Source organism: Paenibacillus sp. 1182, assembly GCF_017833915.1.
GTDB classification, from domain to species: Bacteria; Bacillota; Bacilli; order Paenibacillales; family Paenibacillaceae; genus Paenibacillus; species Paenibacillus polymyxa_D.
The window spans coordinates 1-57671 of the sequence record NZ_JAFICR010000005.1; the positions used below are offsets into that span (position 1 = coordinate 1).

Consider the following 57671-nt stretch of genomic DNA (forward strand, 5'->3'; position numbering starts at 1 on the left):
TACCCATCCCGAACACGACCGTTAAGCCCTCCAGCGCCGATGGTACTTGGACCGCAGGGTCCTGGGAGAGTAGGACGTCGCCAAGCACGATAAAAAGAGCACAGCCCGTTAAGGCTGTGCTCTTTTTCCTATAACCGATTTATTTATCATTCACCTGAAAGATCACCATTATGGATTCGGTCAAAAGTTTTATGGTATCTTGGTTGTCCTTTATATAGTGGTGCCTAGTCAGCATTTTTAACTGAGGACAGTATTAACTGGGGCAGTTAATCTATTTCAACCTGTTCTGTCTGAAGGACACTCAAGGCTTGAAGTTTACGGGTAATTTCTTTTTGCCACTTGGTATCTCCGACTTGTACGGCAAGATTGAGAAGGTCCAAATAATCATCAATATGCAGGGAGGTTTTACTGAAAGTTTCTTTCACTGTGGTCCTGCCTCCTTTAAAGTCTATGTGTATTTATCATTTAATAATGATAATCATTATCAAAAAAACAATCTTATTCATATTATGCCTGTGTTCTAGATAAATTGCAAGTTATGATATGAATGAATTTTGAAGCACGCAAATGAGGGCTTGAAAAAACAAACCCTTCTCCTTAAGTTCACGCATTGTTCACGTCTTTTCTATGGAACATAATGAAAAGAACAAGCGGGCATTGAGTGTCCACCAATAAGGAGGGCAAATTGCGCAATGCTTCAACAAGAGGAGGAAAAAGACCATGAGCAGAACAAAAATGAAAGCGTTTGCTATTATGATGGCGAGCGCCTTGGCATTGACGCTGGCAGCTTGTAATAACGGACAAAGCGCAAGTCCGGGAAATTCAGGAGAACCGAGCAAAGGCACCGCAACGAAAGATGTTACGATTACCTTTCAGAACATCAATCCTGATCCGAGCACCCCTTCGTACAAAATGATTAAGCAAATTGTAGGTCAATACGAGCAGGATCATCCTCATGTCAAAATTGAATTGGATTCGCTAAATACAGATCAACAAAAGCTTAAGCTGAAAACACAGGCAGCGGCGAAGGAAGTGCCTGATATCACGATTGTAAACCCTGCTGCACAGATGAAGCCATTCGTAGATGCCGGGCTGCTAGCTCCATTAAACGATGTGGCTGATAAAGAGGGGTTAAAAGATACGTTCCAGAATGGACTTCTTAATTACTATAGCTTCGACGATAAGCTCTACGCTTTTCCGGACGGCAACAATATAGAAGTGGTGTTTTACAATAAGGAACTGTTCAAGCAGGCGGGAATCCAGAAGTTGCCGACCACCTTTGACGAGCTGATTACGACGGTCAAAACGCTGAAGGCGAAGGGAATTACTCCGATTGCCATTGGGGAAAAGGATTCATGGACGGGGTCCCTCCTTTTTATGAACATTTTGTTGCGTACGAATGAAGGACCGAATTTTCTCAATGATGTACTGGACGGCAAAAAGACGTTTAACGACCCGGCTTTTGTGGAAGCGGTGGATGCATTTCAGGAATTGGTGCAGGCAGGAGCCTTCCCGGATGGAGCTACGTCTATTGACTACAATGCAGGTGGTAATATTTTTAAAACAGGAAAAGCCGCGATGTATATCATGGGTACATGGGAAACGGGGTCAATTGATGCTTCTTCGGTAGCGGGTAAGGTAGGAGCGTTTCAATTCCCTACGGTGAATGGCAAGGGTGATGTGAATGAGTATGTAATTGCGCCGGGCAGCGCATTTGCGGTATCTGCGAACAGTGAACATTTACAGGAGACGAAGGATTTTCTGCATTATTTTGTTAAGGAGATGCCCAAAATTCAGTTTGATCTGAAAAATGCGATTGGCAGCGGTCAGAAAATGAAAGGTGATCTGAAGGAAGCGGGCTACTCTGAGTTAGCGATTAGTCTTAATGAGCTGTTCAAGAATGTAAAAGGGGGCGATCTCGCTTTTGATAATACGATGAATCCGGCTATTGCGCAGGCGCATCTGAGTAGCATTCAAAACCTGTTCGTACAAAAAGAAGACTCCGCACAAGTTGCCAAGGAACATCAAAACACTTTTGAAGCGAATAAATAAGTGAGGATTTTACAAAAATCCAGTAAGCGACTTTCGATGAACAGTATATAGATCGAAATGGCCTAGTTCATCTAGATATTGCACTTTGGAGTGACTGGAATGGAATTTTGCAAAATCCCGAAGTAGCAGGCACTAGGGAGGGGGCGGAATGCTTCTTCCCTGATTGGAAATCATGTAGGTTGTACATCCTCAGAAGATGTTCAGAATCAACATAAAGGAGATTAGAGCATGAATGTACTGAAGGTGCCAGCACGTACCATTGCCGTTTTCGTGCTACCCTGCCTGTTGTTGTATACCTGTATGGTATTTGTTCCAATTTTGGTGTCGGTATATTGCGGATTGCTGGATTGGAACGGAATCGCCGAGGCAAAGTTTGTGGGGCTGGCTAATTTTGAGCGGATTTTCACATCAGATTCAGTGTTCTGGCCATCCGTGAAACGGACTATGATGTTCGCTGTGTTTTCCATGCTGGAAATTCCGTTTTGTCTGCTGCTGGCGATCTTGCTTAATCGCTATGTGCGTAAGGCCAATACGCTGGTAACGATGTATTTTCTGCCGGTTATTCTGTCGGTGGTCATTATCGGGCAGCTGTGGAAGACGATCTATAATCCAGCCTCGATGGGTGGAATGCTGAACGGTATTTTGCTGGCGATTGGGCTGGAAAGCTGGACACGCTCATGGCTGACGGAACCGCTGATCGCGATGTACGCCCTCTATTTTGTATCGTTATGGCAGTATTTTGGCTATCATTTGCTTATCCAGTTTACCGGGGTACAAAATATACCGAATGAGCTGTACGAAGCAGCCAAAATTGATGGAGCTGAAGGATTCAAAGCAGACCGCTATATTACGCTGCCGCTCATTGTACCTATTTTCAAGATATCAATTGTATTAGCATTTATCGGCTCCCTGCAATCGTTTGATTTGATTTGGGTGATGACGGGTGGAGGACCAGCCCATGCGACGGATACAGTATCTACGTATATGTACAATATGTCCTTTTTATCGATGAAATACGGATATGGCAGCGCATTGGCTTCAATTCTCGTAGTGATTTGCTTGTCATTTACAATTGTGATAAATTTTGTTTTCAAACGAATCGAAAATAAGGTAAGCTAAAGGAGATGGAACTGTTGAATGTCTTGAAGAAAACGGGAGTCTTTTCCTTATTGGCAATCTTAATGGTCACGCAGCTGTATCCACTCTTTTGGCTTCTGACCTATTCGTTGAAGACAAATGAAGAGATATTGAGCTCAAGCTTCTTTGCACTCCCTCAAGTGCCTCAGTGGCACAACTATCAGGAAGCCTATGAATCAGGGAGCTACTTGCGTTATTTAGGAAACAGTGTGCTGGTAACCGGGGTTACGATGATTTTCGTCATTTTATTAAGCTCGATGACTGCTTATGCGATTACACGTTTTCGTTGGCGCTTCGGGGCTGTTGTGCTGACCATGTTTCTGATCGGGATGATGATCCCGATGCAAGCTACACTACTGCCGCTGATGGTGATGTTTAAAAATGTCCATATTCTGAATACGTATTTCTCATTGATTTTACCCTACATTGCTTTTCAGACACCGATTGCGGTCTTCATCCTATCCGGCTTTATGCGGTCCATTCCCCACGAAATTGAAGAGTCCGCTTACATTGACGGAGCGAGCATTTATCGTATTTTCCGCAGTGTAATCTTACCCATCTCGATTCCGCCTACCATGACGGTATGTATTTTAACTTTCATTAATATCTGGAATGAATACATTATGGCTGCCACCTTTATCTCGTCCGAGAAGCTCAAAACTCTCCCTTTCGGCGTATATACGTTCGTCAGCCAGTATTCTGTGAACTACGGTAATATTGGCGCTTTTCTAGTCATGGGTGCCTTACCGGTCATTATTATTTATTTTGTTCTGTCCGAAAATATCACCAAGGGCATGGTTGCGGGAGCGGTTAAAGGATAGGCGGCCGATGCGAAAGGAGCGCAGAGAGGTATGATGCGCCGTTTTCAATCCATTCAATACCGCTTGTTTGTTCTGTTCCTATTAAGCATGTCGGGCATTGTGCTGGCGGTCAGTCTATTATTTTACAACCGTACTACGGTGCAGTTCCATGATAAGGTCAGCGAGCTGGCGCGTAAAAATGTATCCCAGACGGCAGGACTGTTCGAATTGCTGCTCGGCAGCTATAATAGTCTCTCCAAATCAATCAGCAACAATATGGATTTGGTTCGTCTGTTGACGACGGATAGTATTGATTTACCTGCTGTCAATTACATCAACGAACGTACGATTACGAATATTCTGGGGGCTATCTATTATTCGCGTGAAGATCTGATTGGCATCCATGTCATCACAGACACAGGCAAGGTATATAACTATGGCAATTATATGAATGTCATTGATACTCATTACGAACAGACGGAATGGTATAAGGAAATTCGAAAGTCGGCGGGAAAAATTGCATGGCTGGGCGTGTATCCTCACTCTGTCATTGATCAGGTGGAAACCAGACCCGTATTTGCGTTTGGACGGCAGCTCTATGATTTGGATGAGCACAAGCCGATTGGTATTGTCTTGTTTGAGGCTGAGCCGGGTTCTGTTTTGTCGGCTCTCCACAATTTGCGGTTAGGTACCAATAGTCAGGTATATCTGCTGGGTCATGAAAATCGAATTGTGTCGGCCACTTCCCCTGATCCGCCACCGGATTTGCGAAATCTAGAGCAGCAGGTGCCAGAGGGGGAAGTTATTGTAAATCGAAGTAATGAGAATGTTGTAATCGCTTCCAAGTTGCCGTTTGCCGACTGGTCTGTGATTAGTGTGACACCTAGTGAGGATCTGAACGTGGAGCTGGTGCAAAATCAAAGGTACCTATTTATCGTGGCACCTATACTTATTATTGTGTCGGCGTTAATTGCGTCCATCGTCTCCAGAAGCATTTCCCTTCCGCTCAAGCGAGTCATTCGGGAGATGAAGCGAGTAGAGACAGGGAATTTCCGCCATACGGTAAACACCAAATCCTATGAAGAAATCAATCAGTTAGCTACTTCCTTTAACCATATGGTAAGACGAATTGCAGAGCTAATCGAGCTGGTGCGTATATCATCGGTCAGTGAAAAAAATGCGGAGCTACACGCGCTACAGACGCAGGTCAATCCACATTTTCTGTATAATACGCTGGATATGATCTATTGGATGCTGGACGAAGAGGGGCAGGATCAGCTCGGAGAGGTGATTCTCTCCTTATCCCATATGTTCCGTTACAGTAGCCATTGGGAAGAGGGGGCTGATGTAAGCCTTCGTGAAGAAGTGGAGCAGGTTGGCCACTATCTCACCATTATTCAAGCTCGGCTGGAGGGCAGGGTATCTGTAGACATTAGCATTAATGAACGATGGATGGATATCCGCTTGCCAAAAATGACCTTACAGCCCTTGATTGAAAATGCGGTGAAGCACGGACTGGAGCCTCTTCATGCGAATACAGGTGGCAAGCTGCTCGTCAGAGCGGAGGAATATGAGGGTGTATTGAGCCTGCACATCATCGACAACGGTGCAGGGATGGAGTACGAACGATGGGAGGTGGTCCAGGTCGCTTTGGCAGAACCCGGCAAACAGGCGGGCAGCGGGCAGGCGGGAGGCATCGGCCTGCAAAACCTAAATTTACGGCTACGGCACATGTTCGGAGAAGAGTACGGCCTACGGATCTCTAGCGCACCTGGGGCCGGAACAACAGCCACTGTAAGTGTGCCTCTGCCACAGAAGGAGGAGAAACATGAATATTCTGATAGCTGACGATGAAAGTATGATACGGCAGGGGATTCGGCGTACCATTGGCCAAGCTCTACCCACCTGCGGCATTCATCTCGCTGCTTCCACCGAGGAAGCAGCAGGCATTCTGGCGGAGCATCCTGTAGATATTGTATTAACTGATATCCTGATGCCTGGCATGGATGGTCTGGAATTCATGCGTATTTCTAAGCGAAAGCATCCTCATCTGCAGTGGGTTGTCATTTCGGCCCATTCCGACTTCCATTATGCACAAAGAGCAGTAAAGCTGGGTGCCAAAGACTACCTGTTAAAGCCGATTGGTAAAAGAAAGCTGCTGGAATGCATTGAAATGTTGGCAGCCGAGGCGCTTGTAGCCTCGCAGCAGGCGAACGAGGGTAGGCTTCTCAAATCCAATATGGTTTATTTGCGTGAGGCCGTTTTCCAGCGCTATGCCCTTGGATTGGATACTGGTAAGCTGGATATACAGCCTTTTGTCGAAAATTATCCGGAATTCCATCTCTTCATGGTTCGCATGGAACCTGATCACAAGCAGACACATCTGGAGCATTTTATGATTGAAAATGTACTGTCCGAACTCGTTGAGGCAGGGGGCAGCGGCTTTGTCGTTAGTCTAGACCGCCATAGTCTGCTGGGTATTGCAAGGCTAAGGAGTGAGGCAGAGGCCGCACGGCTAGAGACGTTGCTCGAATCCCATTTGAAGCGTTATGTGAAGGTGCCCCTACAAATTACACGTTCGGGTGTTCATCACAATTTTGCTTCCATACCTGAAGAGGTGGCGCGGCTAAGACGTACGCCAGAGGAGATTGCAGCCGCAGCAACGGATACAGGAGAATGTCTCCGCAAAGGCATGCATACGGTAGATGTGGCGTTGCAATACATTCGGGCTCACTTTACAGAGGAGCTGTCACTTGAAAAAGTGGCCTCAATTGTATTTTTAAATCCGGTGTATTTTAGCCAGTTATTTAAGCAAAAGACGGGACAAGGCTATAAGGATTACGTCATTTCCTTGCGTATGGAGGAGGCGAAGCGGTTGCTCAGTGATCCTCATTTGCGGCTGGCTGATATTTCAGAGCGGATCGGCTATCAGGATATGCGGCATTTTACACAGGTATTCCGGCGCAAATGTGGAATGACTCCAACCGAGTATCGACATCAGGGAGTCAAGTAAGGCGATATCAACGACCGAATGAAGGAAGTTTATCCAGCATCAGACTGTTTCAGGAGTAGAGCGGTAGAGCATCTACTCGGGAACAGTCTTTTTTGTGTTTTCAGCTTGTAGCAGTTCAACCAATTTGCGAGCTGCATTGGATAAATAACGATCCTTGCGCCATACGACGGCAGGCCGTGTGAAGGGGAACGGCTCCTTAATGGAGAGTGTGCGAAATCTGTCCCCGTATTCTTGTCCCAAGCCAGCGTCTGGAATGATGGTAATTCCCATGCCTGTGGAAACGAGCGAGAGAATGGTCGATATTTCAGGACAGTCCAGTACGACACGCGGAACAAGATGGTGTTCCTGAAATTTGCGTATGACGGTTTCGTATAGTCCGTGTCCCTCTGTTCGGCGTCCCAGCAAGAGGTCATAGTTGGCAGCTTCTTGTAACGTAATTTCCCCACTGGGATGACGATCTGCCCATTCAGACGGAAGTACGGCAACAAAGGAAACGCCCTCCAACTCAATTGAATGGTACGATTTGTCATCTACCGGAAGCAGCAACAGGGCCAGATCCACTTTATTTTGGTGCAGCAGCTCTTCCAGATGATGTGTGTCTCCGTGTCCTATTTTAATGTATACCTCTGGATAATCCTGATGAAAGCGGCTGAGTTGTTCAGTAATCAGAGACATACAGGCGGATGACGTGCCTATAGCAAGTGTGCCGGTTACTTTGTTTTCAAACTCCCCAATTTCTCTACAGGTGTCCTCCATTTCAGCCAATAATCGTTTGGCGCGTGTATACAGTGTATACCCGGCCTCGGTAACTTCCCACTTCTTTCCTTCACGGTAAATCAGCTTTACGCCAAGCTCGTCCTCCATATTTTTGAGTTGTTGACTCAGTGGAGGCTGGGCCATGTTGAGCGTTCTGGCAGCCTTGGTGATTTGCCCATCCTCCACGATGACACAAAAGTAATGCAGATGCTTCATATCCATTGGGATTCCTCCTTATTTCTAAACAACGCTTCAATTAGGATACTTTTAAAGTATGTATTACATATATTATATATATTTTTCGTGTGCAGGGAACAGGCGTATAATTTTTGACAGTAATGCATGGGTGAACATAAAACGATGGAGTGGAAGGAGGGGACATATGAAAAAAATGATTGTAGGAATATCGGGAGCGACAGGGTCGATCTTTGGTATCCGTATATTGCAACAATTACGAGAGGCTGGAGTTCAAAGCCATCTGGTACTATCCCCGTGGGCTATTGCGAACATTCCCTATGAGACAGGCTATACGGTGAAGGAAGTGGAGGCAATGGCGGATGCAGTCTACTCGTATAAGGATCAGGCTGCGCGTATTTCCAGCGGCTCCTTTCGGGTAGACGGTATGGTCGTCGCTCCTTGCAGCATGAAGACTCTTGCCTCTATTCGTATCGGTATGGCGGACAACCTGCTCACCCGATCAGCGGATGTGATGCTGAAGGAGCGAAAGAAGCTACTGCTCATGACCAGGGAAACACCATTAAGCAGTATCCATCTGGAAAATATGCTGGAGCTGTCACGTATAGGCGTGATGATCCTGCCGCCGATGCCTGCCTTTTATAATCATCCTGCAAGTATCGAGGAATTGGTAGATCATATTGTTTTTCGCGTATTAGATCAGTTCGGTATCGTCACAACCGCAGCCAAACGATGGGATGGAATGAAGCAAACTGACTCCAGACTGCACCAGAATTGAGAAATCGAAAGACGAAGGAGAATGAATGATGGCTTATAAAGACTTTCGCGATTTTCTAAACACCTTGGAAAAGGAGGGACAACTACTCACGATCAGCGACGAGGTAAAGCCGGAGCCAGACCTGGCGGCAGCTAACAAAGCATTAAGCAATCTTGGAGATAAGACACCTGCGCTCTTTTTCAACAATATCTATGGATATACGGATGCTCGTATTGCAATGAATGTGATGGGCTCCTGGCCCAATCATGCCCTTATGATGGGAATGCCAAAAAATACGCCGCTGAAGGAGCAGTTTTTTGAGTTCGCCAGACGCTATGAACAATTTCCGGTGCCCGTGAAGCGGGAAGAAACGGCTCCTTTTCATGAAGTCGAGATTACAGAGGATATTAATTTGTTTGATATTTTGCCGTTGTTTCGTTTGAACCAGGGGGACGGAGGATTTTATCTGGACAAAGCGATTTTAGTTTCACGCGATCTGGATGACCCGGACACCTACGGTAAGCAAAATGTCGGCTTGTACCGGATGCAGGTGAAAGGAAAGAACCGTTTGGGCATCCAGCCTGTACCACAGCATGATATTGCGATCCATATCCGTCAGGCTGAGGAACGCGGCGAAAATCTGAAGGTGGCTATTGCCCTCGGATGTGAGCCTGTTATTACAACGGCTGCTTCTACACCGCTGCTGTACGATCAATCCGAATATGAGATGGCTGGGGCCATTCAGGGTGAGCCTTATCGTGTGGTCAAAGCGAAGGACGCAGATCTGGATCTGCCTTGGGGAGCCGAGGTCATTTTGGAGGGCGAAGTGTTGGCAGGTGAACGTGAGTATGAAGGTCCATTCGGTGAATTCACAGGTCACTATTCCGGCGGTCGCGCGATGCCAGTCATCCAGATTAATCGTGTATATCACCGCAAACAGCCTATCTTTGAGCATCTGTACATCGGGATGCCTTGGACGGAAACGGATTATATGATCGGTGTGAATACAAGTGTACCGTTGTTTCAGCAGCTTAAGGATGCTTTTCCTAATGAAATCGTAGCCGTTAATGCTATGTATACGCATGGGCTGGTCGCTATTATTTCCACGAAAACCCGGTATGGCGGCTTTGCGAAGGCTGTGGGAATGCGTGCGTTAACGACTCCGCATGGATTGGGGTATTGCAAGCTGGTGATTGTGGTGGACGAGGGGGTCGATCCGTTCAATCTGCCGCAAGTCATGTGGGCTTTATCCACCAAGCTTCATCCAAAGCATGATGCTGTCATTGTTCCTGGCTTATCTATTTTACCGCTTGACCCCGGCTCTGATCCGGCAGGCATGACGCACAAAATGATACTGGATGCGACGACACCTGTAGCACCGGATATTAGAGGCCATTACTCGCAGCCGCTCGATTCCCCGCTGGGTGTAGCGGAATGGGAGAAAAAGTTGAGCCAAATGCTTCGCTAAATATTTTTAAAAACAAAGAAAGATTAAAGGAGTGCTGACAGATGCATATTTGTCCCCGTTGTGAGTCCAATCGTTCAGAAGTTGTTTCCCATTCGCCGGTTAAAGATGCCTGGGAGGTTTTGTTGTGCCCTGTATGCCTGTTCACATGGCGAACCTCAGAACCGGATAGCATTACGGATCCAGCAAAGTATAAATCGGCGTTCAAGGTAAACCCCAAAGATATTCCGAATGCTGCTCATGTTCCTCCTATTCCAGAGCGGATATAGGGTCGTTCGTAAGTAGCCGTAAATTATGGTACTTTGAAGTTATAGGCCAAAAGTAAAGGGGATTATACTTCATGCAGACACCAAGGATCGGTAAGGAACTGTTCACGCTACTGGACGGCAAGGCATTGGAGAACAAGCAGCATGAAGCCATGATGCTGCTGACGGTCACGGAAGATCAGTGGCCGCACATAGCGATGATTAGTGTGGGCGAGGTTGTAGCGCTGGACGAGGGGAATCTGCGTCTGGCCCTATGGCCGGGTACGACCACGACGAGCAACATGATCCGCACTGGGAAGGCGACGCTTGCGGTGTTTACCGGGGGGAAGGCGCATTATGTGCGGTTGTCACTGGAACATCTGCCTGCTTTGCCCGGAGCCAAGCATGTACGTGAGCGATTTGCGGCTCATGTTTTTGCAGCCAGAGAGGATTCGGCCCAATATGCGGATATTTTGACAGGTGTCACGGTTCGTCTCAAGGAACCGGAATCGGTGATCCATCGCTGGAAGGAAACGGTGGCTGAGCTGTTAATGTAAAGCCATCTGATTATGATAAATAATCTATGTATTTACCAAGTTTACCGTTAAAATAAATGCGAGGGAATAAGCGCTTACAAGAAATCACGCTGAACTTGTTGGAACAAGAATTAGAGCGCGAGGGGAAGCTTGTTTCTTTTGAAGGAAAAATAGGAGGGATGAATATGTCTCGTTTTGACAAGGTAGATCAGCTATTGCAACAATTTATAGCAAATGGGCCGGCAGGTTGCGGTTGTGCCATTGCCCAGAATGGTGAAGTGTTGTATGAAGGGTATCATGGATATGCTGATCTGGAAGCCCGAAAACCAATCACTGAGGATACAGTGTATCGCTTGTTTTCCATGACAAAGGTTGTTGTCTGTGCGGCTGCACTTATGCTGTACGAACGTGGGCAATTTTTGTTGAATGAACCCTTGTATGAATATTTTCCCGAATATCGTAATGCGCATGTATTCAAAACCGCTCCTAACGGATACACCTACGTGGATAAGGCAGAGAATCCCATTTTAATCAAGCATATATTCAATATGAGTATGGGTCTTCCTTACGCTTCCGAGTCTTCAGAAACAGGAAAAGCTATGCAGAAGGCCATTGCAGGATTAAAGGAAAAGCAGGGGAAATATGACCTACGCACAGAAATTGAAGCGCTTTCTGAAGTTCCACTTGCGTTTGAGCCCGGAACACGCTGGTTATACGGATATGGACATGATTTTGTTGCAGGTCTTATTGAAGTGATTTCAGGTAAATCAGTAGGACAATTTTTAAAGGATGAAATCTTTGATCCACTTGGAATGAACAATACAGGTTACCGTTATCGTGGAGATATTGAATCGCGGATGGCCTCCATGTATCAACGGACAGACGCCGGAAAACTTGAAAAAATGGAGGGTTTCCTGGATGAATATCATCAGCCAGATGCTATATATGAAGGCGGAGGCGCAGGTTTATATTCGACAGTCAAAGATTACCTCACATTTTCACAAATGATGTCAAATGGCGGCACGGTAAACGGTGTGAACTTATTGGGGAGAAAAACCATTGATTTAATGCGCACCAATCATCTGAATACAGCTCAACTATCGGATTTCATCAATTCATACCATACAGGTTATGGCTATGGACTTGGTGTACGCACGTTAATGGATAAAGCGGCTGGGCATGCAAACAGCTCGATTGGAGAATTTGGCTGGACGGGAATGGCAGGCACCTGGGTTTCTATAGATCCGAGCGAACAATTCTCCGTCGTATATATGCATCAGCTCGATCCCAATATGGAAGAGTACCATCATTTGAGAGTTCGCGCGGCAGCTTATAGCTGTTTGTAAATGCGGGATTGTGGATCTGTTGTGAAAACTCTTCACTATGGCTCTGAAGCTACACAAATTGTAATGTCTAAATCTTTATCAGAAATGATCTAGTTAATAAGGACCAAATTTCCCTCGAAGCCTAAACTATTCTTTTCCATATGACGACATAAAACGTAGGTATAAGGATTTTGCGAAATCCGTAATTTAAGTTTTGAAATGGGAGGGAATTAGATTTTGAAGAATAGATGGTCCGGTTTTCTGGCGTTGGTCATCCTGATTTCAAGTTTTACATCATATGCAGGGTTTGCATCTGCTGCGGATGCGGTGCTTTCCAAGATTGTTCTTTCCTCTAACGAGGTAACTTTGCAACAGGGAGATACAGCTGCATTGACGGCTACGGCTGTTTTTAGTGATGGGACAACCTCGAATGTAACCGTAAGCACGGATTGGAAAAGTGATAACACAGCTATTGCTACTGTGTATAATGGTACAGTTTCGGCCAAGGCTGAAGGGGAAGCCACCGTGGTTGCGACCTATAAAGATAAGGTACAATCGGTTCAGGTACATGTAACGAAAAAGGTTAAGGCGCTGACATCTAGTGTACAAAGCCTGAACTTGCGTTCAAGCGGTACAGGACAGGTTGATTTGACAGCGACATACAGTGATAATACAACAGCTCAGGTTTCGGGTGATGCTACTTGGACCTCGGATAATCAAAAGATTGCAACTGTAGTTAACGGTTTGGTTACCGCTCAGGGAGCAGGTACAGCCAATATTAAGGCCGTATATGGTCAGCAGACCGTAACCATTGCTGTACAGGTAGAGCAAGTTAAACGTCTTGATGTCAGTTCATCAGAGGTTTCTCTTTTGCTGAAGGATACTGAGAAGGTTAAACTTTCAGCGACGTTCCCGGATGGATCGGTACAGGACGTGACAGAGTCCGCTGAGTGGAGCTCCAGCAATGCAGCTGTGGCGGATGTACTGAAAGGCACGATTACCGGCTATAGCGCGGGAAAGGCGACAATTATAGGTAAATATGGCACGATGTCCGCTACGATTTCGGTGGATGTCGATCAAACGAATAAGCTGAAAGCCAGCGAATCCAATATTTTTCTCCGTCTGGATGAATCTAAAAAAATACAGGTTTCTGCTGTTTACCCGGATGGAACAGTAACGGATATCACGGATAAAGCTACTTGGGCATCAAGCGATGAAAAAATTGCAACGGTGAATAAAGGAACGATTATGGCCATCGGTGCGGGTTCGGCAACGGTGACCGCTAAGTATGGAGATAAGACCGTTTCGATCAAGACAGATGTCGAAACCTCTAGATTTCTGGATTTGAGCGAGGACAAGCTGAGCTTGAATGCCAAGGAATCCAAAAAGCTCAAGCTGACCGCAACGTACGTAACAGGTACGGAAGAAGATATCACAAGTAAGGCAGAGTGGAAGTCCAGCAATGAAGATATCGCTTTTGTCAGCGCGGGGGAAGTCACAGGTTATAAAACAGGTGAGGCTACCATCACCGCTTCTTATGGCGGCAAGACAGTTACAGCTACGGTATCCGTAAATGTACCCGGGGATCTGTCTCTGTCCTCCAAAACGGCAACGATTGATATTAATGAGGACTATACTGCAACTTTGACGGCTACTTATGCGGATGGGCGTAAGGAAGATGTAACACAGGATGCAGAATGGGCTTCAAGCGCGGAAGATATTGCCTCTGTGTCCAAAGGAACGATTACGGGTAAATCTGCTGGTAAAGCGGTTATTACAGCGACCTATAATGGCAAAAAACTAACAATTAACGTACAAGTGGGCCTTGTAGACCGTCTGGAAACAGACTCGCGTGTAATTGCGCTTGGTGCTCAGGAAACGAAGCAGCTGAAAGTAACAGGAGTTAAGAGTGGTGGTACAAAAACAGATGTAACCAAGGATGCCACCTGGACAACTAGCAATGTAAAAGTGGTTGAAGTTAGCGAAGGTTTGATCAAAGCGAATGGTAGTGGTAAGGCAACTGTGACTGCTTCATATGGCAAGCAAAACATTACGTTTACGGTAGAAGTGGACGTAGCGCAAAAGATTGAAGCGGATGCAATCGCGCTATCGCTCAAATCTGGAGATCAAAAAACCATCGCGATTGTGGTTAAATCGAGCGATGGTAAAGAAAAGGATGTTACAACCCAAGCTGAATGGAAAACGTCCAATTATAAGGTAGCCACTGTTAAAAAGGGTCAGGTTACCGCGGTCAGCTACGGTAAAGCTAACATTCAGGCGAAGTTCGGCGGGAAGATCATCAGCGTACCTGTAGATGTTGATACGCTTAAATATTTGCAAACAGACGAAGTCGCCTTGAATTTGAAGGCAGGACAGCTGGCTAAGGTTACGGCTACAGCCACGTATAAGGATGAGTCGGAGAAGGATGTTTCCAAACCGGCTGTCTGGTCCTCGTCCAGAATTATTGTGGCGACCGTCAAAGACGGTAACATTAAGGCACAGGGCAAAGGCAAAGCAGTAATTACTGTGAAATATGCAGGTAAAATGACGAAGATACAGGTAACCGTTCAGTAATCTGTAACCCGACTAAAAAGAAAAAGAGCAAGCATACGTCCAGCGACGATATGCTTGCTCTTTTCTTTATAAGGACGAATTCTCTTTCCCTAGGACAATGTGGGGGAGAGGTAGTCGCCTTGTTTTATAGAGGAGAAGTAATTGGTTTAAAGCTTAGAAATTACGACTTATTCTTCTTGATTGATGCGTTGCGTGTAAGTGATTCGGTCAAACGCTTGCCAGTCGGCGTCTGAGCCAAGCCGCCTTTGGCGGTCTCGCGGTGCTTCGACGGCATCGCGCTGCCGACTTCAAGCATCACGTCAATGACTTCGTCAGACGGAATAGCGCTGCGCACACCCGCCAAAGCCATGTCCGCTGCGGCAAGCGCAGTCACGGCTCCCAGCCCGTTGCGCACGATGCACGGAATCTCCACGAGTCCGGCGACGGGGTCGCAAATCAGGCCGAGCGTGTTCTTAAGAGCGAGGCCCACGGCGTGAACAGCTTGTTCAGGCGTACCACCGCGCAGCTCGACCATAGCGCCAGCGGCCATCCCGATAGCTGAGCCAATCTCAGCCTGACAGCCTCCCTCCGCGCCAGAAATGAAGGAGTTGTTGGCGATCACGTAGCCAATGGCTCCAGCGGCGAATAGGCCGTTCACCATATGCTCATCATCCCAGCCGAACCGTTCCTGCGCACTGATGAACACACCAGGGATAACTCCACATGAGCCTGCGGTAGGAGTGGCGACAATGCGACCCATAGATGCATTAACCTCCGACACGGAGAGGGCATAAGCCATGGCGAGCGCGGAGGCATCACCGGAGCAGGTCTCCCCTGACCGCAGATACTCGGCCAGGCGCTTGCCGTCGCCGCCCGTCAATCCACTGCGGGATACGGTGTCTTGTGTCTGACCGCGATGAACAGCTTCCTTCATGATTTCATAATAATCAGACATTTGGCGAAAGATTTCTTCCTCCGTTGTATTCGTTTCTTGTACCTGCTCTTGAATCATCAAGCGGCCAATCGTGGTGGATTCTTCAGCGCATAAAGCGCTGATCTCATGCAGATGGCTAAACCGCATCGGATTCAGCTCCTTTTTTCAAATTAATCATCTTAATTTCATACATATGAGGTAAAGAACGCAGTTCCGCAATCAGTTCAGCTGGAGCAGAACTGTCCGTTTCAATGGCGGTGAGTGCTTCACCATCCCGGCCTTTGCGATCTACGTGCATATAGGCAATGTTAATGTGGGCCGCGCCCAGCGCTGAAGTTATTGCGCCCAATGTACCGGGCTTATCCGAGTGGAGAAGCACCAGCGTAGGCAGCTCCCCGGTCAGATTGACCCGGAATTCGTTGAGTTGCTGGACATGGATGCTGCCGCCGCCGATGGAGGAGCCCAGCAGTGTGCGCTGATCCTCGCCCTTCCACAACTCGAAACGGACGGTGTTCGGATGAGGAGCGGGGAGTCCACTGACGGCGAATTCCACGGTCATCCCGGCTTGCTCGGCCCATTGCTCGGCATCTGGAATCCGGTGATCGTCCGTATCGTAATTAAGCAGTCCTGCGATGAGCGCCAGATCCGTACCGTGTCCTTTATACGTATCGGCAAAGGAGCCGTACAGTGTCATACGGGCACGGTCAGGCTGCGCCCCGAGCCAGTGCCGGGCAACGCGTGCGAGTCGCACCGCGCCTGCGGTGTGTGAACTGGAAGGTCCGGTCATGGCCGGGCCGATAATAGAAAATACATCTTTGAAACGCATGGTGTGGCCCCCTGTATGTTCTAATACCATACTATATGGTATTTCCGCGTCTTTGCGCGGTTATGACGGTTCCTAATGCTGACGCACAATGTGAGCACAAAAAAGGACAGGATAAGGAAGTTTCCCTTATCTCTGTCCTCGTTACCTGAGAGTTTCGTGCGGTGTTCTTACCGCCTTACCCCTTGGGTGGCTTGCGCTCTCTCCAGAGTTGCGTCAGATGACGATACATGGACCTGAGAGATTATCCGCCAGCCGGGTGCTGGCGTCTTGCTCCTTCGGTGCCGCCAGAGTGTAAGCCCCCTGGACAGACTCTCCCGTCATCTTCATTCGCGTATACCGTTCTACATGTCTTTCTTAGCGTAATGTATGACGTGCTCGGTGTCAATCACAGGGTTTAATTTTTACATAAACAGGTGCATTTCCAATAAAAAAGATTAAAGTTTACATAATTATGGATGAAATCAGGAAGGAATTAGAAGATTGGCGGCTAATCTGATAGAGGACAAGTACATTTATGGAAATCATAGGAGGGATATTGACGTATGGTAAAAGGCTTGCGGTTCACAGGTTCACGCTTAAAAGGGATGCTGCATCTAGCAGCGATCGTTTCACTGCTGATCGGGATCTTCGTTCCGTTCGGTCAGGTCAAGGCAGAGGGAGCATTGACAGTAGCTGAAGCACTTCAGGGCCAAAGCAGTGGAGGTACGGTGACGGTAGAAGGTTATATCGTCGGACATGCTACCGGATCGAAAACGGCTAACTTTTCTTCTCCGTTTGCGAATGATTTTAACGTACTGATTGCCGACCAGGCCAATGAACGTAGCACGTCTAATCTATTGGATGTACAGCTGACATCCGCGTACAGAGGGCAATTTGGGCTAACAGGCCATCCTGAGCTGATTGGCAGCAAAATCCGTGTGACGGGTACACTCGGCGCCTACAATAATTTTGGTGGAGTGAAAAGCCCAAGCGCTGTTGAACTGGTGAACGGAAGCGAGCCGGGGGAACCAGGTGAACCTGGTGAACCTGAACCTGGCAACCCGGGTCAACCCGGTACTACATTGCCGGATGGAAAAGGCAAAAAGGTGCTGTTCGATAATACGCACGCACAGACCGCTGGTGCAGCAGATTGGGTCATTGAAGGCGCCTTCTCCGACTTTGCCAATGGACTGCGTAATGTAGGCTTTACGGTAGACCCATTAAATCGTCCCATTCCTTTTACTTATGGAGAGCAGGCTATAACCTATGACAAGCTGCGCCAATATGATGTGTTCATTATTGGTGAAGCGAATGTTGCCTTTAAGGCATCCGAGCAGGCTGCCCTGCTGCAATACGTGAATAGCGGAGGGAGCGTCTTCTTCATCTCCGATCATTATAATGCAGATCGTAACAAAAACCGTTGGGATTCCTCCGAGGTTATGAATGGCTACCGTCGTGGAGCCTATACTAATCCGGCCAAAGGCATGACTGCAGAAGAAGCTGCATCACCGGCAATGCAAGGATTAACAAGCTCCGATTGGCTGGCGGCCAACTTTGGCGTTCGTTTCCGTTACAATGCGCTCGGTGATGTGAATGCTACCGACATTGTAGCCGCAGATCAATCTTTCGGTATTACCAAGGGTGTGCGCTCGATTGCCATGCATGCAGGATCTACGCTGGCTATTATTGATCCTACCAAGGCTAAAGGCATTGCTTACATCCCTTCAGGCACGAAAAAATGGGGTAATGCGGTAGATCAGGGGGTTTATAACGGCGGGGGCCGTGCGGAAGGACCTTATGCCGCTATCTCCAAGGTAGGCCAAGGCAAGGCAGCATTCATCGGTGATTCTTCCCCTGTAGAAGATGCTACACCGAAATATGTGCGTGAGGAAAACGGACAGTCGAAGAAGACATATGATGGCTTCAAAGAAGTGGATGATTCAACCTTCCTGGTGCAAACGGTTCAATGGCTTGCATGGAAGCAGGACTACACGAAATTGTCCGATGTGGCAGGTTTGACTCTGGATCAACCAACGAAGCTTCTGCCATTCGAAGAGCCTGCGGCGTCCACGGAACCACAGCCTGAGCCTTGGTCTGCTCCGGCAGCAGGCTACAAATGGTACGATCCTAGAACATTCAAGTCTGGCTCCTATGGAGCGGCTTCGTAAATTATATTGTCAGGAGCTCAATGTGAGCTTGGGTTAGTTAGTCGTTTGATCCCTGCTGAGGGATCAGGCGACTTTTTTTGTGATGAAAATTAACCTGTGGTTGGTTATTTCATTACATTTTGTGCCAGAAAGGCCGCACTATTGCTGGATCATTGATTTTTTAAATGATGTTGATAGCATAATCTTAATTGATATATCCATATACTGGTGATAGGATGTATTCAAATTATTCCGACAAAAACGGTATGTAATGTTCATGAGAGGTTTTAAACATCAAACATGGTGAGAATAAGCGGGACAAGACCATGGAGAATGGAGGAAGCGCGCATTGAATACCGAACCTGTGTTGGAAATTAAAGGATTATCCGTATCTTTTCGCATCCAGGATCAATATCACCCCGCAGTCGACCATCTGGATCTGACGGTCAACCCCAATGAAGTGCTGGCTGTAGTCGGAGAATCCGGCTGTGGCAAAAGCGCGTTAGCGCTTTCGATCCCGCAACTGCATGACATGGAACGCACGCGTGTAGAGGGGGAGGTCTTTTTTAAAGGAACGGACTTGAACCGTCTTTCCTCAGGGCAAATGAATAAAATCCGCGGAGCGGGAATTGGCATGATCTTTCAGGACCCGTTGACAGCACTCAACCCGTTGATGAGCATTGGCAAGCAGATTGAGGAAAATCTCGATTATCATACGTCACTATCTACGAAGCAAAAAAGGGAACGTGTGCTGGAGCTGCTGGAAAGTGTAGATATACCGAATCCAGTGCGTGTGTATGATCAGTATCCGCATGAACTGTCAGGAGGGATGCGGCAGCGTGTGATGATCGCGATTGCCATAGCTTGCCGACCTTCTCTTATTATTGCAGATGAGCCGACGACTGCGCTCGATGTAACGATCCAATCGCAAATTCTCGACTTGCTCAAACAGCTTCAACAGGAGACTGGGAGCGGTATTATCCTGATTACGCACGATCTTGGTGTTGTGGCAGAAGTAGCCGACCGCGTGGTGGTCATGTATGCCGGAGAAATCGTGGAGAGCGCTGATGTTTTTGAATTATTCAGGCAACCACAGCATCCGTATACGCGTTCTTTGCTTGCTTCCATGCCGGGATCGCATACCAAGGGGGAATCACTGCATGTCATCGGCGGCATTGTTCCCTCATTACAAGATATCCCCCGCAATAGCTGCCGCTTTGCTCCACGTATTCCCTGGATTCAGCAGAGGGTGCATGAAGACCATCCCCAATTAAATGAAATTTCCCCTGGACATTGGGTCCGTTGTACATGTTATCAGCATTTTCATTTTGAAGACGAGGCAAAGGGGGAGGCTGCTCATGGCACTACTGGAGTTAAATGATTTGAGGGTGCACTATCCGGTGCGCGGTGGTTTCTTCCAGCGTGTTATCGATCAGGTGAAAGCAGTGGATGGCGTGTCGATCAGCATTGAGGCAGGCCAGACCTACGGGCTGGTGGGGGAGTCTGGCTGTGGGAAAACGACGACAGGCAGGACGATCATCGGTCTAAATAAGCTGACGAGCGGACGGATTTTGTTTAAAGGAAAGGACCTTGCAGCTCTAAGTAGTAACAATCGTCATCCATTGCGTAGAGATATTCAGATGATTTTTCAGGACCCATACTCTTCGCTTAACCCGCGTAAGCGCGTATTGGATGTCATTGCTGAACCGCTGCGAAATTTTGAAAGGCTGAGTAGTGAGGAAGAACGGAGAAAAGTACAGACGTTGCTGGAAAAGGTCGGCTTGAACGCCGATGCAGCCTATAAATATCCGCATGAATTTTCCGGGGGGCAACGACAGCGGATCGGGATCGCGCGTGCGCTGACATTAAACCCCAAGCTGATCATTGCTGATGAGCCAGTGTCAGCACTGGACGTTTCCGTGCAGGCACAGGTGCTTAATTTTATGAAGGATGTGCAGCAGGAATTTAATTTGACGTATTTGTTCATCAGCCATGATTTAGGTATTATCCGCCATATGTGCGACCAAATCGGTATTATGTATCGGGGCCGTCTAGTGGAGCAGGGGAGCGAGCAAGATATTTATGAGCGTCCACAGCATCTGTATACCCAGCGCCTCATTGCAACCATTCCCAATATTGATCCTACAAAACGGCTGGAAAATGCTCAAAAAAGGCGAATGCTTTTATCCTCCTACAAAACAGAGCTACCCAAACATCTAGACGCGAGTGGAAAACCGTTTGCACTAAAATCAGTAAGTCCATCCCATCAAGTCGCGCTACCATAAGGGGGTACAGAATATGTGGAAATTTACACTGCGTCGGCTACTGGTTATGATCCCTCAACTTTTTGCACTGAGCGTGCTTATATTTTTCCTAGCTAAGGCTATGCCAGGGGATGCCTTGACAGGGCTCATCACTTCAACTCCCAATCTAAATCCGGCTGCACTGGAAGAGCAGCGACAAAGACTGGGACTGAATGACCCGGTCTGGATGCAGTATGGGAACTGGCTCGTCCAGCTTGCTCACGGGGATCTGGGCAAATCTTATGTACATAAAATTAGCGTTACCGATCTGATTGGCAGCCGTCTGGGGAACACGTTCTTTCTGGGCGTAGTCATTCTGGTTCTGACGTATCTGATCGCCATCCCGCTCGGCGTACTCAGCGGTCGTTATCAGCATAGTCTGCTGGACAAAACCGTAGTGGGCTATACCTATCTCAGCTTTGCGACACCTCTATTTATACTCGCGTTGCTGCTGCTGTATGTATTCGGCTTTAGGCTCGGCTGGTTTCCAACCAGCGGCAGTGTGGATGTAGGTGTGGAGCCGGGGGCATGGTCATATTACGTGAACAAGTCGTATCATCTCATTTTACCGGCGGTTACAGGCGCATTGCTCAGTACAACGGCTACGATTCAGTATTTGCGCAATGAGGTCATTGACACAAGACTGAAGGATTTTGTGAAAACAGCGCGTTCCAAAGGGGTACCCGAAGGTAAAATTTATTCCCGCCATATTTTCAAAAACTCTCTATTGCCGATTGCTGCCTTTTTGGGCTATGACCTGACGGGAGTCATTGCAGGCAACATTTTTCTTGAATCTATTTTCGGTTATCCGGGGTTGGGCCAATTATTTCTTCAGTCCATCACTCAACGGGATTTTTCAGTCGTGAACGCGCTGGTCATGATTTCTGGCTTCTTGGCACTATTAGGGACCCTTTTATCTGATGTCATCCTGAGCAAGGTCGATCCCCGCATTCGAATTGAATAGCGAACAAGTCTAGAGAAAGGGAGGGATTATGGTGTCTATACAGGTGGAGGAGGTTTTCACGCCGGAAATCATTCGTAAATCACCATCCAGTTGGTCTGTACTACGTCGTGAGCTGGTGCGTGACAAAAAGGCCTTGGTTTCCATTGGCTTTGTGATTCTGTTCTTGATCTTTATATATGCCTCTGTCCTGTTTGTCAATCAGGATGTAGTCACGACGGTCGATTTGGGCGCGATTCGTGAAGCTCCAGGCTCAGTGCATTGGCTGGGGACAGATCGAGCGGGCAGAGATATTTTCGGCCAACTGGTCATTGGAGCCCGCAATTCCTTCACTATTGGCTTTACGATTACATTGTTATCCGCCGCTATTGGCTTAACATTAGGTTTACTGGCTGGTTTTTATGGGGGAATGGTCGATAACATCATCATGCGGATCATTGATTTTATTTTGGTGCTTCCATTTTTGATGTTGGTCATCGTATTTGTCAGCATTGTACCCAAAAGCGGCATAGGGTCCTTTATTTTTATCATGACTGCCTTTTTATGGATTGGAAAAGCACGCCTGATCCGGGCCAAAGTGTTGTCGGAGCGCGAACTGGATTATGTGCAGGCTTCCAAAACCCTTGGCACACCCAATTGGAAAATCATCTGGTTTGGCGTGCTGCCCAATCTTAGCTCGGTCGTGATCGTCAATCTGACCCTCAGTCTCGCGGGAAATATCGGGATTGAGACCGGGCTTTCTTATCTCGGCTTTGGCTTACCGGAATCTACGCCAAGCTTGGGTACACTGGTGAGTTATGCCAATGACCCGGATGTTTTGCAGAATAGCTGGTGGATGTGGTTACCTGCCTCACTGCTTATTTTGGTGTTAATGCTGGCGATTAACTTTATTGGCCAGGCGCTCAAACGCGCCACGGATGCCAGACAACGATTGGGTTAACTGAAGTTCAAGGATAAGGACAATGACAAGGAGGGATTTACAATGGTTAAACACTGGAAAAAAGGGATTCTGCCTGTTCTATCTGCAATTTTAGTACTTTCATTGGCGGCATGCAGCGGTTCGCCTTCCGCTTCAAATGGAGGGAAATCGTCTGACGGTACAGGCGGCTCAGGGTCCGACAGCAAACAGGTGAATGCGACAGCGCTGGCGAAGGCGGTCAAGAACGATAAGGCACCGATTAAGGGTGGCATCATCAATTATGCACTCGTGTCTGATACCCCCTTTGAAGGCATTCTGAATCCTGTATTTTATGATGGCAATCCTGATTTTGAAGTCTTCCAGTTTTTTTACCCTTCTATGTTTTCGATTGACTCCAATCTGAATATTGACAATAAAGGGGCGGCGACGATTTCCTTTTCCCCAGACAATAAGGCGGTGACTGTGAAAATTGATCCCAAACTGAACTGGACGGATGGTAATCCCGTAACGGCAGAGGACTATGCCTTTTCCTATGAAGTGATCGGTCATAAAGACTACGAAGGTCCGCGTTATGATAGCTTTATGACCAACATTGTGGGTATGGAGGATTATCACGCGGGTAAGGCCAAAACCATTTCTGGCATCAAGGTGCTGAATGAGAAAGAGGTTACCATTCATTTCAAAGAACCCAATCCTTCGGTGAAATCGGGACTCTGGTCTACGCCACTGGAGAAAAAGGTATTTCAAAACATTCCCGTGAAGGATATGGCCGGATCTGATCCTGTCCGTAAAAATCCGATTGGCTATGGGCCGTTCAAAATTAAATCTATGGTCACAGGTGAATCTGTGGAATTCGTCAAAAATGAGGATTATTTTCACGGTGTACCCAAGTTAGATGGCCTTCATCTGAAGGTGGTGAACCCGAATGTCATTACCGAGGCGCTGAAAAGTGGAGAGGTTGACTGGGCCAGCTATCCAACCACCCGTTACAATGAGGCCAGCAATCCGAAAAATGTACAGTTTCTCGGTCAGGAGGAATTATCTTATAGCTATGTGGGCTTTAAGATGGGCAAATTCGATCAGGCCAAGAGTCTAAATATCATAGACCCGAACGCCAAGCTGGCGAACAAGTCATTACGTCAGGCCCTCGGCTATGCGCTGAATAACGAGCAGGTCGGCAAGCAGCTATATCATGGGCTTCGGATTCCAGCAACGTCCCTGATTCCGCCTGCCTTTAAGGGGTATCATGATATAAATGCAAAGGGCATCACGTATGACCCGGACAAGGCGAAAAAGCTGCTGGACGAGGCAGGGTATGTGGACACCAATGGAGATGGATATCGTGAGGACCCCAAAGGCAAGGAACTGGTGCTCCATTATGCGGCAATGAGCGGGGATGCGACAGCCGAATCGCTGGCGAAGTTTTATTTGCAAAATTGGAAGGATGTCGGGCTTCATGTCGAGCTGGTGGACGGCCGTCTGCTTGAGTTCAATTCTTTCTATGACCGTGTGCAGAAGGATGACCCTGGCATTGATATTTTTGGCGGCGCATGGAGTACAGGTACAGATGTAAACCCTAGTGGGCTGTATGGACGCGGAGCCAGCTTTAACTACTCGCGCTTTACCAGTGAAGAGAATGATAAGCTGTTGCAGGAAGGGGTGTCTGTGAAAGCCTTTGACGACAATTATCGTAAAGATATATACAATCAGTGGCAGGCGTATATGAGCGAGGAGGCACCCATTGTACCGACGTTATTCCGTTACTCGTTGGAGGCAGTGAATAATCGGGTAGCCAATTACGATATTACCCGTGGCAAGGAGTATGATGCAGACACGTTTGCGAATATTACGTTGACTGCGGAAAAAGCAGAAGTAGCCCAATAATCTAAAAAAAGCGCAATAACCTGAAGAAGAAGCGCGAACCGGTTTGATCCGATTTTGCGCTTCTTTTGACCTTTTATGCAATCATTCTGGGGATTCTCGAAGGGAGAGAAGGAAGACGGAGATACGTCAGCTTCAATACTTCATTGCGGTATGCGAGGAACTGCATTTTACGAAAGCTTCGGAAAAGATCGGAATCTCCCAACCCACACTTAGCTTGCAAATTAAGGCGTTGGAAGAGGAATTGGGCATGACTCTTTTTGACCGTGCAGGCAAGAAAATTAAGATGACAGATGCCGGGAAATTGTTGCTGCAACACAGTGCACATGCGCTCAAGGATTTACAGCAAGCAAAGGCTTCCATTGAGGAGTTGCGCACCGAGCAACGCGGGAGTTTGCGGATTGGTATCGCATTACCGGAGCTGGAGGAACCATTACAAGAAATGTTTATCCATTTTCATCAGTCATTTCCTAGAGTCAGCTTGCACATCCATCCATCATTTGATGTCACAGAACAGCTGCTGGATAACCGAGTGGATGTTGGCATCACGCTGCATTCGGGTACGGATGAAAGGCTTGTCCAGCTTCCTCTTCGTACGGAGAACTACTGTCTTGTTGTTCCGGTAGAGCATGTGTTTTCCAACCGTTCTTCCATTACGCTGGACGAATTGAGGCATGTACCCTGGGGGATGCAGCCAGAGTGTCATCCCGGCAGGAAACTGATTGAGAAGTGCTTCCGTGATCACGGGTATCCCTTTGCAACTGTCTTGGAGACCAATTCCATACCTTCCATCCTGCGCTGGGTGCAGGATGGACTTGCCGTAACCCTACAGACGGAGTCCCTTGCAACAGAATTGGATCACTCACAATTTTGCACTGTACCTATTTTGTGCGACGTGCTCCAGGGTCAGCTAGAGCTGGTTTATCGGTCTGGCCGTTATCAGGGAGAAGCGTTGAAGCAATTGATTAAAGAGATACAAGCTGTACTAACCGTGCGTTCCAACTAGTGGCAACCCTGATGAGTATCACGAGCTTTAATGTGTACGAACTTCCAGCCTGCGTGCAATCAGTGACATACTGTAATTGACAGCAAAGTACAGGAAAGCTGCGAACAGCAGGGCTGGAATGACAAAGGATTGATTTTGCCCACCGACAATCTGAATATTATGCGTCAGCTCCGGCAAACTGATAATGACAGCCAGTGAGGTATCCTTGAATAGGGAAATGAACTGGCTGACAATCGGGGGCACCATGCGACGAAGCGCTTGGGGCAGAATGATATGCCATAAGGTTTGAGAATAGCTTAGACCAGAGGAACGTGCGGCTTCCACCTGTCCTTTATGGACCGAATTCAGACCGCTACGCACAATCTCAGCAATCATGGCTCCCTCGAAGATCGACAGGCCTGTAATGGCTGCCCACTTGAGGGAAATGGAAAGACCGATAGATGGTAAAACCATGCCGATGAAGAAAATAATGAGCAATAATGGAAGATTGCGAATGAGATCAATGATAAAGGCTGCAACCTGTGAAATGACAGGTAAGCGAGTATAGCGCAGGATGCCGAATAAGATACCGAGAACGAAGCTGAACACGATAGAGTAAATAGCAACCTCCAGCGTGAGCAGGAAGCCCTCCAGTATAAAACGCACATTAGGCCATACAAACAATCCACCGAAATCCATACGGGCTTCCCTCCTTAGGATGTTTTGGACAGACGCCGTTCCATATATAGTACAAGAAAGCTAAGCGGAACCGTCAAGATAAGATACAACAGCGCCGTGATGGCGTAGACTGTGATGGGCAGGAAGGTATCCGAGTTAATGAGGTCCGAGTAATACATTAGGTCCAGTCCGGCCACAATAGCCAGCACGGAAGAGTTTTTGACCAGATTAATGAATTGGTTGCCGATCGCAGGCAGTACAATTTTGATGGCTTGCGGTAAAATAATGCTGATCATCGTCTGGTTGTAACTCAACCCGGAGGACCTTGCCGCTTCAAATTGCCCCTTGGGCACAGATTGAATGCCGGCACGTATGGCTTCAGCAATAAAGGAGGCCGTGTATACGGTCAATCCAAGCGTTCCAGATATGAATCCGTCCAAAGGGATGCCCAAAGTGGGAAGCCCGAGATAAAAAAACAGTACGACGATCAGCAATGGAATATTGCGGATGACCTCTACATAGACGGTACCGATCCAGTTCAGCCATTTAAAAGGCGCAATTCGGAGGATGGCAATAATAGCCCCCAGAATAAAGCTTCCAACCAAGGCAATGACACTAGCTTGAACGGTATGAAGCAAGCCTTCTCTGAAACGGTCGCTATGATCAAAAAGTACGTTGATATCAAAAGTAAGCATCTGTGAATGTACCTCCTTATCCAGACCTAAGAAAGGAAGGAGCTCGCAATCGCGGCTCCTTCACAAGAATACTATTCGGGTTTAACCCCAAGCCATTGCTCGTGGAGCTTATCGTATTCACCGTTGCTTTTCAGTTCCTTGATCGTATCATTAATAGCTTGTAGCAGTTCAGTTTGTCCCTTCTTTACTGCAATGCCGTAAGGTTCCTCTGTGAAGTTCCCGCCTACAAGAGTATAATTCGGGTCTTGCTGCTGCATGCCGAGCAGAATAGAGTTATCCGTAGTCAACGCTTCTCCTTTGCCTGCTTTGAGGGCGTTGAAAGCATCCTGATAGTTTTCGAATTCCAATATCGTTGCTTCAGGTGCTTTTTCGCGGATATTTTTGGCGGAGGTAGAGCCTTTCACGGCGAGCACCTTGGTTTTTGGGGTCAGAGACTCCAGCCCGGTGATGGGGCTCCCCTTTTTCACGAGCAGAGACTGCCCGGCGTTAAAATAAACGTCGCTGAAATCAACCTGCTTTTTACGTTCATCCGAAATGGTCATCGTCGCGATAATGGCGTCGATGTCCCCGTTTTGCAATAAGGTGATTCGTGTTTTGGACGTGACCTCTTTTAGTTCAAGTTTGGTTTCATCGCCAAAAATATGTTTGGCTACAGCCTTAGCGATGTCGATATCAAAGCCTTCTACTTTTCCGCTAGCCGGGTCTTTCAGTCCGAACAGCTTGGTATCGTATTTCACACCAACGACCAGTTTGCCACGCTGTTTGATCGCTTCCAGCCCGTTGGCTGCTGCCGACTCATTCCCCGACGTTGCCGCTCCTTCTTTGCCTCCACAGCCTGCCAAGACGAGCAGACAAGATAAAGCTACCAGCACCAAAGTACTCCATTGAAATCTTTTTCTCATCAGAACATTCCCCTTTCGATTTACGCTACATTGGTAGTCTGTTTAATGATGAATCAGACGGCTCAGGAACAGGCGAGCCCGTTCTTCACCCGGATTCTGAAAAAATTCGGCAGGTTGGCTGTCTTCCAAAATCTGTCCTTTGTCCATAAAAATCACGCGGTCTGCTACTTCACGTGCAAAGCCCATTTCATGAGTGACAATGACCATTGTGATGCCCTGATGGGCGAGCGAGCGCATAACATCCAGCACCTCTCCGATCGTTTCGGGATCAAGTGCTGAAGTAGGCTCGTCGAACAACATGATTTTTGGATTCATCGCGAGCCCACGGGCGATCGCGACCCGCTGCTGCTGTCCACCGGACAATTGGGCGGGGTAGCTCTGTGCCTTTTCCTCGATTCCGACGCGCTTTAGATAAGTGATGGCTGTTTGAGTAGCTTCTTCTTTCGAGATGCCCAGTACCTTCATAGGTGCCAGTACAATGTTTTCAATTACCTTTTTGTGGGGATACAGATTGAAATGCTGGAACACCATCCCGATATTGCGACGGAAGGCATTAATATCAATCTTTTTGTCATGTACAGGGATCTCGTTAACGATCAGTTTCCCATCCGATATCGTTTCCAGACGATTGATACAGCGAAGCAGGGTGCTTTTACCCGAGCCGGAGGGACCGATGATGACGACGACCTCGCCCTCCTTAATCTGAAGATTAATGTCTTTGAGTACATGAAAGTGACCGTAATGCTTGTTGACATTGCGAAACTGGATCAGAGAGCTCACCCCTTTTAGGCTTGGATACATAGCTTAGTAGACGGATTGACATGATCAAGCTCTATTAGAATTTAAAAATTTCTCTCATGATACTATAAGCTTACAATAAAAAACAAGATTTTATGTCATAAAACTTTACGTATAATGTATTTTGGTGTGATTTTTACTAGTAAACTATTATTTATATGATGAAAATGAGTAAATATCCGTATTTTTATGTTAACAAATTTCACATAATTTATTGATCCCCGACAAGCTAAGGGAGAAACGTGACAAAAGCAACGCTATGTTTTACAGTAGGGAAGAAGGAATTTAGGGTAAAGGAAGGTTAGACAATGACGAAAGCTATTTCACCGCTAGTCACGGCATTGGGCATGGAGCCCCATCCAGAAGGCGGCTGGTACAAAGAGATGTGGAAGGCCCATTTTCAAATTCCGAAGCCTGTACTGCCGGATGTGTATTCTGGTCCGCGCTTTGCAGCTTCGTCTACGTATTTCTTGCTGCATCCGGGCGAGTTCTCCGAGTGGCACGTGGTCCATTCTGATGAGCTGTGGTTATATCATAGCGGAAGCCCTGTAGAGTTGAAATTGGGTGGAAGCGGAGAAGAGCCTGGTGAAGAAACTGTGATTATTGTTGGTGCAGATGTGGAGGCAGGACAGCATCCACAAGCACTCGTCCCAGGAGCAGTATGGCAAACGGCACGTCCGCTTGGGGATGAGCCCGTACTGGTAACCTGTGTGGTTGCACCAGGATTCCACTTTGATGATTTCAAGTTGATTGCCAAGAATCCAACTGAATCGTAATGTGAACATTGGCGGGTATATTTCTGTAAGTGAACAGGAATGGCCCGCCTGATTTATTTTTACTCATAAAAATAGGCGCTTTAATGGCTTTAGGTGCTTAGTTTGGCCTGAACAATGAGACGATGGGTGGGATTTATGAGAGGGTCACATGTAATCAGGGTGAGCAGCTTTTGTTTTTTGAAGCTTTTCAGAACAGACACGTCCGTAGGATCGACCGTCTTCAGGCTATAAACGCTATATACATATTGGTTACCCCGAGTGTTAACAACAATCTTATCCCCGATCTTCAATTCATTTAGACGATTAAATAAACGTCCAGAGGTGCGGGCTCGATGAGCAGCAATGGCGGCATTCCCCGCCTGTCCCAGCGTCCCCGTTTCCGGCATATGTACAGCCGCGTGTCTCATATTTATCCTCGTTGCGCCTTCCAATACAGGGAGCTTTAAAGCAATACGACTTATACTAATAGTGGCTATGGGAGTTTGTTCATTAGCGCTTCCAATGGTAACAGGGGGTGTGGAAGTATTTTGTCGTGCTTCACGAGCCGGGACTTCCGTAAGAGTAGTGGACAAGCGAGCATAGCTGTCCGTAAGACTGGGGGGCCATAGCGCATCGCTTTTTCCTGATGGTAGTTCTGCTGCTTTTAATAGCTTGCTTTGTTCCCGATCCTCATTCCATTCCGTCGCTTTAGGAAACAAAATAAAAAGTAAGCCTAACAAAATAAATACGTAGGAAAGTTTACGCAGACTCAGCAATCTCGCCTCCCCTAAGCAAAGTAGGATTATGCATATTTTTTTGAAAAATGCCCCATTCCCGGCTCATTCCAATCGGAAATGGAATGAGGCGAGAGATCAGGGCAGGTGATCCATTTTATTTTTTGTTCGTCCGTCTGAATTTCAACAATACGCCCCACATAACCAACGCTATGCCTGTCAAATAGAACGGAACGGGGCTGCTTTCACCTGTTTGGGGCAACTGATGTACAGCAGGTGGATCCTCTGGCTCTTCTGGCTCTTTCCCGGGAACCTTGACACGGATCTTAGGTTCGGGATCGTCTTTCGAATCCACCGGAGGAGAAGGATCTTGATGAGGCATGACGGCTGGCGGCTCCGGCGGTATAGGTGCAGGTTCCTCCTGTAGAAGGGCTATGTCCTCCGGAGACATTGGCAATGACGGAGGAACGGTTACAGACGGAGTATCGGGTATTTCCGGATCTCTGTCATGTTTCTTACCTGAGCCTCCAGACGGGGGTGACGGGTCTGGATGAGTAGGCGTTCCTGGTTCGTTTTTCTTTTCTTTACGGTTGGTGATCACAATCTTTTTTACACCAGAGCTTTGTCGCAGTGTTGCGTCTATTTTGATCTCAAGCTTGCTCTCGGTGATTTTATAGCCCTCCGGTGCTGCCAATTCCTCCAAGATGTAATCGTCATGAAGCAAGGAGGAAAAGATGATTTTGCCTTCCTGATTGGTGGTCTGAATGAGAGGGGCTCTTTTTTGACCTTTATCATAGAGTGCAAACTGTGCGCCAGGCAGTACCTTCTCAGGCATATCCTGGTCTACCTTGGTCAACTCAAGACTTTCGGTCACACCCCCGCCGGAACCGGAGCCGGAAGACGTTCGTACGATGATTTCCTGGCTGGTTTCCCGTATCTCTGTCGTCAAGCGATCCCCCTCAAAGGCAACCTTATTACTCACTTTGGCTTTGTCCTCAGCATGAATGAATGATTGGTATTCAAGAATAAAAGCAGAGGAAATATCCTTGGCAAAAGCAAGTTCAAAAGTTTGCTGGCCTTGAGCATCTGTTTTGATATACAGCTTGTAATCTTGGTTTCTAATCAACTCGGTGCCCTTGGTGGTATTTCCGTTGGCAGCGATGATTGTAGAGTACAAATGAAAGGAATCCTCGATTAAGATTTGATTGCTGCTAGGCCGATCTATAATTTTAGCGTTGGATACATGTGACTGTCCTTCATTGATGCGGATGCTCCAGTCGATCTTATTTCCATTTTGTGTACCGACTTTAGATACATATTCTCCACCATGAGGTACCGTGACTTGCGCTGCCCATTTGGAGACTGTTTTTTGTCCATCCAGTAGAAGGGCTTGATTATGAATTTCCTTGTCAATCAGTTCTCCTTCCAATGAAGTTTGAAAGGTAATCCAGTAGGGAGTCTGTATCTGCTCCTTGAACTGGATACGCAATTCATTCCCATTTTGCTCGGAGGGAGGGATAATGGTGTATTGATCTGCCGGGATTTCAGCCCCTTTTTGTACGCCATCCCACCATCCCAGCAAGGTCATATCGTGTACTTTCACGGAGCCGGGCAGTAACTTCTGACCTTGCAGCAAGGGGTCTCTCACTTCAGCGTGGTTTAGGATCTTGCGATTGTAGTTGGCTTTAATGTCCCAGGTAATGAGCTTGGAGGTCGCATTATAGCTTCCTTGCTTGGCACCGTTTCGTTGTGTCATAAAGTCCGGCCAGATCGGGCACTCCACGGCATGCGATGATGTTTCTCCGTCTTCAAACTGGTATTCTATAATGGATTTATTACGAAACTCAGGCTTCGTCGTATCCGTTTTCCAGTCATTGTTATAGGTGGTTGAATACTTGATCGTATAAGCTTTATGAATGGTTTTATGAAATTTGAGCGTAAATCCTTGTTTATAGTCCTGTGATAGCGGAATCAGCTCATAATCCGTGGGGGCACGTAGCTCCGTTGTTCCGTCAACAGTTTGAATTTTCAGGGTGTCCGGCAACAAGGCCAAGCCCCCGTTTGGAAACACATCGTGAATGACAATATTTTTCATGGTGTACAAGTCTGTATTAATGGTAATCACCCAAGGTATGATTTTGGTGTTGTAATTGGGTGTGTCATACATTTTAGTCATAACTCCGCTTGTGATTTCTGTCGATACGATCTTCTGGATTCCATCTGAGGTTATGATGTTTATAACTTTTCCATTTTCATAGACACGGCCTCTGGCTTGAGTCTGGTATCGGATGGTATAGGCTGAATCTACGTCAAAGTTAAATTGAAGTTTGAAGCCGTTGCGGTCCGGATAATCAACTGGGATGACAGTATACGCCCACGATGGGAGTTCCTCCAGCGTGTTTCCTTTAAATACTTTCAAGGAACCGGGTAGCAATTCTTGAGTTTTGTTGAAATGATCAATTAAAAGAGCTTTGGCTTCGGGGATTTTTGTCTCGCCGAAGTTGTATCGTATGGCCCACGAGAGTGTTTGTGTGGCATGATCATATTTTTCAACCTTTTTGGACAAAAACTCACCACGTTCTACCTGAACAGTACCGGTAGCAGCAACGTTCTCTATCGCATCTCCTGAAAGCGTTGCTGTGTTGGAAAAACGAGTTTCGTCGCCAGTAATGCGCGTGGAATATTGAATCTGGTAGGCTGTGTTCATGCTATCGTCTTGAAAACGAATCACAAACCCTGTCCCGGCTTGATCTGCTTCAATGGCATATTCACTCGCATTTACTAGGTCTCGAACAACGGTCGATCCGTCGATATTGACTTGGAGATGATAGAGCCGGATAGAGTCTCTTCTGAGTTCCAGTCCTAAAGGAATTGGATCGGTGATGAAGGCATGCTTTACGGTGTTTAGCTGTTTGTTCACATCAATGGTCCAGTCGATCTGATTTGTGCCAGCTAGTTTCCCTTGTTTGCTTAGGGTCGGCCCTGACTGGGGCTTTACATTCACGACGACCGTTTGCACCCCGCCTTTGATCGGAATCGCAATGATGACCTCTGTACTACCTTTCACTATTTCTTTTGTAAACTCGGTTTTGATTTGCAGTTTGCCGCTGACATTGGAATGAGTCTCTACATATGGGTTAAAGGTCATGATCACCTTGCCCTGACGATCTACTGTGAAGTATCCCACGGTTCCGTCGGTAGTGACTAACGGAGATGAGATATCAGTGTAGATGACAAACTGTTCTGGTAAGTGAAAGGTGAAAGTGTCTCCTGACTTATAGGTATTGTCAGGAAGCTCCCATTCATAGCCTAGTTGGATGGCTGATCCGATGTCGAATTGGCTGTCGGGACTATATACTGCATCAATGACATGCCCTGATTCGTCGGTCAGGCTCAACTTCGTTAGTATGCTCTGCGGAGTTGCATCATGTTGAGATTTTGAACTGACTGCTCCTTGAACGAAGGGGGGCGTGTTTGAAGGAATCTCCCTGGGGGGTTCAAGGTTTGGGACACCGTATACAGCATCCGTAACGGTATGTGTAGGATCGGATACAGCACTCTGCCGCAGTTCTGGGGCTGGAGCATCTGCGTAAGCCAGTGTTGCGTTGAAAAAGCTTTGGACAATGAGCAATAAGGCAATGATCATTACATTTATTTTTGTTCTCATGCTCCAAGTGATTCTCCTATTCATCGTAATATGGCAATGCTTCGTTCGAAATTAGTATATTCAGCATGCTAGGCTGACATGACTATCCCAATAGAAAAAAAAGCCCTGATCATAGCGATCAGGGCTTTTTTCGAGATAGGCATAGCAAATTGTGGTGGATCTATGTAAAAAAGGGCATAATAAAAAGCTCGTTCATCTGGTAGCTGGCTGCCATCCGGATAGGAAGGCCCTATAGTTTTGCGTCACTGCCTTTCGACAGCTTTGCCATTAACTTGAATAGCTTGTGCGTCTATCATCTATCAAACTGGTTTCATGTAACCTCTCATTTACAGCTTGGAACGGTTCCCCCACTTTTTGCGGAAGGAATGAGGTGTTTCTCCTACATGCTCCTTGAACAGGTTAATAAAATGGCTCGTATTGGGAATACCTACGTACCTTGCGATATCCACAATGGACATGTCACTGGTTTTAAGCCAGCTTTGAGCGGCCGTGATACGGACATTAATGAGATAATCAATCGGAGAGAAACCGATCTGCTTTTTGAAATTTTTAGCCAGATTAAACTTGTTTAATTCAAACATATCTGCCAGCGAGTCCAGTGTTATTCGCTCACAGTAGGACTGATCCAAATATTGCTGTACCCGACGTACTTCGCTGAGGGTTTCAGCATTCACATGCTGGTGATCATAGGGATGCTGCAAGATGCACATCAGTATTTCACCAATGAGCCTGGACGTTAGCAGTTCAGCGGAAAGACTTCTGTCAGACTGCCCACAAATCAGAGCATGCAGTTTGTCCAATATAATATACGGATTATGCATGGATATTACCGGTTTATTATGCTTGGCAAATTGTTCGTAAAAGTTTCCGATCAGGTTGCCGTACAGGTATAAGCTGATAAACTCCCAGGCTTCATGACCGGAGGTGCTATATTGCACATACTCCTCACAATTAATAAAAAACAAATCATGAGGCTTTAAAATATATTTTTTGTCCCGGTATAGTAATTCTCCCTTACCAGACAACGTAAAAACAAGCAAAAAAGAGGCGAGTTCTTTTCTTTCCACCGTAAAAGCAGAAGTTTTTTGGAAGTAGCCTAATTCCTGAATATATAAAAGGGATTGCTTGGCAAAAGCGGAGGGAGTGCGCACAATTACGACAGGTTCGCCGTTCCAGAGGCCCTCGTTGTTTTTTTGGTCTGTTGTCATATTCAATTCCTTTACAAAGAAGCAATTTTATCTAGCTTATCTTGGTTTGATTTAACCAATATATAATGGCTGATTAAACATGATTTACTATATATAAAAGTTTATTTTATCACATGAAATATGTCTATATATCAAAATATGTTTGTAAGTTTTATAGAAGCCTCGCTCTTATGGACATCTAACCTGATCATCCGTATAAAAGGTCGAATATTGTTGAAAGAATTCTGAGGTCATCATGGATTCAAATCCTTTCTGGGGTCAAAGATAGAATTAGTGCTGAAAAAGATATCTTACATGCCCATTCAACTTTTCCCTTCACTTCTCCTTTCGGTTTAAGAAATTTAGGACTTGGTTCTGATAAAATGGTTCGTAAGGCTTATTATTAAAAATGAGATTTTGGGCCTAGTGTTGTGATTTAGTTCACGAACATGAATGTAAAAAAGAGAGATATATGCATAAAAAATTACGCAAAAAGTGGCCTTACGCGTTTCATCAAGAGTGCTTTCAACTTTGGAAATGACACGGGCAATGATATGATGGGTAATACAGGTATAGTGCTTTACTTACTCGACAGTCAGTTTGGAGGATTACAGGATGGGAAAACCCAAAAATACGAAAACCGCAGCGGCTTGGTCGCTTGTTATTCTAGGGGCAGGCTTTGCAGCCACATTGCCCTTCCAGCAATATGGCTGGGCTCGTTTGTTAGCCGGAGCTTTTGAGGCAGGACTTGTAGGGGGACTGGCGGACTGGTTCGCTGTCACTGCTTTGTTCCGTCATCCGCTAGGCATTCCGATACCACATACCGCGCTGCTTCCTAAAAATAGGGACAAGCTCACAAATGCCTTGGTGAGTACGGTGGAAAATAACTTGCTAAACAAAGACAGCATCGCGTCTAAAATTGCAGATATTCGTTTGGCCGATTTGGTGCTGGGTGGTGTGGAAAAAGGTTTGCGCACGCCGGAGGCGGCGGCATCCATAGATGTTCTTGCCAAGCGACTCGTCCAGTCGCTCCCGCTCGCGGAATTGGCTCCGGTCATCGTGGCAGAGCTCAAGCGGCAGATGACTGACTTTGACGCCGGACCGCTGCTGGAGGCGCTTGCTCGTCAGACCAGCGAGAAGGGTTATGATCGCCGCGCGCTGGATTACACGCTGGAACAAGCCGAGTCCTGGCTTTTGCGACCCGAAACGGGCTATACGCTGGGTACCTTAGGTATGCAGGCTGTCAGCGGTTTGCAGGTGAGCGGACTGATGCAGTTTGCCTTGAACGCATTCCTCGGCTATCTGAACGAAGAGCGTATGGGTGAAATGATTCGTCATTTTTTGCTGGATCAGGTAGCAGAACTGCAAAGGGAAGAGCACCCGCGCCGTCAGGCCGTGCTGGATGGTCTAAGAACACAGGTGACCCGATTGGCGACGAAAGATACGGTTCAGGAAGGGTTGAACGGCTGGAAGGATAGCCTTGTTGAAGCCTGGGAAGGTGATGCGTCGGTGCTGGGAAAAATGGAGGAACTGCGTATACGCTTATTGGACTACATGGAAGACGGAAGCTATGTGCAGACCTATATTTTACCGCTATTGGATCGAGTGTTGACTGATTTAAGAGGGAATACCGAGCTGCTGGACAAGATTAATGTGCGAATTGTGGAAGGTATTACTGGACTGGTGGAAGCCAACCATAGTCGGATTGGTAACTTGGTGCGCGAAAATGTAGACAAAATGGATAACAAATCCCTGATTGCACTGATGGAGGACAAACTGGGACAGGATTTGCAGTGGATACGTATTAATGGCGCAGTTACAGGCTTCCTGATCGGCATTGTGCTGACAGGTATCCGTATGCTAATCCAATAGATCAGAAAAAGCTACAGATAGGGTTGTGGAAGCATGAGGCTTTGGCATGAACATTTAATCGACAAGTTACCCCGTCCGCAACTGCTGGGGCAACATCGTGAGTGCTGTGCCCTGCGCGGGAATGGGTGGGGCAAGCCACACGCCACGGTGAATTATGTGTTCGATTATCACCCCATGCTGCTGGTGCGCTATCATAGGCTCATTATGGACGAAATGAAAAGCAGAGGGTACAATGTTGACCCACTATGGGAACAGCCTTTGTATCGCGGTAAGCAGTGTGAGCCTTGGGAGGCAGAGCTGGGTGAGGAACTGGCAGGCGCGGGTGCATATGTGGAGCATGACGATGAGTATATGAAGGAGTGCCTGGATAACCTGGCTTCCAAGGGGATTTTAATAGAAATTGAAGTGACCTAAAAAAGACGGGCTGTGGTAGGTTCATCATTCAGATGAAGTGCCGCAAGCCCGCTTTTTTGATGCTTCAATGTTCATCGTTTGGGAGAGAATCGGGATATTAGATTACAGAATCCAGCGTGTGACCTTTTCCAGGGGTTGTCTGGATTTTTCCCGTTTGGGTTCATGAGCGCGATAACCGAAGGCAGCAATGACTGAAATATCGAGCAGCCCGTTCTCCAGCAGTCCTTCTTCCTCCAAAATGGCATGCACCTGATCGTAGTTAAAACCCTCAATCGGACAGGAGTCAATACCGATCTGAGCCGCCGCGGTCATCATATTGCCTAAGGCAATATAGGTTTGCTTGGAAGCCCAGTCAAATAGCGTACGTTCGTTTTCCAGCAGGTGTTGACTTTCACCCTGGAAAATCTTATAGCGGCCTGGCAGTGAGGCAAATTCCTCCTCAGACATACCTTTAACCTCTTTATACATATACTCCACGTAAGGAGAATCATAACGAACATCCTTGCGCGCCAAAATCAGGATGACGTGGCTAGCCGCAGGAATCTGCTTTTGGCCACCGCTGGAAACCGCAGCCAGCTTCTCTCTTAATGCCTGATTTTGTACAACTACAAACTGCCATGGTTCAAAACCGACGGAGCTTGGAGAAAGTCGCCCGGTTTCGAGAATGAACTGAAAATCCTCTTCCGGTATGATGCGATTGGGATCAAATTCTTTCGTGGCGTGCCTGAACAGAAAGGCGTCCAGAATTTCCTGTTTTTTAGCTGATGTATTAGACATAAAATGTACTCCTTTGGGTATGGGTTTAGTTGGTGCTCTATGGGTTTTCTGCTACTATAATGAGAGCTGATATCGAATATATAGTTATCATATAGAAAGTTTTTGCAGGGAACAAGTACGCACATATTTGTTTCTTGTCATACGTCTGAGGCTATTGGTTTACACATTCTACAGAAAGAAGGGTATACATGGCACAGGAGATGGAACATGCAGTTAGCGTTAATTTTGGATGTCCGGTAGCGAAAACCGTCGGGGTTATAGGCGGCAAATGGAAGGGAGTCATCTTGTATCATTTGACCACAGGACCGCGGCGCTATAACGAAATTCGACGGACCTTGCCTAATATTACACAGCGGATGCTAACCTTGCAGTTGCGTGAATTAGAGAGAGATGGCATTGTGCACCGTGAAATTTATAACGAGAACCCACCGCGTGTGGAATACTCGCTTACCCCGTTAGGAGATACGTTAAGGCCATTGCTGGATTTTATGAGAGACTGGGGGATCTTCTATGGAGAACAGGGTTGCGAGCCTGTGACGACAACTTCCAAATCAGGCAAGCACTTTTGTTAAAGGGAATGAAGAAAGCCCGCCAGATGATTTCATAGAAGACTCATAAGAAATCATCTGGCGGGCGAAATAAGGTCGGTTTTACTTGGATAAAATGTACACTTATTTAAACTCGATGGCTTCGTTCATCTGTGACCAGGCCGTTTCTCCAATGATGCCCAAGCGCCAGATAGCGATTCCTTTGAGGTCATAACGTTTGGCTAAACCGATCTTGGCGTTAATGGTACTGTCTTTTTCGCTACCCATTGAAATCCCCAAAATGAGCTTGTCCCGCGAGGTTTCCTTCAAGGCCAGTTGGATGGCTTCATCCACTTTATCCAAAGGCTCAGGCGTAGCCTTTTGTCCATAATCATAGGCCATGATGATCAGGTCGTCCGCCAGATTGCCCAGCGTTTTGTAGTCATAGCCAGAGTAAGAGCTGTTCAGCGGATGCAGAACGACGGTGAGCTTGAGCCCGGCCTGATGCGCTTTGGTCGATAGCTTTTTAATAAAGGTGTTGTAGTCTGAACGAGCTTTGGCTTTGTCGCCGCTCCAGCCCAATCCTTCCAGGTCTAGCGAAATGCCTTTAAATTGTTTGTCGGTGGCGGTGCTGACAATTTGGGAAATGGTTTGTTCTTGAAGCTGCGCATTTTCCAAAACTTTGGTCAGCTCGTGATTGCCATCTCCGGAATAGACCATCAGGTAAGGGGAAGTCCCCTGGCTGTCTGCCTCCTGCACAATGGACTCTGGCGTTACAGTTCCAGCGGCTTGAGGCCATTTGTATTCTTTGCCGTTTGTGGTAAATTGTCCGTTCGTATCAATTCGACTCCAGCCGAAGGCAACGACGTTAAAATCCGGTATTTTGGATTTTTGGTCAAAGGAAGACAGCGCATAGAAGCCTACTGTATACATCGATTCACGAGGCGATGTAATGGAGACCGTCCGTGTTCCCTGGTTCCAGTTCACCGTGGCTCCAAACTGCTGCCCGAAAAAGCCCAGCGGAATCATGGTGCTGCCGTGCACGGTTTGCGGAGCGGCTGTTAGTTGAACCGCTTGTCCGTCCACTGTGGCATTGCGGCTACCCATCTTTAGAATCACCTGCTTGGTAGCAGAACCTTGCGCTTTGGTAGCGGTGATGCTTTGGCTGGCTTGGTCCCATTTCACTGTAATGCCAAGAGCTTCAGAAATCGCACGAAAGGGAACCATGGTCGTGCCGTTCATCATGGCAGGTTGTACAGGGAACGGTAATGCATATCCGTCCAGCATAATGCTGATCTTGCCGGCTTCAGCTTGTGCCAAGGGGCTATAGATGCCCACTGTGGTACTCAGAAAAATAGCACTAGATAACAGAGCTTTATTTACGATTTTCATCCTATGATCTCCTATGCTCAATAGATTGCAATGCTATCATGTTAGAATCGTGAGGGTTCTACCTATTTTACCAAAAAAATGATAGAAAGGTGAATGTGAAATAATAGGATGAGATGAATCTGAATATGTGTTAAAGCTGAATATTAATCGTTTTCTTTCATACCAAAAAAGCTGACCCCTTTTAAATAGGTGTCAGCTTTTCTTTTTAAAACGATCTTAACTTTATACGTAACCCAGATTACTTGCGGCGCTTGAGTGCAATACCAACAGCTGCGGCACCAAGAATGACTGCAATGATCGAGAGGACGAGAGCTGTCGTTTGTGCAGTAGAGCTGGCTGGAACAGAAGCGGCAGGTGCAGCTTCTACAGCATTGTTTGAAGCAGGTGCGGGGCTGCTGCTATCTTTAGTCGTATCTGTGCTCGCGTGACCTGCTGCCGTACCCGCCGAATCGTGTCCGCTGTCTGCGGCAGGTGCAGGGGTTGCGGACGTGGCGTCCGTCGTAATTTCGGTAATGGAATGAGGATTGCTACTTCCTTCGTCGCCTGTCCATTCCACGATACTTCCGTCACTGTAATACTGGAAGGCGTCCCAGGCTGCTGCGGTATTCTGGTCTGCATTTTGCGCTACAAAGCCGAAACGCTGATATTGACCTGCTTGAATGCCGTCTTTTTCAGTCGTCCAGGTCACGGTGATTACTTTGCCAGAGCTGTCTTTTTCGGTGGCTACCTTCCAATCCGGTACAGGCTCGTATTGTTTGAAAACGACCTCTTTCGGAATTTTCAAGGCGACTTTGGTGGTTGGAATGTTTTTTTCCACGGGTACTTTCAATGTGTACGTTTCCCACGCATTAGGTTGTGAAACAGAAGGCTTGACTGTCACATGTGCACTGGCCATACCTGCAAAAAGTAAGGCACCCGCTGCGATTAGACCCACAGAGGTCGCAAACCTGGAAAATCTGGATTTTGCTGTTTGAATTGTTGTATTCATATTCAATTATTCGCTCCTTTTAACTGAGGATTTCACAAAATCCTGAAGTATAAAATAATTATTTCTTACCGCCTACATGCAGGGTGAATTCAGCATCAACCGCATCGAGTGAAGCCGTCAGAGCATGTACCTTTACCGCCCATGTTCCTTCGGAGGTCATCAATTCCTGACTGCGGAATGGCTGTTGCTGCTTCACAGGTAGAACAAATTCCTGTTGATCTTGGTCAGGGTCTGCTGGAGTGAGCGTTAATGTAACCTGCTGGATTCCTGAAACGGCAGCACCCTTGCTGTCCTGAACGGATACCTTAAATTCATTGCTGCCCACAGCATTGGGACTGACTGCCAGGGTAACGTTATATCCACCCGTAGTGCGAGTCTCCTCAAACGGTACAGCAGGTGCCTGACCGGGTGACAGGTGAGTGAGCACCGCAGTCAACAGCATCACGAGCAGGCCGACGGACAACTCGGCACGCAATCCCCGGGCGGCTTGCTTGCTGGGCGCCGCTTGCCGTGCGCTGCGGAACTGGCTGGCCGCGAAGGCCAGCATGACTAGCAGCAGCGCTGCCTTGCCGAGCAGAACGAGTCCATAGGACGTGTTCAGCAGCATGGAGGGAGCCGGAATGTACAGCACGGCTCCATATATACCGGTGGCGAGTAACGCCGCCACCATAGCAATGCCCCAGCCGGCGAAGCGGCGCAAGGCGGCTTGTCGTAGAGTTGCCCGCTCGGATACGGGCAACTCTGCTCCGGCAACCGGCAGGCACACGACCATGACGGCAAGTGAGCCGATCCAAAAGGCTGCTGCCGCGAGATGGACGAAGTCCGCCGCAATGGCTGGAGCTGGATGGGTAGCCGCTGCCGGGTGACCGACAAAGGCCTTGGACAGCATGAGGCATAGCGTTAGGAGAGCCGAGCTGTAGCCCCAAAGACGGCGCTGGCGACTCGAAATGCTGTAATCCAGCGCGTAAATCAGCGTTACGCTTAGGAGTAGCACGAGAATCATCTGGATAAACCAAATTTGTCCGGCTCCAGTAAACTGGAGAGCTTCTCCCAGAATCGGGAGTGAGAAGCCCTCCCTGATGGAAACCCCGGCATCCCATGAAGCCTGAAGTGGCAGGCTGATCAGAATGGCGGCAGACGTTATGCCGTAGCCGCTCCATAGCAGTTTATTCCAGCGGGGCGATGTTTCAAAGGGCCGCTGATTTTGCTTATGCTGTTCACTTTGATTCTTGTCTTGGCTTATGCTCGGTAAGATGAACAGCCGGAAACAAATCGCTCCAAAAAGCAGCGATAGTCCTATGTAAAGAAACCAACGGACAGCGATTAAGTCGATTCGTGATGTCCCTGAGCCTTCAGGTGCGGTAGCTTGATGGGTAGGCGCATTGGAACCGCTGCCTACTTGAAATGGAATAACTCCATTAACTGGATGTCCGTCTGCGGATAAAGCTCTCCAACTAACAGAGTAAATTCCATTTTTCATCCCTGGGATCAATTGGATTTCCATGGTGGCTTTGTGATTCGGGTCAAGCTGTGCTTTTCCTGTGTCGACCCGCTTGCCTGTTTCGTCGGTCACTTTGATCGACATGAAGGCAGATTGCAAATCTTCATTGAAGGTAATGGTCACCTGAGAAGGCGACTTGTCCAAAACCTGATTTTCGGTCGGACTGGATTCAATGACAAATGCATGAGCCCACGAAGAGTGAGGAAACAGGACCAGAAGGGGGAGACACAGCAATAAAAGACAAGCCACACGGGCTGGTCTGGACAGATACAACATGCTTGTGAAGTCACCTTCTCTCGATTACTTGAAGCGAGGATATCCCCATTTATAACATTTTATACAGGAGGATTTTGCCTGACGGACAAATCCATTCCTATCTTAATCATAGTGCATATAGCGCGAATAGATGGAGCGAATTATGACATTTATATGAAATTTGAAATAATAAGCATTATACAAAATGTCAATCATATGAAAGCCCCTAGTGTGGTTGAATTCAGGACGATTTCAACCACACTAGGGGCAAAGAGGAAGAGCCTATGAAGGAATTAGAGCCCTGTTTCCATGAGATCCGTGAAAGCAGGTTGCTTATGTTGAATATAATGGATAAAAGTAGCCGTTAGTTTGGGATCGAATTGGCTACCCGAGCAAGCACGTAATTCTTCAATGGCCTCCTCGAACGTTTTGGTGGGTTGATAGGGACGCTCGGTTGTCATCGCATCAAAAGAGTCGATGATCGTCAGCATCCGACATAAAAGTGGAATTTGCTCGCCCTTAAAGCCAAACGGATAGCCTCCTCCGTCATAACGTTCATGATGCAGCTCCACAAAAGGAATCAAATCTACGAATCGTTCGTTGGCTTCTACAATACGCTTGCCCCACATGACATGCGCTTGCACCATCTGCCATTCCTCACCGGACAGCTTCTCTTTTTTATTGAGGATATTCCAGGGAATCTCCAGTTTACCAATGTCATGAATGAGAGCTCCTAGTATGAAACGCCGCTTATCCTCCGGTCCGAGTTGAAGCACATCGCTCATGTCTGCTGCATATCTGAACACCCGTTTTGAATGCTTGAAGGTATTAATATCCTTGTATAAGAACAAATTAAGCTGCTGCTCAAGATCACGAATATCCTGCCCCAGATCCACCTCACGCTCCACTTCATTTAAGCTTCCATGCGTATGAACGATGTTTTTGCCCTGTTTCTTGGCGTAGTACAGGGCTTTATCCGCTAGATCGACCAGCTGTGATTTGTCGTAGATGTCAATGCGGCTTTGGGCAATACCTGCGGAGAAGGACAGACAGCCATGTGGAAAAATTTCGACACCCTCATAACGAGAATCATTTAATCTTTTTCGAATAGCATTGACTATTTCATAAGCTTGTTCAGCGGTATGATCAGGCATAAGCAGGGTGAATTCTTCTCCACCGTAGCGGGATACGGTGATGGGGGTGTCGGAGGTTTCCTTCTTAAGAAACTCACCGAGAAATCCCAGTAGCTGATCGCCTTTAAGATGACCGAAATGATCATTGTATTTTTTGAAATCATCAATATCAATCAGCGCCAGACTGAGGGGAGTATTCTCGGATCTCGATATATTTAATTCAGCTTCAAGTGTATTTTCAAAGTAGCTGTGATTGTATAGCCCTGTTCTGCGATCCATGTTCGCTTTTTCTTCGATTTCCCGATACAGCGTGAACATTTGCTTGAATGCGTGAGACAGGAGCATGCTTAGCCCAAGGAACAGCAAAAGTCCTAAAATGCCGTTGTAATAAATCAGCGTAGTCAATACCAAAGACAGAATGAGTGTACATAAGTATACGAGCAGGGATTCAGCCAAAAAAGCCTGTTTAAGCTCATTGAAGGACCCTTTGTATGCACTATAAAAGTAGATACCCAGTGTGATGGTGTTCACCGCAAAGTAGCAAATTAACGCCAGCAGGTAGGAAGCGAAATGCTCTTGGTTTAAAGCTCCCTGCGTTCCGCCGCTTAGTTCAAATACTGTTGAAGACAGGAAAATGGAAAGGGCGTAAATGGAAAAATTGACGGTATGCTTCCACCATGACAACTCAGTGTGCCGGAACATAGCGATGATTACATTTAACAGCAAAATCAGGATGGCAATTTCGGTACCATGCACAAAAATACAAGCCAGATACACGGAGGAATCCATGGACTGCTTGTTACTGGCTGGGGGTAGCTGGAATGTAAAATGCTCCAGAATCAGAACGGCTCCCAATAGGGAATAGATCGTGACCCACTCTGTTGTCGTATAGTGCAAAAAGGACCATTGGTTCGTATACAGGAGGACGATCACGCCTACCATACATATGGAAAACACGTATATTCCCGTCGCGGTAACCCGTTCTTGCAGCTTTTTTATTATACTCATCATTTCTTCTCCTGCCTTGTCGTATCTTGATGTCAAAGCTACCAGGGGTGAATGGGATAATTTACAATTTTGTAATCGAAAATTTCACATGAAAAAACAGGCCGGAATCCAGCCTGTTTTGTTGAGCCTGTGCTTCCTTTTTTTCTTATCGGTGACTAGCCCCCGATTTTGTAACCGGAAGTCAAAGCAATTATGACAGAAGCCACGATAATAGCATTGATAATGACACGGGAGTATTTCAAGTTTTTCATAGGGTTCCCTCCCTTCCTTGGAATAAGGTGTGCACTAGGCGTGGCGGGGATTGGTTTCTTGCTGCTTATCCTTAGTTCTCTTCACGACCATAATGCTTTGGATAAACAGGAACATCCCGAAGTTCATAACAACATCCCCAATACTAATTACCTGCGTGCGGGGATAGGGCTTGGAGAGAGGAATAATGTCACCAAGCAATGATAGACGGGTGCTCGCATCCATCATGTAATGTTTTGAGATGACACTTCCGGATTTAAGCATATCTGTATAATAGGGACCCAGCACCTCCGAAGCGCTCAACGAGACCGGCATCCTGCCGCCATTCACCGCCATAACGATAAAATTCATCAATACGCCCATTATAATAAGTTTGAATCCCTTATGATGTCTGTTCAACCAGAGAAATATCAATCCAACCACGTAGACTCCCATAAATAGATACCCGTTAATGGCTGCCAGCCAAGCCCACTTTTCCTGGGCATAAAAAATAATGAATTGTACCAGCAGCAGCACAGGGAACATCCAGCCGGCTATAAGGCGAATTTGACTGAAACGGATCAGACCTTGCCGCCAGCCTCCTCTGAACAGACCTACAATGAGACCCAGTAGCACTCCATCATAGACCATTATCATTCTCCAGATTCCACAAATTTTTGTTTTGGTTACCGTATAATTCGACCTGAAATTGGTAAATTCCTGCCTGATATATAGCAGTTTTGAAAAAAAATTGCGGATTAGCGTGTAATTATTCGAAGCCAGACGAAATGAGTGATATCATGATGTATTGAAGTAATTATTTATATTTTTGTGAAAAGGATGATTATTATTATGAACCGGTTATCCAATACTGTTATGGTTGCCGCAGATATGACCAAATCGCGAATATTATGGATCGCCTTTGTCCTGGGTGCATTGAGTGCTTTCGGGCCGTTGTCCATAGATATGTATTTGCCGTCGCTGCCTACATTAGCCGACAATTTGCATACGACTACTTCATTGGCGCAGCTTAGTTTGACCGCCTGTCTGTTGGGACTGGCCGTTGGCCAGATCGTTGCTGGTCCTCTTAGCGATGTGAGAGGTCGCAGAGGACCGCTGGTGATCTCGCTCATTCTGTACGCTGCTGCTTCGCTGTTATGCGTGTTTGCGCCGAATATCGGTATGCTCATTGCGCTTCGCTTTATTCAAGGGCTTACGGGCTCGGCGGGGATCGTAATTTCCAGAGCTGTAGCCCGTGATCTTTACTCGGGCAAAGAGTTGACACGCTTTTTCTCACTGCTCATGCTGGTGAACGGCGTGGCCCCCATTGCTGCACCGGTACTGGGCGGTGTCATATTGAACTTTGTTTCCTGGCGTGGTGTATTCATGGTGCTTTGTGTAGTGGGCGTGGCTATGCTGATTGCCGTCGTGTTGGGTTTGCCAGAAACGTTGCCAACGAACCGCCGCTCATCCGGTGGCTTGAAGCAGACGCTAGGAACACTCGGTCATCTGTTTGCCGATCGACGCTTTATGGGCTATGCCTTCTCACAGGCGCTGATTACGGGAGCGATGTTCGCGTATATCGCTGGCTCACCATTCGTGCTTCAGGATATTTTCGGGGTTTCCCCTCAGACGTATAGCATCATTTTTGCAGTGAATGGTTTGGGGATTGTACTGTTTTCCCAGTTAACGGGTAGACTTGTGGGTCGCTTCAGCGAACGACAGTTACTCTTGTCGGGTCTGGTCATTGCGGCTGTAGCCGGAATCAGCTTGCTTACTGTAGCCTTTACTGGAGGTCAATTGTTTGCTGTTTTAGTTCCTCTGTTTTTTGTCGTTTCCTGCGTAGGGATTGTAAGTACAACGACGACTTCATTGGCAATGCAGAGTCAGCAGCGCTCCGCAGGCAGTGCGTCCGCTATGCTTGGTTTGTTGCCTCTATTGCTGGGTTCCATCGCTTCACCGCTAGTAGGCTTGGGGAGTGGAACAACCCCCGTACCCATGGCGGTCGTTATAGCTATAGCCGAGGTTGGTGCGCTAATAAGCTTTGCCGTACTTGCTAAGGAAACACGCGCGAAGGCTTGAAATTAGGCGAATTGAACTAAAAAACTCCCCTGGACTGATACGTGAACCATTTCAGTCCAGGGGAGTTTTTTACCGTTTTGCAATCGAGATATCTTCGGCTTCCTTTGCGGGCAGAGGTATCTGTTTTAAGTACATACGAGATGGTTTGTGAACCAGAATTGAAATAAGCATGCAGATATGAACGGGAAAGAAAGGGTCTATTCCGTTGATGTTCAAACCAAAAATGGATACGAAAAGCAGTAAAGTAAGGGTGAGTTTATACTTTTTTGTCGCAATAAACAGCAAGATCATTATTGTAGGAAGTAATCGAAAGAGCAATTTTCCGAATACAAATCCGACCATATGAGCGGTAGAACCTTCAAGTGGAGGTGTGATGGATAGCGTGCGGGAGGCCATATGGATTAACCGAGACTCCCCACCTGTCGGTTGGGCTGAAATAAATACACATCCTGCGATAATGATTACAAGGATTTTAAACCACAACAGGCCTTGGATAAGCCGTAACAAGGGTGTAATCTTTATTTTCATTGACTTCTAATAAGCTCCTTCGACGTATGATTTGTTATTATTGCTCGTTTGTATATATACAAGACAAATGGGAATTGCAACTTTAATATTATATCAATATATTACCAAAAGAGTAGTCCTGCTAAAGAATGATTATGCGGAGACTATTTTCCTGATGTTGAGACAGAATCGAACGATATTTTGGTTTCCTGCCAAATATATAGATGTGAGATGAAAGAAAGGGGGAGATCAGGATTGGACAACGCAAGGAGGCGGGCAAATTTGATAAAGAATGATTTGATGGTTGCTCTTGTTACGGAGACGCTGGCTGGCAGTCGTGAGGCTTACAGAGAACTGTATGATCAAACAATTCATACAGTCTATAGAACGGTGCATTTTTTGTTGGAAGAGAAAGTGGATGCTGATGATGTGGTGCAGGAAATTTATATTCATGTATATAAATCACTTGGGCAATTTGACGAAAGACGTCCTTTTCATCCTTGGCTAATGGGGGTCGTTATGCGTCAGATCCGGGCTTACCGTAGAAAACAATGGATGAGGCTACGAATCACAAGCAAAGCAAAAAGGCTCGAACTTCATACATCTCATGATTTTTCTGAGGAAATTGTGGACAAGGTTGCAAATCATGTATTGCTCCAAGCAGTTCAGCAGCTTTCGTTCAAGCTTAAACAGGTAATTGTGTTGCACTATTTGCAGGAATATTCCCAAGAGGAAATCTCCAATATTTTAGAGATACCGTTAGGCACGGTGAAATCACGAATTCACGCGGCTTTGCAAAAGCTTCGATCGAAAGAGCAGCAGGAACATTTTCTAATCGGAAAGGTGGAGAAGATCCATGAAGCTTGAGCAAGAACTACGTAGGGTGATGCAGCAGGATGATGACCACATATTGGCTCCGGCTGAATTAAAAGAAAACATTATGGGTCAAATTGAACGGCTTGAAAAAGGAGGACCTAAATCTATGAAAAGGTATATTGTGATAACTCTTCTCGTAGTGTTATTACTAATTCCAACAGGTGCTTTTGCTACTTACACTTATTTGGCGGATACAATATATGGTTCACAGGAAAAGCTAATTGAAATGGGAGGATCGCCAGAGGAATATAATAGAGTAGAATCCAAGTTGCAGCAGGTGCAGGGGCATTTAACGAAAGAGGAGTTCACTGTTTTTATAGGGTTATTGAGAGAACTCGGGGCCTATAATCTGAAAATGACGGATGAAAACGGCGCACTCCACAAGGAGCGCTTAAGCGCAGAGGAACAGCGTGAATACGATCATATATCTGCCAAGCTGGAGCCGTATTATGACAAGTTGAATCAGGGGAAAGCGCTAACCCAAACGGACGATGGTAAAAAAGATGGCGGTGATTCTGCCATTACGGGCACATTAGATGCAAAGGCCCACGCAGGCATCGATTTACAGGTCGAGCTGGACTATGCGAAAAAGGTTCTGACTGAGGATGAATTTGTAAAGTTTCGTGTACTGTTCACGAAGTTCTACGAGTATGTACCCCGCATTACAGGGGCCAAAGGTGTACTATATCCAGATCGTTTATCTGAGAGGGATAGAAAAGATTATGAGGAACAGTTAGAGTTGCTACAGCCTTATTTTGATCAATTTAATTCGCTTGAGTAGAAACAGTGGCGAAAATCAAGGCGAAAAAGTGACATTTTCCTGGAATGTTGACATACCCCGTGGGGGTATATTATGATGGGGATATAACAAATGTTTAAATGCATATATACACCACACAGGAGGCTGATGTATGGCTGAGGAGCAATCTGCTTCCCACACTGAAGTCCATGAGAATCACTGTGGAACAGACGGGGAAAAGACAATTAGAAAAAGTCATCATTCGGCAGAGTTCAAGAACAGCCTCGTATCCCGGTTGAACCGTATTGAAGGTCAGGTTCGCGGAATTAAAGGCTTGATTGAGAAGGATACCTACTGTGACGATGTACTGAACCAGATTGCGGCTGTCCAGTCCGCGCTGAATGGTGTCGGTAAGCTGCTGCTGGAAGGGCATATGAAAAGCTGTGTCATTGAGCGCATGCAGGCAGGAGAGCAGGAAGTGATTGACGAGCTGCTGGTTACGGTCAAAAAGCTAATCCGTTAAGAGTAGTATTCATACACATTATGGGTACGGAAGTACCCCAGAGGAGGAAAAGAAAATGGCACAAGTTACATTGAATGTAGAAGGCATGAGCTGCAATCATTGCGTGAAGGCAGTAGAAGGAGCATTGGAGAAAGTTGGCGCTACCGGCAAGGTCAGCCTCGAAACAAAACAAGTGAATGTAGAATATGACGAGTCCAAGCTGAACGTTGAAGCGCTGAAAACAGCCATTGAAGACCAAGGCTATGATGTTGTTTAAGTAATGAAGGTGTTTTATGTGTGAAAAGACTTGTTTCGAAGGAGAAGCTTCCGTATTAGAAGCTTTTTCTTTTTGGATATGATATACCCCACTGGGGTATAGGAGGAGGGTTATACCATGGAAAACCGTGCGACCGACGGTGACAAGCAGGCAACGCTTCACATTACAGGGATGTCCTGTGCCGCCTGCGCAAGCCGTATTGAGAAAGGTTTAAATCGAATAGATGGTGTGGCACAGGCTAATGTGAATTTGGCTTTGGAGCAGGCGTCGATATCCTATGATCCCAAGCAGGTGGAGATCGCTGAATTCCGCGACAAAATTGCTTCTCTTGGGTTTGGAACTGTAAGTGAAGAAGCCAATCTGAATGTAACGGGCATGACTTGCGCGGCCTGTGCAACCCGGATTGAAAAGGGATTGAATCGGATGCCTGGTGTAACAGGTGCCACGGTAAATTTGGCGATGGAAACCGCTCATGTGGAATATGCCGCGGGGAGTATTGCGGTTGGTGATCTGGTGAGCAAAATTGAACAGCTAGGCTACGGAGCGATCCCGCAGAGCGCTGAGGACAATATCGCGGATGTCCGCAGTAAGGATATCCATCGTAAAAAATGGAAGTGGATTGTGTCCGCAGTGCTGTCGTTGCCGTTGTTGTGGGCGATGGTGGCTCATTTTTCCTTTACATCATGGATTTATGTGCCAGAACTGTTCTTGAATCCATGGTTCCAACTAGTGCTGACAACGCCGATTCAGTTCGTCATTGGTTGGCAGTTTTATGTGGGCGCGTACAAAGCGCTTCGTAACGGCAGTTCGAATATGGATGTGTTAGTTGCACTAGGTACGTCTGCGGCTTATTTTTACAGCTTGTACCTTACTCTGCGTCCGGCTGATGTTATGGAGGGGATGGCGGGAATGCCTGTCATGACCATGCCGGAGTTGTATTACGAGACAAGCGCGGTGCTAATTACGCTTATTTTGGTTGGTAAATGGTTCGAAGCGGTAGCCAAAGGGCGTTCGTCCGAGGCGATCAAGAGCCTGATGAGTCTACAGGCGACAACGGCACGTGTAGTACGTGATGGGCAAGAGCTTGATATTCCGATTGAACAGGTACGTGTGAAGGATATCTTTATTGTACGACCCGGCGAGAAAATTCCTGTCGATGGTGTGGTCGTAGACGGACGTTCGGCAGTGGACGAATCCATGTTAAGTGGTGAGAGTCTTCCGGTTGAAAAAGAAGCTGGTTCCGCAGTTACAGGGGCGACGCTCAATAAAAACGGGGTTCTACGTATCCAGGCTGAGCGTGTGGGTGGTGATACGGCGTTGTCCCGTATTATTAAGGTCGTGGAAGATGCGCAAAGCTCCAAGGCTCCCATTCAGCGGATTGCGGATCAGATTTCCGGTATTTTTGTCCCCATTGTTGTTGCTATCGCTGTGTTGGCCTTTATCGTCTGGTTTTTCCTTGTGACGCCGACTGATTTTGCAGGCTCACTGGAGAAAATGATTGCAGTTCTCGTCATTGCTTGCCCTTGTGCGCTCGGATTGGCAACTCCAACGTCCATTATGGCAGGATCGGGACGTGCCGCTGAATATGGTATTCTGTTCAAGGGCGGCGAGCATTTGGAGATGACCCGTTCAGTCAACGCAGTGGTGTTGGATAAGACAGGTACAGTTACGAATGGCAAGCCCGAGCTGACGGATGTTATGGTTGGAGCAAGCGGCATGGCTGAAAAGGATCTGCTGCGGTTGCTCGGTGCGGCAGAAAAAAGCTCGGAGCATCCGCTGGCGGAAGCCATTGTAAAGGGGATTGCAGATCGAGGCATTGAGCTGGTAGGACCGACAGATTTTGAAAATATTCCGGGTTATGGTGTGAAGGCACATGTGGAAGGTAAACAGGTATTGGCCGGTACACGCCGATTGATGAGCAGGGAAGGCATCGCAATAGATGACTTAGCTGAGCAGTATATGAATGATCTGGAAAATGCAGGGAAAACTGCGATGCTTGTTGCTGTGGATGGTTCCTATGCTGGACTGGTGGCCGTGGCGGATACGATTAAAGAAACGTCACGAGAGGCCGTTGCCCGTCTGCGCGCGATGAACATTGAAGTCATCATGATTACGGGTGACAATGAACGGACTGCGCGGGCTGTTGCCGCCGAGGCTGGAATTGAACGAGTGCTGGCGGAGGTATTGCCTGAAGGAAAGGCTGAAGAAGTGAAACGACTTCAGGAACAGGGCATGATCGTAGCTATGGTTGGGGATGGTATTAACGATGCGCCTGCGCTGGCTACTGCTAATATTGGGATGGCGATGGGTACGGGAACGGATGTGGCCATGGAGGCGGCGGATATTACCCTCATGCGCGGCAACCTGAACAGCATTCCTGACGCGATCGAAATGAGCCGCCGGACCATGACAAACATACGGCAAAATCTGTTTTGGGCGCTCGGGTATAACGTGATCGGTATTCCGATAGCCGCTTTGGGCTTCCTTGCCCCATGGTTGGCGGGAGCGGCCATGGCATTTAGCTCTGTTTCAGTTGTGCTGAATGCGCTGCGTCTCCAACGAGTAAAGCTGTAGGTGTATGGATGTATCGGCAGGATAGCGTGCTGTCGGACTTCTGTATCGAGATAAAGTTATTATCAGAGTATAGAGCAAGTACGCGCAATTGGTTGGTTTCTCTGCGTGCTTGCTTTTTGTTGTGTTTGGTTTTTTAAAACCATCAACTTTCATTACGTCAGGTTGCTTATCATTCGCGAAAGTTCCATAATATTTGTAGGAGTGCCATGCAAGCATGCAAGAACTTCTTCGTATACTCACAGCTTGAAGTAGATAAAGAGCTTATATTATGGATTAGGAGTGAAGCAGTCATGAATGATACGATTTCCTTGTTGATGAATCACCGGTCTGTGCGAAAATTCAAGTCAGACCCCATTACCGACGAGCAGCTCGCAGCTATTGTGGCAGCTGGCCAAATGGCTTCCTCGTCCAGCAATGTGCAGGCATATACCGTTATCGCCGTTACCGAGCCTTCTTTGAAAACAAAACTGGCGGAGTTGGCAGGAGGGCAGGCTTACGTTGAGCAATGCCCTGCGTTTTTGGTATGGTGCGCAGACCTGTATCGCTTGAAACAGGTCACGCTCCACCATCAGCCAGGTCAGCCTTCCTATGAGGGGTCCGTTGAAAATTATACGGTTGCGACCATTGATGCCGCGTTAGCTGCACAAAATGCAGCGGTAGCCGCTGAATCACTGGGCTTGGGCATCGTCTACATTGGCGGCATTCGTACTAACATAGCAGAGGTGTCTGAGTTGTTAGGGTTGCCAGAGCTGGTGTATCCAGTATTCGGTATGTGTATTGGTGTACCGGATCAGGAAACGGGCTTGCGTCCACGCCTTCCGCTGTCCGGTGTTTTGCATATGAACGGCTACGACAAAAATCAGACGATGAAAGCTGTAGAGGTATACGATCACACATCAGCGGAATATTTGAAGGAACGTACGGGCGGTCAACGCTCTACGCCATGGTCTGAGCAAATGGCCGGAAGATTGACCGAGCCAGCACGCTTGCAGTTGAAGCCATTTTTGGAACAGAAGGGTTTCCTGAAGCAATAAAATTTGAGTAGCGACAAAAAACTCTGCAAAATACAAGTACATTTGAGCTATATACGTTTGAAAATACAAGAACCTCCTTATTTACGTATGATGAAGTTCCGCGTAAATAAGGAGGTTCTTTGCTTTGGTTGCATGTTGTGGTTGTAAACCTTCCAGTCAGTAAACAGCTGGTATATCTTTATCCATCAGATAGTGAGTAAAAGCGTCTCGTATTTTCATAAAATAATTGATGGACGGCAGATTCATCTTGCTGGGTCAGCTTGCTGTACGCGCGAATGACGTCGGCAGTCATCCGGGGATGTGTCTGTTGTCCGGTAAAAGGACCCTCGAACGGCCAGGGACCGTCTGTCTCTGCCATGATCTGATCAGACGGATACTGTCTTGCCAAACTGCGGATCTCTTCTTCGTACAGGAGATCCGGTGTGAAGGAGACATAATAGCCGTTCCGGGCGATACGTTCGGTCGTGGCGGCAGAGCCTTTAAACCAGTGAAAATGCGCCTGCATGACGCCGTGACGTTCCAGAAGGTCACAGGCGATGTCTGCGTCTTCATAAACGGCGTGCAGGACAATGGGCTTGCTATGCTTGCTTGCAAACTGGATGAAACGCTCCAGTAGCACTATGTAGGGAGCGAGGTCAAAAGGAGCTCCGCTCTGCGAGGCTTCTAGCCGATTGTAATAGGGTAAGCCGACTTCACCCACGGCGACCATCTGCTGTACATGTTCGTCCATCCAGTCGAACAAGAGGTCAAGCTCAGTTTGCGGTGGAAGGGCCTGTTCGGGATGAAAGCCAAAGGCTGGCCGTACTAGCCCAGGGTAACGCTCGGCTAACCGTAGATTGGCTCGGCCGGAGTCCAGATGCATCGACACGGCTATCACAGCTTGGACGCTGCTATCAGCAAGTGAAGCGAGCAATAGCTTCTGTTGCTCGGGCGGGTAGCTGTCTACATGAATGTGCGCGTCGATTAATGGAGCGGGTCTTGTTGTGGTCAAATCCAAGCCTAGCTTTGTTTGGCTGTTCCATTTCGATGCACATCGAACTTTTACGTCACTCATGCCGATTCAATCCATCTTCCGGGATATTCTTGTGAACGCTCTGAGCATTGTCCATGTCGCCGTCCAGTTTGTACTTTTCCTCACGCATCCAGCCGGTCATGGTTCGCTTCCATTCAATAAAGAGAGGATCGAGGGTGATTTCTTCCCTACGCGGGCGGGGAAAAGGGACATCTACGACATGCACCACCGAAGCAGGTCGCGCTGACAGCACATAAATGCGGTCGGAGAGCAGCAGCGCTTCTTCAATGCTGTGGGTAATGAACAGCACAGAGCGGCGGTTCTTCTCCCACATCCGCAGTAACCATTGCTGCATATCTGCACGTGTCAGCGCGTCGAGTGCGCTGAACGGCTCATCCAGCAGCATTAATTCCTGCGGGCTGAGCAGTGCGCGAAGAAAGGCTGCACGCTGTTGCATTCCACCAGACAGCGTATGTGGATACGCCTTGGCGAATTTGCCTAGTCCAACCTGCTCGAGCCATTGCAGGGCTTCTTTGCGACGTTCGCGTTCACTGGCGTACTGAGGGGGGACTGCTGTATTTTTACGTGGAGCATTTTCCTGCCCAAGCAGTACATTATCCAGCGTGGTGCGCCACGGGAAAAGGGCGGGCTGCTGTGGCATATAGCTGATATGCCCACGTTCACCAGTCATGTCTCGTCCGTGCATACGGATACGTCCCTGCTGTGGTTTGAGTAGCCCGCCGATGATGTGAAACAGCGTACTTTTTCCGCTGCCTGACGGACCGATGAGAGAAACGAATTCTCCCGGCTTGACTGTGAGGGATACATCCTGCAGCACGGGCAGTAAGCTTCGCTTTTCGCGGAAGGCGAGGCTGATCCCGTCCAATTCCAGAGCAGAAGGGGCAGTCGAAGGACTCTGCTGGTCCCCGGCTCGTTGTTCATTAGCAACGTTGTGTGATGATAAGTCAGTCGGATGCAGACTCATATGTGCCACGTCCTTTCTTTGCTGTATTTAATTCAAGGAGGAAGCTATTCCTGATCCGGTTTCCAGCGAACCAGCCATTTTTCCAGTAGTACTATGATGACAAACATCAGTAAACTGAGCGCGACAATGATGCCGATGGCGGCAAAAATGAGGTCCGTGCGATAGGCCGATTTTTGCAGCAGCATATAATATCCGATTCCTTCGCTCGCACCAATCCATTCGGCAATAATTGCGCCCATCACACTGTAGGTGGCAGCAATCTTGATGCCGGAGAATACTTGCGGCAACGAGTGTGGCAACTCCAGCTTCATAAAAATAGCCATGCGACCTGCACCCGACATCTGCATATAGTTCATCATCATACGGTCCGTCCGTGTCAGCCCGTCCATGGTCGCTACAGCCACGGGAAAAAAGCATACTAAGGTAATGACCATCAGCTTGGGCAGCATGCCAAAACCAAACCACACCATGAGCAGCGGCCCCAGGGCGATGATCGGAATGTTTTGGCTCAGGATAAGCAGCGGATACAGGGCGGATTTGAGAAAAGGAATGGTATGAAGAACGATGGCGATCAACAGTCCCGTTGCTGTCCCTATAGCGAATCCCACAAGTGTCAGGCGAATTGTAGCCCATGTATGGGCACCAAGCAGCGCCGTCTGGGCCATGCCCTCCTGTACGATGAGGGATGGAGCTGGCAGTAGCCAGGATTCAATATGTAAATAGGAAACCGCCCCCTGCCAGGCTGCTAAAAAGAAGAGGACCGCCACAAGGGGCGGCCATACGCTTTTCCACCAGGATGCGTTCTTGCCTTTCGGATTCATGGGCGATATTTCTCGGTCAGCTTGTTCATGCTGATGCCTTGTGGGTTATGTGCGATTTTGATCTGTGAAATGACGCTGGGACTGCCCGCTTCCGTCAAAGCCTCATGCATTTCTTTAACCACTTTCAGCAACTCGTCGAGCTCGCCCTCCATGGTCGTATCCAATGGGTTCACCTGATGTTTGACACCGGAGCGCTGAATGACCTCAATCGCCTTATCTACATACGGGTAAGAGTCCTCGTTATTAGGAGTTTTAGGGATTACTTGAATACTGAGCAGTGTATTAGCCATGCAAATTCACCTGTCCTTTATTGTTTAAGTTATAGGAAAATAAATTGGTTTAAGGCGGGGGAGACCGCTTCGCGTTTCATTTGATCTTACGATCGCTGTTGCCTTGGGATTCTTTGAATTAAATTTTAAAGGTAAAAATCCAACGGCAAAGGCGAACGCTTCGCTTCTCCAGATTCAAATGAACCGCTACGCTGCCAACTGCCTTAAAAGCACCTTAGTTTTTAAGCTAGGTTGTGTAGCATTTTTACACACAAGCGCATCTGTTTTTGCGCTTTAGATACTATGGGACTAAAGAAGAACCAAGTGGAACGAGAACGAAGTGGGCGGAATGGTGCTGTACAAGCGTTAGCATTCGCCTTTGTACCCAGATTTCAACCTCTGGATATTCATAAGAGAAATCTGGGTACAACAGCGATGGGAAGCATCATCCGACTGCGTAGTGGCGCTTCGTTCACTTCTCTAGTTCAGTCTTATTTAGTGGTTTAACAAATGGTCAGCGCTTGGGCAAGAAGTCGTTTGTGAAGGCCTTATCGACTTCCAAAGGCTTGCTGAGCAGCTTGCGTTCGTACATCCAGTCCGAATAGTTTTGCCATACCTCCGCTTTTTGCACGCCCCATTGCGCGGCATCATCCTGATAACGTGGGCTTAGCCATTTTTGGCTGGCAAGTACCAGTTTTTTATCCAGCTCCGGT

The 57671-nt window shown here is 47.3% G+C and carries 53 protein-coding genes, 1 rRNA gene and 2 riboswitches (1 of these 56 running past the window's edge); of the genes, 31 read left to right on the forward strand and 23 right to left on the reverse strand.

Going from position 1 to position 57671, the window contains the following annotated elements; all coding sequences use genetic code 11:
* Window positions 1-86, forward strand: a 5S ribosomal RNA gene (rrf, locus tag JOD82_RS11455); the annotation flags it as partial.
* 180 nt (window positions 87-266) lie between these two features.
* On the opposite strand, the gene JOD82_RS11460 is transcribed toward rrf, so the two are convergent.
* The gene (locus tag JOD82_RS11460) at window positions 267-425 is read right to left on the reverse strand and encodes a hypothetical protein (protein ID WP_165147892.1); all 159 of its coding nucleotides are present in this window, start codon (window positions 423-425) and stop codon (window positions 267-269) included.
* Window positions 426-720: 295 nt separating this feature from the next.
* On the opposite strand from JOD82_RS11460, the gene JOD82_RS11465 reads away from it, so the two are divergent.
* From JOD82_RS11465 to JOD82_RS11485, 5 genes are all read left to right on the forward strand, one after another.
* The gene (locus tag JOD82_RS11465; RefSeq protein WP_203055953.1) at window positions 721-2052 is read left to right on the forward strand and encodes an extracellular solute-binding protein; all 1332 of its coding nucleotides are present in this window, start codon (window positions 721-723) and stop codon (window positions 2050-2052) included.
* A gap of 228 nt (window positions 2053-2280) precedes the next feature.
* Window positions 2281-3171 carry a carbohydrate ABC transporter permease gene (locus JOD82_RS11470; protein ID WP_069010721.1) on the forward strand — a complete coding sequence of 297 codons (891 nt, stop codon included), beginning with the start codon at window positions 2281-2283 and terminating at the stop codon, window positions 3169-3171.
* A 5-nt stretch (window positions 3172-3176) separates the two neighbouring features.
* On the forward strand, window positions 3177-4010 hold the full coding sequence (locus JOD82_RS11475) for a carbohydrate ABC transporter permease (protein WP_069010722.1): 834 nt from the start codon (window positions 3177-3179) through the stop codon (window positions 4008-4010).
* Between the two features lie 30 nt (window positions 4011-4040).
* Complete coding sequence (locus tag JOD82_RS11480) at window positions 4041-5837, forward strand: cache domain-containing sensor histidine kinase (RefSeq protein WP_069010723.1); 1797 nt, start codon at window positions 4041-4043, stop codon at window positions 5835-5837.
* Entirely contained in the window at window positions 5818-7002 is a 1185-nt protein-coding gene (locus JOD82_RS11485) for a response regulator (protein WP_029514654.1), read from the forward strand. Before JOD82_RS11480 ends, JOD82_RS11485 begins: the two co-directional genes overlap by 20 nt.
* Before the next feature lie 72 nt (window positions 7003-7074).
* On the opposite strand, the gene JOD82_RS11490 is transcribed toward JOD82_RS11485, so the two are convergent.
* Complete coding sequence (locus tag JOD82_RS11490; protein WP_029514655.1) at window positions 7075-7980, reverse strand: LysR family transcriptional regulator; 906 nt, start codon at window positions 7978-7980, stop codon at window positions 7075-7077.
* A gap of 160 nt (window positions 7981-8140) precedes the next feature.
* Here JOD82_RS11490 and JOD82_RS11495 point away from each other — a divergent pair, with 160 nt between their 5' ends.
* From JOD82_RS11495 to JOD82_RS11520, 6 genes are all read left to right on the forward strand, one after another.
* Complete coding sequence (locus tag JOD82_RS11495) at window positions 8141-8731, forward strand: flavin prenyltransferase UbiX (RefSeq protein ID WP_209949228.1); 591 nt, start codon at window positions 8141-8143, stop codon at window positions 8729-8731.
* Window positions 8732-8759: 28 nt separating this feature from the next.
* Window positions 8760-10178 (forward strand): non-oxidative hydroxyarylic acid decarboxylases subunit C, encoded by a 1419-nt coding sequence (locus JOD82_RS11500; protein WP_029514657.1) that lies wholly within the window; start codon window positions 8760-8762, stop codon window positions 10176-10178.
* A 41-nt stretch (window positions 10179-10219) separates the two neighbouring features.
* A complete protein-coding gene (locus JOD82_RS11505) occupies window positions 10220-10444 on the forward strand; it encodes a non-oxidative hydroxyarylic acid decarboxylases subunit D (protein ID WP_039270242.1) in 225 nt (74 codons plus the stop codon).
* Window positions 10445-10515: 71 nt separating this feature from the next.
* Window positions 10516-10977 carry a pyridoxamine 5'-phosphate oxidase family protein gene (locus tag JOD82_RS11510; protein WP_209949230.1) on the forward strand — a complete coding sequence of 154 codons (462 nt, stop codon included), beginning with the start codon at window positions 10516-10518 and terminating at the stop codon, window positions 10975-10977.
* Between the two features lie 164 nt (window positions 10978-11141).
* Window positions 11142-12302, forward strand: a complete 1161-nt coding sequence (locus JOD82_RS11515) for a serine hydrolase domain-containing protein (protein WP_209949232.1) — start codon at window positions 11142-11144, stop codon at window positions 12300-12302.
* A 216-nt stretch (window positions 12303-12518) separates the two neighbouring features.
* Window positions 12519-14855 carry an Ig-like domain-containing protein gene (locus JOD82_RS11520; protein WP_209949234.1) on the forward strand — a complete coding sequence of 779 codons (2337 nt, stop codon included), beginning with the start codon at window positions 12519-12521 and terminating at the stop codon, window positions 14853-14855.
* 160 nt (window positions 14856-15015) lie between these two features.
* On the opposite strand, the gene sdaAA is transcribed toward JOD82_RS11520, so the two are convergent.
* Window positions 15016-15915: an L-serine ammonia-lyase, iron-sulfur-dependent, subunit alpha gene (sdaAA, locus tag JOD82_RS11525; RefSeq protein ID WP_069010728.1), complete on the reverse strand. Its 900-nt coding sequence runs from the start codon at window positions 15913-15915 to the stop codon at window positions 15016-15018.
* Window positions 15905-16594: an L-serine ammonia-lyase, iron-sulfur-dependent subunit beta gene (gene sdaAB, locus JOD82_RS11530; protein ID WP_069010729.1), complete on the reverse strand. Its 690-nt coding sequence runs from the start codon at window positions 16592-16594 to the stop codon at window positions 15905-15907. Before sdaAB ends, sdaAA begins: the two co-directional genes overlap by 11 nt.
* A gap of 211 nt (window positions 16595-16805) precedes the next feature.
* Window positions 16806-16921: riboswitch (glycine riboswitch) on the reverse strand.
* Between the two features lie 215 nt (window positions 16922-17136).
* Here sdaAB and JOD82_RS11535 point away from each other — a divergent pair.
* From JOD82_RS11535 to JOD82_RS11565, 7 genes are all read left to right on the forward strand, one after another.
* On the forward strand, window positions 17137-18741 hold the full coding sequence (locus JOD82_RS11535) for a DUF6359 domain-containing protein (RefSeq protein WP_209949236.1): 1605 nt from the start codon (window positions 17137-17139) through the stop codon (window positions 18739-18741).
* A 328-nt stretch (window positions 18742-19069) separates the two neighbouring features.
* A complete protein-coding gene (locus JOD82_RS11540) occupies window positions 19070-20101 on the forward strand; it encodes an ABC transporter ATP-binding protein (RefSeq protein WP_209949238.1) in 1032 nt (343 codons plus the stop codon).
* The gene (locus tag JOD82_RS11545) at window positions 20079-21005 is read left to right on the forward strand and encodes an ABC transporter ATP-binding protein (RefSeq protein WP_209949239.1); all 927 of its coding nucleotides are present in this window, start codon (window positions 20079-20081) and stop codon (window positions 21003-21005) included. Before JOD82_RS11540 ends, JOD82_RS11545 begins: the two co-directional genes overlap by 23 nt.
* Before the next feature lie 13 nt (window positions 21006-21018).
* Window positions 21019-21987 (forward strand): oligopeptide ABC transporter permease, encoded by a 969-nt coding sequence (gene opp4B, locus JOD82_RS11550; protein WP_029514667.1) that lies wholly within the window; start codon window positions 21019-21021, stop codon window positions 21985-21987.
* A gap of 28 nt (window positions 21988-22015) precedes the next feature.
* On the forward strand, window positions 22016-22924 hold the full coding sequence (locus JOD82_RS11555) for an ABC transporter permease (protein WP_209949241.1): 909 nt from the start codon (window positions 22016-22018) through the stop codon (window positions 22922-22924).
* 42 nt (window positions 22925-22966) lie between these two features.
* On the forward strand, window positions 22967-24787 hold the full coding sequence (gene opp4A / locus JOD82_RS11560) for an oligopeptide ABC transporter substrate-binding protein (protein ID WP_209949243.1): 1821 nt from the start codon (window positions 22967-22969) through the stop codon (window positions 24785-24787).
* Window positions 24788-24830: 43 nt separating this feature from the next.
* On the forward strand, window positions 24831-25790 hold the full coding sequence (locus JOD82_RS11565) for a LysR family transcriptional regulator (protein WP_165147906.1): 960 nt from the start codon (window positions 24831-24833) through the stop codon (window positions 25788-25790).
* A gap of 27 nt (window positions 25791-25817) precedes the next feature.
* On the opposite strand, the gene JOD82_RS11570 is transcribed toward JOD82_RS11565, so the two are convergent.
* The 4 genes from JOD82_RS11570 to JOD82_RS11585 form a co-directional block, all read right to left on the reverse strand.
* Window positions 25818-26468, reverse strand: a complete 651-nt coding sequence (locus JOD82_RS11570) for an amino acid ABC transporter permease (protein WP_039270255.1) — start codon at window positions 26466-26468, stop codon at window positions 25818-25820.
* A gap of 14 nt (window positions 26469-26482) precedes the next feature.
* A complete protein-coding gene (locus tag JOD82_RS11575) occupies window positions 26483-27142 on the reverse strand; it encodes an amino acid ABC transporter permease (protein ID WP_209949245.1) in 660 nt (219 codons plus the stop codon).
* 71 nt (window positions 27143-27213) lie between these two features.
* A complete protein-coding gene (locus tag JOD82_RS11580) occupies window positions 27214-28044 on the reverse strand; it encodes a transporter substrate-binding domain-containing protein (protein WP_209949247.1) in 831 nt (276 codons plus the stop codon).
* 42 nt (window positions 28045-28086) lie between these two features.
* Window positions 28087-28824 carry an amino acid ABC transporter ATP-binding protein gene (locus tag JOD82_RS11585; RefSeq protein WP_312887690.1) on the reverse strand — a complete coding sequence of 246 codons (738 nt, stop codon included), beginning with the start codon at window positions 28822-28824 and terminating at the stop codon, window positions 28087-28089.
* A gap of 326 nt (window positions 28825-29150) precedes the next feature.
* Between JOD82_RS11585 and JOD82_RS11590 the strand changes: the two genes are divergently transcribed.
* Window positions 29151-29618 (forward strand): cupin domain-containing protein, encoded by a 468-nt coding sequence (locus JOD82_RS11590; protein ID WP_013308442.1) that lies wholly within the window; start codon window positions 29151-29153, stop codon window positions 29616-29618.
* 89 nt (window positions 29619-29707) lie between these two features.
* On the opposite strand, the gene JOD82_RS11595 is transcribed toward JOD82_RS11590, so the two are convergent.
* From JOD82_RS11595 to JOD82_RS11605, 3 genes are all read right to left on the reverse strand, one after another.
* The gene (locus tag JOD82_RS11595; RefSeq protein ID WP_209949249.1) at window positions 29708-30373 is read right to left on the reverse strand and encodes a class D sortase; all 666 of its coding nucleotides are present in this window, start codon (window positions 30371-30373) and stop codon (window positions 29708-29710) included.
* A 115-nt stretch (window positions 30374-30488) separates the two neighbouring features.
* Window positions 30489-33998, reverse strand: a complete 3510-nt coding sequence (locus tag JOD82_RS11600) for an LPXTG cell wall anchor domain-containing protein (protein WP_209949251.1) — start codon at window positions 33996-33998, stop codon at window positions 30489-30491.
* 195 nt (window positions 33999-34193) lie between these two features.
* A riboswitch (cyclic di-GMP riboswitch) is annotated at window positions 34194-34274 on the reverse strand.
* A 50-nt stretch (window positions 34275-34324) separates the two neighbouring features.
* Window positions 34325-35206, reverse strand: a complete 882-nt coding sequence (locus tag JOD82_RS11605) for an AraC family transcriptional regulator (RefSeq protein ID WP_029514677.1) — start codon at window positions 35204-35206, stop codon at window positions 34325-34327.
* 594 nt (window positions 35207-35800) lie between these two features.
* Between JOD82_RS11605 and JOD82_RS11610 the strand changes: the two genes are divergently transcribed.
* Both JOD82_RS11610 and JOD82_RS11615 read left to right on the forward strand, forming a co-directional pair.
* The gene (locus JOD82_RS11610; RefSeq protein WP_209949253.1) at window positions 35801-37057 is read left to right on the forward strand and encodes a DUF445 domain-containing protein; all 1257 of its coding nucleotides are present in this window, start codon (window positions 35801-35803) and stop codon (window positions 37055-37057) included.
* Between the two features lie 33 nt (window positions 37058-37090).
* The gene (locus JOD82_RS11615) at window positions 37091-37471 is read left to right on the forward strand and encodes a TIGR02328 family protein (RefSeq protein ID WP_029514679.1); all 381 of its coding nucleotides are present in this window, start codon (window positions 37091-37093) and stop codon (window positions 37469-37471) included.
* A 102-nt stretch (window positions 37472-37573) separates the two neighbouring features.
* On the opposite strand, the gene JOD82_RS11620 is transcribed toward JOD82_RS11615, so the two are convergent.
* Complete coding sequence (locus JOD82_RS11620) at window positions 37574-38248, reverse strand: NAD(P)H-dependent oxidoreductase (protein ID WP_029514680.1); 675 nt, start codon at window positions 38246-38248, stop codon at window positions 37574-37576.
* Window positions 38249-38436: 188 nt separating this feature from the next.
* Between JOD82_RS11620 and JOD82_RS11625 the strand changes: the two genes are divergently transcribed.
* A complete protein-coding gene (locus JOD82_RS11625; RefSeq protein WP_023986690.1) occupies window positions 38437-38820 on the forward strand; it encodes a winged helix-turn-helix transcriptional regulator in 384 nt (127 codons plus the stop codon).
* A gap of 99 nt (window positions 38821-38919) precedes the next feature.
* Here JOD82_RS11625 and JOD82_RS11630 read toward each other — a convergent pair whose 3' ends face one another.
* The 5 genes from JOD82_RS11630 to JOD82_RS11650 all read right to left on the reverse strand — a co-directional run bounded on the left by JOD82_RS11630 (window position 38920) and on the right by JOD82_RS11650 (window position 45931).
* Complete coding sequence (locus tag JOD82_RS11630) at window positions 38920-40167, reverse strand: stalk domain-containing protein (protein ID WP_209949255.1); 1248 nt, start codon at window positions 40165-40167, stop codon at window positions 38920-38922.
* A 238-nt stretch (window positions 40168-40405) separates the two neighbouring features.
* Entirely contained in the window at window positions 40406-41155 is a 750-nt protein-coding gene (locus JOD82_RS11635; RefSeq protein WP_209949257.1) for a YcnI family copper-binding membrane protein, read from the reverse strand.
* A 58-nt stretch (window positions 41156-41213) separates the two neighbouring features.
* On the reverse strand, window positions 41214-42932 hold the full coding sequence (locus JOD82_RS11640) for a copper resistance CopC/CopD family protein (RefSeq protein ID WP_069010748.1): 1719 nt from the start codon (window positions 42930-42932) through the stop codon (window positions 41214-41216).
* 272 nt (window positions 42933-43204) lie between these two features.
* Entirely contained in the window at window positions 43205-45055 is a 1851-nt protein-coding gene (locus JOD82_RS11645; RefSeq protein ID WP_069010749.1) for a bifunctional diguanylate cyclase/phosphohydrolase, read from the reverse strand.
* Between the two features lie 282 nt (window positions 45056-45337).
* Window positions 45338-45931: a DUF5317 domain-containing protein gene (locus tag JOD82_RS11650; RefSeq protein ID WP_069010750.1), complete on the reverse strand. Its 594-nt coding sequence runs from the start codon at window positions 45929-45931 to the stop codon at window positions 45338-45340.
* A 201-nt stretch (window positions 45932-46132) separates the two neighbouring features.
* Between JOD82_RS11650 and JOD82_RS11655 the strand changes: the two genes are divergently transcribed.
* Complete coding sequence (locus JOD82_RS11655; RefSeq protein WP_069010751.1) at window positions 46133-47362, forward strand: multidrug effflux MFS transporter; 1230 nt, start codon at window positions 46133-46135, stop codon at window positions 47360-47362.
* Between the two features lie 69 nt (window positions 47363-47431).
* Here the strand turns inward: JOD82_RS11655 and JOD82_RS11660 are convergent, their stop codons facing one another.
* On the reverse strand, window positions 47432-47890 hold the full coding sequence (locus JOD82_RS11660; RefSeq protein ID WP_069010752.1) for a hypothetical protein: 459 nt from the start codon (window positions 47888-47890) through the stop codon (window positions 47432-47434).
* 264 nt (window positions 47891-48154) lie between these two features.
* On the opposite strand from JOD82_RS11660, the gene JOD82_RS11665 reads away from it, so the two are divergent.
* From JOD82_RS11665 to nfsA, 6 genes are all read left to right on the forward strand, one after another.
* Window positions 48155-48736 (forward strand): sigma-70 family RNA polymerase sigma factor, encoded by a 582-nt coding sequence (locus JOD82_RS11665; RefSeq protein ID WP_238794844.1) that lies wholly within the window; start codon window positions 48155-48157, stop codon window positions 48734-48736.
* Window positions 48726-49526 (forward strand): DUF3600 domain-containing protein, encoded by an 801-nt coding sequence (locus tag JOD82_RS11670; RefSeq protein WP_069010754.1) that lies wholly within the window; start codon window positions 48726-48728, stop codon window positions 49524-49526. The genes JOD82_RS11665 and JOD82_RS11670 overlap by 11 nt, the downstream gene beginning before the upstream one ends.
* Window positions 49527-49656: 130 nt before the next feature.
* Window positions 49657-50007: a metal-sensitive transcriptional regulator gene (locus JOD82_RS11675; protein ID WP_029514687.1), complete on the forward strand. Its 351-nt coding sequence runs from the start codon at window positions 49657-49659 to the stop codon at window positions 50005-50007.
* 55 nt (window positions 50008-50062) lie between these two features.
* Complete coding sequence (locus JOD82_RS11680) at window positions 50063-50263, forward strand: copper ion binding protein (protein WP_013308457.1); 201 nt, start codon at window positions 50063-50065, stop codon at window positions 50261-50263.
* A 117-nt stretch (window positions 50264-50380) separates the two neighbouring features.
* The gene (locus tag JOD82_RS11685) at window positions 50381-52837 is read left to right on the forward strand and encodes a heavy metal translocating P-type ATPase (RefSeq protein WP_069010755.1); all 2457 of its coding nucleotides are present in this window, start codon (window positions 50381-50383) and stop codon (window positions 52835-52837) included.
* 290 nt (window positions 52838-53127) lie between these two features.
* Window positions 53128-53871 (forward strand): oxygen-insensitive NADPH nitroreductase, encoded by a 744-nt coding sequence (gene nfsA, locus JOD82_RS11690; protein ID WP_029514690.1) that lies wholly within the window; start codon window positions 53128-53130, stop codon window positions 53869-53871.
* A gap of 178 nt (window positions 53872-54049) precedes the next feature.
* On the opposite strand, the gene JOD82_RS11695 is transcribed toward nfsA, so the two are convergent.
* The 4 genes from JOD82_RS11695 to JOD82_RS11710 are packed head-to-tail and all read right to left on the reverse strand — an operon-like array spanning window position 54050 to window position 56979.
* Complete coding sequence (locus JOD82_RS11695) at window positions 54050-54862, reverse strand: TatD family hydrolase (protein WP_069010961.1); 813 nt, start codon at window positions 54860-54862, stop codon at window positions 54050-54052.
* Window positions 54863-54917: 55 nt separating this feature from the next.
* Window positions 54918-55868: an ABC transporter ATP-binding protein gene (locus tag JOD82_RS11700; RefSeq protein ID WP_069010756.1), complete on the reverse strand. Its 951-nt coding sequence runs from the start codon at window positions 55866-55868 to the stop codon at window positions 54918-54920.
* Window positions 55869-55912: 44 nt separating this feature from the next.
* Entirely contained in the window at window positions 55913-56689 is a 777-nt protein-coding gene (locus tag JOD82_RS11705; protein ID WP_029514693.1) for an ABC transporter permease, read from the reverse strand.
* Window positions 56686-56979 carry an MTH1187 family thiamine-binding protein gene (locus JOD82_RS11710; RefSeq protein WP_016818835.1) on the reverse strand — a complete coding sequence of 98 codons (294 nt, stop codon included), beginning with the start codon at window positions 56977-56979 and terminating at the stop codon, window positions 56686-56688. Before JOD82_RS11710 ends, JOD82_RS11705 begins: the two co-directional genes overlap by 4 nt.
* Before the next feature lie 303 nt (window positions 56980-57282).
* On the opposite strand from JOD82_RS11710, the gene JOD82_RS11715 reads away from it, so the two are divergent.
* Window positions 57283-57465, forward strand: coding sequence for a hypothetical protein (locus JOD82_RS11715; protein ID WP_209949259.1), 183 nt, complete (start codon window positions 57283-57285; stop codon window positions 57463-57465).
* Window positions 57466-57472: 7 nt separating this feature from the next.
* Here JOD82_RS11715 and JOD82_RS11720 read toward each other — a convergent pair whose 3' ends face one another.
* Window positions 57473-57671 carry the end of an ABC transporter substrate-binding protein gene (locus tag JOD82_RS11720; RefSeq protein WP_069010757.1) on the reverse strand. It continues 845 nt past the right edge of the window, so only the last 199 of its 1044 coding nucleotides appear in the window; its start codon lies off the right edge, out of view; it ends in the stop codon at window positions 57473-57475.

Bases quoted from the DNA above. Each gene is read 5' to 3' on its own strand.
- JOD82_RS11570 (WP_039270255.1), bottom strand. From the start codon at position 26,468: ATGGATTTCGGTGGATTGTTTGTATGGCCTAATGTGCGTTTTATACTG.
- JOD82_RS11630 (WP_209949255.1), bottom strand. From the start codon at position 40,167: ATGAAAATCGTAAATAAAGCTCTGTTATCTAGTGCTATTTTTCTGAGT.
- sdaAB (WP_069010729.1), bottom strand. From the start codon at position 16,594: ATGCGTTTCAAAGATGTATTTTCTATTATCGGCCCGGCCATGACCGGA.
- JOD82_RS11470 (WP_069010721.1), top strand. From the start codon at position 2,281: ATGAATGTACTGAAGGTGCCAGCACGTACCATTGCCGTTTTCGTGCTA.
- JOD82_RS11495 (WP_209949228.1), top strand. From the start codon at position 8,141: ATGAAAAAAATGATTGTAGGAATATCGGGAGCGACAGGGTCGATCTTT.
- JOD82_RS11705 (WP_029514693.1), bottom strand. From the start codon at position 56,689: ATGAATCCGAAAGGCAAGAACGCATCCTGGTGGAAAAGCGTATGGCCG.
- JOD82_RS11620 (WP_029514680.1), bottom strand. From the start codon at position 38,248: ATGTCTAATACATCAGCTAAAAAACAGGAAATTCTGGACGCCTTTCTG.
- JOD82_RS11480 (WP_069010723.1), top strand. From the start codon at position 4,041: ATGATGCGCCGTTTTCAATCCATTCAATACCGCTTGTTTGTTCTGTTC.
- JOD82_RS11505 (WP_039270242.1), top strand. From the start codon at position 10,220: ATGCATATTTGTCCCCGTTGTGAGTCCAATCGTTCAGAAGTTGTTTCC.
- sdaAA (WP_069010728.1), bottom strand. From the start codon at position 15,915: ATGCGGTTTAGCCATCTGCATGAGATCAGCGCTTTATGCGCTGAAGAA.
- opp4B (WP_029514667.1), top strand. From the start codon at position 21,019: ATGTGGAAATTTACACTGCGTCGGCTACTGGTTATGATCCCTCAACTT.
- JOD82_RS11680 (WP_013308457.1), top strand. From the start codon at position 50,063: ATGGCACAAGTTACATTGAATGTAGAAGGCATGAGCTGCAATCATTGC.
- JOD82_RS11500 (WP_029514657.1), top strand. From the start codon at position 8,760: ATGGCTTATAAAGACTTTCGCGATTTTCTAAACACCTTGGAAAAGGAG.
- JOD82_RS11545 (WP_209949239.1), top strand. From the start codon at position 20,079: ATGGCACTACTGGAGTTAAATGATTTGAGGGTGCACTATCCGGTGCGC.
- JOD82_RS11605 (WP_029514677.1), bottom strand. From the start codon at position 35,206: ATGACAACAGACCAAAAAAACAACGAGGGCCTCTGGAACGGCGAACCT.
- JOD82_RS11535 (WP_209949236.1), top strand. From the start codon at position 17,137: ATGGTAAAAGGCTTGCGGTTCACAGGTTCACGCTTAAAAGGGATGCTG.
- JOD82_RS11645 (WP_069010749.1), bottom strand. From the start codon at position 45,055: ATGATGAGTATAATAAAAAAGCTGCAAGAACGGGTTACCGCGACGGGA.
- JOD82_RS11625 (WP_023986690.1), top strand. From the start codon at position 38,437: ATGGCACAGGAGATGGAACATGCAGTTAGCGTTAATTTTGGATGTCCG.
- JOD82_RS11510 (WP_209949230.1), top strand. From the start codon at position 10,516: ATGCAGACACCAAGGATCGGTAAGGAACTGTTCACGCTACTGGACGGC.
- JOD82_RS11580 (WP_209949247.1), bottom strand. From the start codon at position 28,044: ATGAGAAAAAGATTTCAATGGAGTACTTTGGTGCTGGTAGCTTTATCT.
- JOD82_RS11575 (WP_209949245.1), bottom strand. From the start codon at position 27,142: ATGCTTACTTTTGATATCAACGTACTTTTTGATCATAGCGACCGTTTC.
- JOD82_RS11650 (WP_069010750.1), bottom strand. From the start codon at position 45,931: ATGGTCTATGATGGAGTGCTACTGGGTCTCATTGTAGGTCTGTTCAGA.
- JOD82_RS11610 (WP_209949253.1), top strand. From the start codon at position 35,801: ATGGGAAAACCCAAAAATACGAAAACCGCAGCGGCTTGGTCGCTTGTT.
- JOD82_RS11615 (WP_029514679.1), top strand. From the start codon at position 37,091: ATGAGGCTTTGGCATGAACATTTAATCGACAAGTTACCCCGTCCGCAA.
- opp4A (WP_209949243.1), top strand. From the start codon at position 22,967: ATGGTTAAACACTGGAAAAAAGGGATTCTGCCTGTTCTATCTGCAATT.
- JOD82_RS11590 (WP_013308442.1), top strand. From the start codon at position 29,151: ATGACGAAAGCTATTTCACCGCTAGTCACGGCATTGGGCATGGAGCCC.
- JOD82_RS11515 (WP_209949232.1), top strand. From the start codon at position 11,142: ATGTCTCGTTTTGACAAGGTAGATCAGCTATTGCAACAATTTATAGCA.
- JOD82_RS11465 (WP_203055953.1), top strand. From the start codon at position 721: ATGAGCAGAACAAAAATGAAAGCGTTTGCTATTATGATGGCGAGCGCC.
- nfsA (WP_029514690.1), top strand. From the start codon at position 53,128: ATGAATGATACGATTTCCTTGTTGATGAATCACCGGTCTGTGCGAAAA.
- JOD82_RS11660 (WP_069010752.1), bottom strand. From the start codon at position 47,890: ATGAAAATAAAGATTACACCCTTGTTACGGCTTATCCAAGGCCTGTTG.
- JOD82_RS11475 (WP_069010722.1), top strand. From the start codon at position 3,177: ATGGAACTGTTGAATGTCTTGAAGAAAACGGGAGTCTTTTCCTTATTG.
- JOD82_RS11485 (WP_029514654.1), top strand. From the start codon at position 5,818: ATGAATATTCTGATAGCTGACGATGAAAGTATGATACGGCAGGGGATT.
- JOD82_RS11490 (WP_029514655.1), bottom strand. From the start codon at position 7,980: ATGGATATGAAGCATCTGCATTACTTTTGTGTCATCGTGGAGGATGGG.
- JOD82_RS11555 (WP_209949241.1), top strand. From the start codon at position 22,016: ATGGTGTCTATACAGGTGGAGGAGGTTTTCACGCCGGAAATCATTCGT.
- JOD82_RS11600 (WP_209949251.1), bottom strand. From the start codon at position 33,998: ATGAGAACAAAAATAAATGTAATGATCATTGCCTTATTGCTCATTGTC.
- JOD82_RS11635 (WP_209949257.1), bottom strand. From the start codon at position 41,155: ATGAATACAACAATTCAAACAGCAAAATCCAGATTTTCCAGGTTTGCG.
- JOD82_RS11670 (WP_069010754.1), top strand. From the start codon at position 48,726: ATGAAGCTTGAGCAAGAACTACGTAGGGTGATGCAGCAGGATGATGAC.
- JOD82_RS11655 (WP_069010751.1), top strand. From the start codon at position 46,133: ATGAACCGGTTATCCAATACTGTTATGGTTGCCGCAGATATGACCAAA.
- JOD82_RS11700 (WP_069010756.1), bottom strand. From the start codon at position 55,868: ATGAGTCTGCATCCGACTGACTTATCATCACACAACGTTGCTAATGAA.
- JOD82_RS11710 (WP_016818835.1), bottom strand. From the start codon at position 56,979: ATGGCTAATACACTGCTCAGTATTCAAGTAATCCCTAAAACTCCTAAT.
- JOD82_RS11675 (WP_029514687.1), top strand. From the start codon at position 49,657: ATGGCTGAGGAGCAATCTGCTTCCCACACTGAAGTCCATGAGAATCAC.
- JOD82_RS11640 (WP_069010748.1), bottom strand. From the start codon at position 42,932: ATGTTGTATCTGTCCAGACCAGCCCGTGTGGCTTGTCTTTTATTGCTG.
- JOD82_RS11685 (WP_069010755.1), top strand. From the start codon at position 50,381: ATGGAAAACCGTGCGACCGACGGTGACAAGCAGGCAACGCTTCACATT.